This window comes from Lamprobacter modestohalophilus, assembly GCF_016583905.1.
Lineage (GTDB): Bacteria > Pseudomonadota > Gammaproteobacteria > Chromatiales > Chromatiaceae > Lamprobacter > Lamprobacter modestohalophilus.
Map to the genome: position 1 here is coordinate 1 of NZ_NRRY01000034.1, position 54757 is coordinate 54757.

The 54757-nt window shown below is 62.3% G+C and carries 50 protein-coding genes and 1 pseudogene; 19 read left to right on the forward strand and 32 right to left on the reverse strand.

All coding sequences use genetic code 11. The features are described from left to right. Nucleotides 1-43 precede the first annotated feature (43 nt). The 8 genes from CKO42_RS17395 to CKO42_RS27995 form a co-directional block, all read right to left on the reverse strand. Complete coding sequence (locus tag CKO42_RS17395; RefSeq protein WP_242479481.1) at nucleotides 44-286, reverse strand: ATP synthase subunit c family protein; 243 nt, start codon at nucleotides 284-286, stop codon at nucleotides 44-46. Nucleotides 287-316: 30 nt separating this feature from the next. Next, a complete protein-coding gene (locus tag CKO42_RS17400) occupies nucleotides 317-1006 on the reverse strand; it encodes a F0F1 ATP synthase subunit A (protein ID WP_200246783.1) in 690 nt (229 codons plus the stop codon). Beyond that, nucleotides 987-1376 carry an ATP synthase subunit I gene (locus CKO42_RS17405; RefSeq protein WP_200246786.1) on the reverse strand — a complete coding sequence of 130 codons (390 nt, stop codon included), beginning with the start codon at nucleotides 1374-1376 and terminating at the stop codon, nucleotides 987-989. The genes CKO42_RS17400 and CKO42_RS17405 overlap by 20 nt, the downstream gene beginning before the upstream one ends. Next, nucleotides 1369-1767: an AtpZ/AtpI family protein gene (locus CKO42_RS17410; RefSeq protein ID WP_242479482.1), complete on the reverse strand. Its 399-nt coding sequence runs from the start codon at nucleotides 1765-1767 to the stop codon at nucleotides 1369-1371. The genes CKO42_RS17405 and CKO42_RS17410 overlap by 8 nt, the downstream gene beginning before the upstream one ends. Before the next feature lie 115 nt (nucleotides 1768-1882). Next, on the reverse strand, nucleotides 1883-2272 hold the full coding sequence (locus tag CKO42_RS17415) for a F0F1 ATP synthase subunit epsilon (protein WP_200246790.1): 390 nt from the start codon (nucleotides 2270-2272) through the stop codon (nucleotides 1883-1885). Then, nucleotides 2269-3810 (reverse strand): F0F1 ATP synthase subunit beta, encoded by a 1542-nt coding sequence (atpD, locus tag CKO42_RS17420; protein ID WP_242479487.1) that lies wholly within the window; start codon nucleotides 3808-3810, stop codon nucleotides 2269-2271. Before atpD ends, CKO42_RS17415 begins: the two co-directional genes overlap by 4 nt. A gap of 81 nt (nucleotides 3811-3891) precedes the next feature. Then, nucleotides 3892-4227 (reverse strand): hypothetical protein, encoded by a 336-nt coding sequence (locus tag CKO42_RS17425; RefSeq protein ID WP_200246792.1) that lies wholly within the window; start codon nucleotides 4225-4227, stop codon nucleotides 3892-3894. A gap of 125 nt (nucleotides 4228-4352) precedes the next feature. Then, nucleotides 4353-4487, reverse strand: a complete 135-nt coding sequence (locus CKO42_RS27995; RefSeq protein ID WP_274608935.1) for a hypothetical protein — start codon at nucleotides 4485-4487, stop codon at nucleotides 4353-4355. Nucleotides 4488-5059: 572 nt separating this feature from the next. On the opposite strand from CKO42_RS27995, the gene pgi reads away from it, so the two are divergent. Next, complete coding sequence (gene pgi / locus CKO42_RS17430) at nucleotides 5060-6700, forward strand: glucose-6-phosphate isomerase (RefSeq protein WP_200246794.1); 1641 nt, start codon at nucleotides 5060-5062, stop codon at nucleotides 6698-6700. Nucleotides 6701-6867: 167 nt separating this feature from the next. Further along, a complete protein-coding gene (locus CKO42_RS17435; RefSeq protein WP_200246796.1) occupies nucleotides 6868-7353 on the forward strand; it encodes a cyclic nucleotide-binding domain-containing protein in 486 nt (161 codons plus the stop codon). An 11-nt stretch (nucleotides 7354-7364) separates the two neighbouring features. Here CKO42_RS17435 and CKO42_RS27455 read toward each other — a convergent pair whose 3' ends face one another. From CKO42_RS27455 to CKO42_RS17450, 3 genes are all read right to left on the reverse strand, one after another. After that, complete coding sequence (locus CKO42_RS27455; RefSeq protein ID WP_242479483.1) at nucleotides 7365-8996, reverse strand: formylglycine-generating enzyme family protein; 1632 nt, start codon at nucleotides 8994-8996, stop codon at nucleotides 7365-7367. A gap of 213 nt (nucleotides 8997-9209) precedes the next feature. Then, the gene (locus tag CKO42_RS17445) at nucleotides 9210-9716 is read right to left on the reverse strand and encodes an HIT family protein (RefSeq protein WP_200246798.1); all 507 of its coding nucleotides are present in this window, start codon (nucleotides 9714-9716) and stop codon (nucleotides 9210-9212) included. A gap of 117 nt (nucleotides 9717-9833) precedes the next feature. Then, on the reverse strand, nucleotides 9834-11195 hold the full coding sequence (locus CKO42_RS17450; protein ID WP_200246800.1) for an MFS transporter: 1362 nt from the start codon (nucleotides 11193-11195) through the stop codon (nucleotides 9834-9836). Nucleotides 11196-11375: 180 nt separating this feature from the next. Between CKO42_RS17450 and CKO42_RS17455 the strand changes: the two genes are divergently transcribed. Then, nucleotides 11376-11834 (forward strand): SRPBCC family protein, encoded by a 459-nt coding sequence (locus CKO42_RS17455; protein ID WP_200246802.1) that lies wholly within the window; start codon nucleotides 11376-11378, stop codon nucleotides 11832-11834. 377 nt (nucleotides 11835-12211) lie between these two features. Here CKO42_RS17455 and CKO42_RS17460 read toward each other — a convergent pair whose 3' ends face one another. The 6 genes from CKO42_RS17460 to CKO42_RS17485 all read right to left on the reverse strand — a co-directional run bounded on the left by CKO42_RS17460 (nucleotide 12212) and on the right by CKO42_RS17485 (nucleotide 22997). Further along, entirely contained in the window at nucleotides 12212-13882 is a 1671-nt protein-coding gene (locus CKO42_RS17460; RefSeq protein WP_242479484.1) for a hypothetical protein, read from the reverse strand. Between the two features lie 197 nt (nucleotides 13883-14079). Then, entirely contained in the window at nucleotides 14080-15903 is a 1824-nt protein-coding gene (locus tag CKO42_RS17465) for a PhoX family protein (protein ID WP_200246804.1), read from the reverse strand. A 240-nt stretch (nucleotides 15904-16143) separates the two neighbouring features. Next, complete coding sequence (locus CKO42_RS17470; RefSeq protein WP_200246807.1) at nucleotides 16144-18108, reverse strand: sensor domain-containing diguanylate cyclase; 1965 nt, start codon at nucleotides 18106-18108, stop codon at nucleotides 16144-16146. Nucleotides 18109-18145: 37 nt separating this feature from the next. Beyond that, on the reverse strand, nucleotides 18146-19480 hold the full coding sequence (locus CKO42_RS17475; RefSeq protein ID WP_200246811.1) for a BatD family protein: 1335 nt from the start codon (nucleotides 19478-19480) through the stop codon (nucleotides 18146-18148). Continuing rightward, nucleotides 19477-20817: a Coenzyme F420 hydrogenase/dehydrogenase, beta subunit C-terminal domain gene (locus CKO42_RS17480; RefSeq protein ID WP_200246813.1), complete on the reverse strand. Its 1341-nt coding sequence runs from the start codon at nucleotides 20815-20817 to the stop codon at nucleotides 19477-19479. The genes CKO42_RS17475 and CKO42_RS17480 overlap by 4 nt, the downstream gene beginning before the upstream one ends. Before the next feature lie 194 nt (nucleotides 20818-21011). Continuing rightward, nucleotides 21012-22997: a DHH family phosphoesterase gene (locus tag CKO42_RS17485; RefSeq protein WP_200246815.1), complete on the reverse strand. Its 1986-nt coding sequence runs from the start codon at nucleotides 22995-22997 to the stop codon at nucleotides 21012-21014. A 604-nt stretch (nucleotides 22998-23601) separates the two neighbouring features. Here CKO42_RS17485 and CKO42_RS17490 point away from each other — a divergent pair. The 4 genes from CKO42_RS17490 to CKO42_RS17505 all read left to right on the forward strand — a co-directional run bounded on the left by CKO42_RS17490 (nucleotide 23602) and on the right by CKO42_RS17505 (nucleotide 25077). Then, on the forward strand, nucleotides 23602-23799 hold the full coding sequence (locus CKO42_RS17490; RefSeq protein ID WP_200246817.1) for a hypothetical protein: 198 nt from the start codon (nucleotides 23602-23604) through the stop codon (nucleotides 23797-23799). Continuing rightward, nucleotides 23787-24236 (forward strand): hypothetical protein, encoded by a 450-nt coding sequence (locus CKO42_RS17495; RefSeq protein ID WP_200246819.1) that lies wholly within the window; start codon nucleotides 23787-23789, stop codon nucleotides 24234-24236. Before CKO42_RS17490 ends, CKO42_RS17495 begins: the two co-directional genes overlap by 13 nt. 155 nt (nucleotides 24237-24391) lie before the next feature. Next, nucleotides 24392-24787 carry an HI0074 family nucleotidyltransferase substrate-binding subunit gene (locus CKO42_RS17500; protein ID WP_200246821.1) on the forward strand — a complete coding sequence of 132 codons (396 nt, stop codon included), beginning with the start codon at nucleotides 24392-24394 and terminating at the stop codon, nucleotides 24785-24787. Further along, on the forward strand, nucleotides 24784-25077 hold the full coding sequence (locus CKO42_RS17505; RefSeq protein WP_200246823.1) for a nucleotidyltransferase domain-containing protein: 294 nt from the start codon (nucleotides 24784-24786) through the stop codon (nucleotides 25075-25077). Before CKO42_RS17500 ends, CKO42_RS17505 begins: the two co-directional genes overlap by 4 nt. Nucleotides 25078-25164: 87 nt before the next feature. Here the strand turns inward: CKO42_RS17505 and der are convergent, their stop codons facing one another. From der to CKO42_RS17555, 10 genes are all read right to left on the reverse strand, one after another. Next, nucleotides 25165-26559 (reverse strand): ribosome biogenesis GTPase Der, encoded by a 1395-nt coding sequence (gene der, locus CKO42_RS17510; protein ID WP_200246825.1) that lies wholly within the window; start codon nucleotides 26557-26559, stop codon nucleotides 25165-25167. Between the two features lie 5 nt (nucleotides 26560-26564). Continuing rightward, the gene (bamB, locus tag CKO42_RS17515; protein WP_200246827.1) at nucleotides 26565-27911 is read right to left on the reverse strand and encodes an outer membrane protein assembly factor BamB; all 1347 of its coding nucleotides are present in this window, start codon (nucleotides 27909-27911) and stop codon (nucleotides 26565-26567) included. 11 nt (nucleotides 27912-27922) lie between these two features. Beyond that, nucleotides 27923-28564 carry a YfgM family protein gene (locus CKO42_RS17520; RefSeq protein ID WP_200246829.1) on the reverse strand — a complete coding sequence of 214 codons (642 nt, stop codon included), beginning with the start codon at nucleotides 28562-28564 and terminating at the stop codon, nucleotides 27923-27925. Nucleotides 28565-28583: 19 nt separating this feature from the next. Further along, nucleotides 28584-29867 carry a histidine--tRNA ligase gene (gene hisS, locus CKO42_RS17525; protein WP_200246831.1) on the reverse strand — a complete coding sequence of 428 codons (1284 nt, stop codon included), beginning with the start codon at nucleotides 29865-29867 and terminating at the stop codon, nucleotides 28584-28586. Nucleotides 29868-29912: 45 nt separating this feature from the next. Then, nucleotides 29913-31223 carry a helix-turn-helix domain-containing protein gene (locus CKO42_RS17530; RefSeq protein ID WP_200246833.1) on the reverse strand — a complete coding sequence of 437 codons (1311 nt, stop codon included), beginning with the start codon at nucleotides 31221-31223 and terminating at the stop codon, nucleotides 29913-29915. 2 nt (nucleotides 31224-31225) lie between these two features. Further along, on the reverse strand, nucleotides 31226-31993 hold the full coding sequence (pilW, locus tag CKO42_RS17535) for a type IV pilus biogenesis/stability protein PilW (protein WP_200246835.1): 768 nt from the start codon (nucleotides 31991-31993) through the stop codon (nucleotides 31226-31228). Nucleotides 31994-32009: 16 nt separating this feature from the next. Then, on the reverse strand, nucleotides 32010-33113 hold the full coding sequence (gene rlmN / locus CKO42_RS17540; protein WP_420844329.1) for a dual-specificity RNA methyltransferase RlmN: 1104 nt from the start codon (nucleotides 33111-33113) through the stop codon (nucleotides 32010-32012). Between the two features lie 153 nt (nucleotides 33114-33266). Continuing rightward, complete coding sequence (gene ndk / locus CKO42_RS17545) at nucleotides 33267-33695, reverse strand: nucleoside-diphosphate kinase (protein WP_200246837.1); 429 nt, start codon at nucleotides 33693-33695, stop codon at nucleotides 33267-33269. A 130-nt stretch (nucleotides 33696-33825) separates the two neighbouring features. Beyond that, nucleotides 33826-34650, reverse strand: coding sequence for a hydroxyethylthiazole kinase (gene thiM, locus CKO42_RS17550; protein WP_200246839.1), 825 nt, complete (start codon nucleotides 34648-34650; stop codon nucleotides 33826-33828). A 14-nt stretch (nucleotides 34651-34664) separates the two neighbouring features. Next, entirely contained in the window at nucleotides 34665-34862 is a 198-nt protein-coding gene (locus CKO42_RS17555; RefSeq protein ID WP_200246841.1) for a hypothetical protein, read from the reverse strand. Nucleotides 34863-35017: 155 nt separating this feature from the next. Here CKO42_RS17555 and rsxA point away from each other — a divergent pair, with 155 nt between their 5' ends. The 7 genes from rsxA (at nucleotide 35018) to CKO42_RS17590 (ending at nucleotide 41969) form a co-directional block, all read left to right on the forward strand. Continuing rightward, a complete protein-coding gene (gene rsxA, locus CKO42_RS17560) occupies nucleotides 35018-35599 on the forward strand; it encodes an electron transport complex subunit RsxA (RefSeq protein ID WP_200246843.1) in 582 nt (193 codons plus the stop codon). A 102-nt stretch (nucleotides 35600-35701) separates the two neighbouring features. Beyond that, a complete protein-coding gene (gene rsxB, locus CKO42_RS17565; protein WP_200246845.1) occupies nucleotides 35702-36292 on the forward strand; it encodes an electron transport complex subunit RsxB in 591 nt (196 codons plus the stop codon). Between the two features lie 149 nt (nucleotides 36293-36441). Then, nucleotides 36442-38256, forward strand: coding sequence for an electron transport complex subunit RsxC (gene rsxC, locus CKO42_RS17570; RefSeq protein WP_200246847.1), 1815 nt, complete (start codon nucleotides 36442-36444; stop codon nucleotides 38254-38256). 11 nt (nucleotides 38257-38267) lie between these two features. After that, a complete protein-coding gene (gene rsxD, locus CKO42_RS17575) occupies nucleotides 38268-39332 on the forward strand; it encodes an electron transport complex subunit RsxD (RefSeq protein ID WP_200246885.1) in 1065 nt (354 codons plus the stop codon). Nucleotides 39333-39373: 41 nt separating this feature from the next. Then, entirely contained in the window at nucleotides 39374-40198 is an 825-nt protein-coding gene (rsxG, locus tag CKO42_RS17580) for an electron transport complex subunit RsxG (protein ID WP_200246849.1), read from the forward strand. Then, on the forward strand, nucleotides 40198-40908 hold the full coding sequence (locus CKO42_RS17585; RefSeq protein ID WP_200246851.1) for an electron transport complex subunit E: 711 nt from the start codon (nucleotides 40198-40200) through the stop codon (nucleotides 40906-40908). The genes rsxG and CKO42_RS17585 overlap by 1 nt, the downstream gene beginning before the upstream one ends. Before the next feature lie 170 nt (nucleotides 40909-41078). Then, entirely contained in the window at nucleotides 41079-41969 is an 891-nt protein-coding gene (locus tag CKO42_RS17590; RefSeq protein WP_200246853.1) for a phosphoribulokinase, read from the forward strand. Between the two features lie 146 nt (nucleotides 41970-42115). Here the strand turns inward: CKO42_RS17590 and CKO42_RS17595 are convergent, their stop codons facing one another. The 4 genes from CKO42_RS17595 to miaB all read right to left on the reverse strand — a co-directional run bounded on the left by CKO42_RS17595 (nucleotide 42116) and on the right by miaB (nucleotide 46041). After that, nucleotides 42116-43006, reverse strand: coding sequence for an HlyC/CorC family transporter (locus CKO42_RS17595; RefSeq protein ID WP_200246855.1), 891 nt, complete (start codon nucleotides 43004-43006; stop codon nucleotides 42116-42118). After that, nucleotides 42984-43628: an rRNA maturation RNase YbeY gene (gene ybeY, locus CKO42_RS17600; RefSeq protein WP_200246857.1), complete on the reverse strand. Its 645-nt coding sequence runs from the start codon at nucleotides 43626-43628 to the stop codon at nucleotides 42984-42986. The genes CKO42_RS17595 and ybeY overlap by 23 nt, the downstream gene beginning before the upstream one ends. Beyond that, nucleotides 43606-44583, reverse strand: a complete 978-nt coding sequence (locus CKO42_RS17605) for a PhoH family protein (RefSeq protein ID WP_200246858.1) — start codon at nucleotides 44581-44583, stop codon at nucleotides 43606-43608. The genes ybeY and CKO42_RS17605 overlap by 23 nt, the downstream gene beginning before the upstream one ends. A gap of 81 nt (nucleotides 44584-44664) precedes the next feature. After that, entirely contained in the window at nucleotides 44665-46041 is a 1377-nt protein-coding gene (miaB, locus tag CKO42_RS17610) for a tRNA (N6-isopentenyl adenosine(37)-C2)-methylthiotransferase MiaB (RefSeq protein WP_200246861.1), read from the reverse strand. Between the two features lie 548 nt (nucleotides 46042-46589). Here miaB and CKO42_RS17615 point away from each other — a divergent pair. The 5 genes and pseudogenes from CKO42_RS17615 (at nucleotide 46590) to CKO42_RS17635 (ending at nucleotide 54425) form a co-directional block, all read left to right on the forward strand. After that, entirely contained in the window at nucleotides 46590-49568 is a 2979-nt protein-coding gene (locus tag CKO42_RS17615; protein ID WP_200246864.1) for a ribonucleoside triphosphate reductase, read from the forward strand. Nucleotides 49569-49683: 115 nt separating this feature from the next. Continuing rightward, nucleotides 49684-49851 (forward strand): annotated as a pseudogene (gene nrdD, locus CKO42_RS27460) (anaerobic ribonucleoside-triphosphate reductase); the annotation flags it as partial. A 163-nt stretch (nucleotides 49852-50014) separates the two neighbouring features. Next, nucleotides 50015-50812 (forward strand): anaerobic ribonucleoside-triphosphate reductase activating protein, encoded by a 798-nt coding sequence (locus tag CKO42_RS17625; protein ID WP_200246870.1) that lies wholly within the window; start codon nucleotides 50015-50017, stop codon nucleotides 50810-50812. Nucleotides 50813-50921: 109 nt separating this feature from the next. Beyond that, nucleotides 50922-52490 carry a sensor domain-containing diguanylate cyclase gene (locus CKO42_RS17630; protein ID WP_200246872.1) on the forward strand — a complete coding sequence of 523 codons (1569 nt, stop codon included), beginning with the start codon at nucleotides 50922-50924 and terminating at the stop codon, nucleotides 52488-52490. 273 nt (nucleotides 52491-52763) lie between these two features. Further along, nucleotides 52764-54425: a CRISPR-associated endonuclease Cas3'' gene (locus CKO42_RS17635; protein WP_200246874.1), complete on the forward strand. Its 1662-nt coding sequence runs from the start codon at nucleotides 52764-52766 to the stop codon at nucleotides 54423-54425. A 17-nt stretch (nucleotides 54426-54442) separates the two neighbouring features. Here CKO42_RS17635 and CKO42_RS17640 read toward each other — a convergent pair. Further along, the coding region (locus CKO42_RS17640) for an IS1 family transposase (protein ID WP_242479486.1) at nucleotides 54443-54757 on the reverse strand (315 nt) is incomplete at its 5' end.

Consider the following 54757-nt stretch of genomic DNA (forward strand, 5'->3'; position numbering starts at 1 on the left):
GCGCGGATTCCATCAGGGCGCGAGGAGCGATCACGCCACCTCATCACGACGCCGGATATATGGCCGCAACGTTTCCTTCTGCTGAACAGTCAAGTGGCTCTTGCATCGCGGGGCGGACCATATATGTGCGGGTGATGGTGGCCGAGGCGTCGGGCTGCTGCGCTAGGGCGGTCAGCGCGGTGGCCACGGCTCGGCCTTCCGCCAGGGCGGGTCCCATGGTGCCGAAGCCGGTGGTCAGGCCGGCGATGACGATCGATGCCACCGCGATCAGGGTCAAGCTATCCATGGGGTGTTCTCCGCTGAGTCTGTGGGTGTGTCATGGATTGGTCGCCTGCTTTGGCTTGCGCGAGCGGGTGGCGGCGGCGATATAGACCGCCGCTAGAATGCTGAAGATGTAGGCCTGCACCAGGCCGGTGAGCAGGCCGAGCGCGGTCATGAGGACGGGAAAGAAGAAGGGCGTGATGCTGAGCAGGATGGCGATGATCATCGCGCCACTCATCATGTTGCCGAACAGTCGCACCGCCAGGGCCAGGGTGCGCGAGACCTCGCTGATGAGGTTGAACGGCAGCATCATGACGGTCGGCTCCAGGTAGGACTTGAGATAGCCGCCGAGTCCTCGATCGGAGATGCCGAACAGCGGCACGGCCACCAGCACGCAGAGGGCGAGGGCGGTCGTGGTCGAGAGCGAGCCGGTCGGCGGCTCGTAGCCGGGGATGATGGTGGCCAGGCTGGCGGCGGCGACGAACAGGAACAAGGTGCCGAGAAAGCCGAGATAGGTCCGTGCGTCGCGCAGACCGACCTCCTGGATCTGTTGTTCGATGCCAGTGACCAGGATCTCCAGCAGGTTCTGCCAGCGCGAACGGCTGAGATCCCGTGACAGCTTGCGCGTCACCAGGATCGAGCCGACCACGAGCACCAGCATCAGCGCCCAGGTGAAGACGATGGTGGCGTTGAGTTTGAAGAACCCGTTCTGCCAGAAGATGATCTCATCGGGGGTCAGGCGCATGAGGGGCTCCTTGGTGGCGGTCAGTGGGGCGATCGGCTCGGCTGGTCAGTCGCAGGATCAGAAACCGTGCGCCGATCACGCCGATGAGACCGGCAAGCAGGCGTGGCCATTGGCCTCCGGAGACCAGGTACAGGCCAAGCAGAAGCAGACTCATCCGCACCAGCAGGCTGCCCAGTAGCCAAAGCGCTGGGCGTGGAGACTCGAGGCTCTTGCGCAGCGTCCACTGCAGGCCGGCGAAGAAGGCCGCGCCGAGCATCAAGCCCGCGAAGCCTGCCAGCATCAGCACCGGTGCTTGTGCCAGCAAGTTCAGCAGTGCATGCAAGTCTGGCGCGTCGAACCAGTCCAACCATCGGTTCGATGTCTCATTCATCGCGACCGTCCTGTGGGCGCGGTCCGGGCTTATCGTCATCGTCCTGAGTGTCGCGCATCGCCCGATCTTCCTTGGCCACCCAGCGCCAGGCATTGAAACAACCGAGCGTGAGTCCGCCTACCAGCAGCGCCAGCGTCCAGGAATGAGTGCCTGGATGCCGTGCGTCGAGCCAGAGACCCAGCGCCGCGCCGAGTAGCGTCGGCACCACCACCGACCAGCCGATCAGCCCCATCATGCCGAGGCCAAACCAGACGCCCGGTGTGGGGTCGCGGCGGGCTTTAAGCTTGCGCGCCGCCTTGTCACCGATCTGGCCGGCGAGCGTTGGCGCTGATGTTGAGCGAGACGCCGAGTTCAAACTCGAGCCTGAGCCCGAGCCCAATTCAGTGCTCAAGTCCAAACCCGAGCCATCACGCAAACGCGATTCCGATCTCGAACCGGAACCATCACCCAAACCCGATTCCGATTCCGAAGTCGATCCGCTGTGAAAGGTCTTGTCGGCATGCGGCTCAGTCATGTTGAAAACTCACGAAACGGTTCAGAAACCCTGACTCCAGTTTCGCCATCACCGAGCGCATCGCCTGCTCGCGCGCGTCGAGGATCAGAAACTCCCGCTCCACCGTCGTGCGCAACTGGCCAAGGTCGCTGCCGCGCATTGCCCGGCGCACGGATACCAAGACTTCCGGGCCGGTCTTGACTAGCACCCCAGCATCCACGGCCAGGTAGACCTCGCCCTCGGCGGCGGTTTCGTAGATCAGAATCCCCGGGGTCAGCGCGGCGACACCATCCAACCGACGAGGTAACAAGCCAAAGGCGCCGTCCTGCGTCTCGGCGACGATGCGTGTCACCTTGGTGATCTCGGCAAAAATCCGGAAAGGCAACAAAACCTTCAAATTCATGACGCCGTCTCCTTGTCCTTGTCCTTGTCCTCGTCCTTGTCGTCCTCATCCTTGCTGTCCCTGTCGTCCCTGTCGTCCTTCAACTTCCCCTTCACCTCATCCACACCCCCAACCATATAAAGCGCCCCCTCAGGCACATCCTTAAACTCATCGCCCAGAATGCGCTCGCAGCCATCCAGTGCTTCAGCCAGGCTGACGAGCTTGCCGGTCAGGCCGGTAAAGCGTTCGGTGGTAAAGAAAGGCTGTGTGAGAAAACGCTCCAGCCGTCGCGCGCGCCCAACCAGGTTGCGATCCTCCGGCGAGAGCTGCTCCAGCCCGAGCATGGCGATGATGTCCTTCAGCTCCGCGTACTGGGCGAGGGTGCGCCGGATCTCCTGCGCCAGGGCGTAATGCCGCTCGCCGACAATGCTCGGTGTGGCCATCCGCGAGCTGGATTGCAGCGGGTCGATGGCCGGATACAGCCCTTCGCCCGCCCGCTTGCGCGAGAGCACGATGGACGCGGAGAGATGGGAGAAGGTATGCACCGCCGCCGGGTCGGTGAAATCGTCCGCCGGCACATAGACCGCCTGGATCGAGGTGATGGCGCCGGCATCGGTGTTGGCGATGCGCTCTTCCAGTCCCGACAACTCCGTCCCCATGGTCGGCTGATAGCCCAGGCGCGAGGGCATCTGCCCCATGAGCCCCGAGACCTCCATGCCGGCCTGGATGAAGCGAAAGATGTTGTCGATCAGCAGCAGCACATCGCGCTGCTCATCGTCGCGAAAATACTCGGCCATGGTCAGCGCTGCGTGACCAACGCGAAAGCGGCTGCCCGGCGGCTCGTTCATCTGGCCGAAGACCATCACCATGTTCGGCAGGACACCGGCGTCCTTCATCTCGCGGTAGAGTTCTTCGCCCTCGCGACAGCGCTCGCCGATGCCGCAGAAGAGGCTGACGCCGGCGTGGTGGCCGATCATGTTGTGGATCATCTCGGTGAGCAGCACGGTCTTGCCGACGCCCGCGCCGCCGAACAGGCCGGCCTTGCCGCCGCGCTCCAGCGGCACCAGCACATCGATGAGCTTGATCCCAGTCTCGAAGATCTCGGACTGAGTGGAGCGTCGCGCCAGCGCTGGCGGGGCCTGATGTACCGAACGCCATGCGATCTCGGTGGGTGCTGGCTGGCGGTCGATGGCGTTCCCGAACACATCGAACATGCGCCCGAGGATGCCTGGGCCTACGGGGGCCATGAGCGGGCCGCCACTGTCCGTCACCCGCATGCCGCGCGCCAGCCCCTGCGTCGGTGTCAGAGCGATCCCGCGCACATGCTTGGCATCTAATTGCGCTAGCACCTCGATGTAGATCTGGCCTTTTGCGGCTGGGCCTTCGCCTACACCTGCACCTTCGCCTACAACTGTGCACAACAGCTGATGGATCACGGGCAGCTGTGTCTCGAAGCGCAGGTCCACCACGCTGCCGCGCACGGCGACGACTAGGCCGCCATCAGCGGACGCAGGATGCTGACGGCTTCTGTCCTGGTCGCGCAGGAACTGGCGGCCCATGCCCTGTTGGCCCATGCTCTGTTGGCTCATGCCCTGGCCCAGACCGGCTGCCGATGCGCTGGCGTCAAGTGCCGCATGTCCTTATCGAGGCTGAGGGAAACCGCGTCCCTGCCCAAAGCCCTGCCCTTGATCGTATCCGGGAGCAGGACCACCCATCATCCCTGGGTGCCCCATCCCAAAGCCAGGACCCTGGTCATAGCCAGGCCCATAGCCACCCATCATGCTGGGATTGCCCATCCCTTCGCCCGGACCCTGAACTCCGTATCCAGGGCCATAGCCACCATCCATCATGCCGGGATGCCCCATGCCATAGCCGCTCTGCGGCGGTTGGGCGAAGGCACTGAGGGTCACAACCGTTCCGACGAGAAAGAGGGCAACGGTCGAGGTCGCGCGCAGGCATCTTTGTTGCTTGGTCAAAGTTGCTTGGTCAAACGGTGTAGCATGGTCGTACTTCGGTTTGGATCGATAAGGAGGGAGGTCTTCGCAGAGGCCAAGTGCTGATATACGAGACATCGCGAACGAGACATCACCGACAGGCCTGACTATTTCGGACTACCTTTGGCGTTTTCCATCAACCCCTTCGGCTCGTTCTTGTTCTTCTTTGCGCCGCGCTTCTCTTTCAGTGTGAGGCTGGCCTTTTTCTTGGTTTCTTTGTTGCTCTGGCGTTCTTTGGTCATGGCGTGAGTTCCGGTTGCTAGTGACTTGGATGAATGGGTCGGCTAGCTTGGCTAGGGTGACCAGGGTGACGAGGGTGAGCGTATTGGGGCTCCGCAGCCCCGCGCTGGGCGACCAGCTGTAGGATCGCTGGGATATCGATGTTGAAGCGGGCGAGCTCCTGGTCGATGTCTTTTAGCCGCTGGCGGTCGCTGTCGCTCTGACTGCGCCGATAGGCTAAGGCGACCCGGCGGCGTTCTCGGATCAACTCCTTCGTTCTCGCATCCACTGGTTTTGCTCCGTCGTGACGTTCGTTTGGTCATGCCGACTCTAGGGCTGTCAGGCTCTAGCTGTCTGTGCGCTTGCGAACGTAGCGCTGAGAAACTTAGAAACTGTCCATCCATCTGTCCATCAACATTTTCCCGACTTGAGGGGCACTGTCAGGCGATCATCGGAAGGAGAAAATGGACAGCCGCTTAGCGTGCAGATAAGGCACAGAAGGGCTCAGAAAGACGCAGCCGCGGCGGCATCCTGAACGCTGCCAGCGTACAATCGCGGTCCATCGACCATCCACTCAGCCGAGGGAGTCCGAAAGATGGCATTAGTGAGCTCAACCCCCGCATGGCAGGCCCTGCAACAACACTGGCAACAGATGCGCTCGCAGCACATGCGCGACCTGTTCGCCGATGATCCGGCACGCGCCGAGCGGATGACTGCGGATGCGGCGGGTCTGCATCTGGATTTCTCCAAGCAGATCGCGACCGAGGAGACACTGCGGCTGCTGTTTGATCTGGCCCGAGCCGTTGACCTTGAGCACTGGCGCGAGCGGATGTTTATCGGCGAGCACATCAACCTCAGCGAAGACCGCGCGGTTTTGCACACGGCGTTGCGCAACCGCACTGACGTGCGCACGCTGGTCGACGGCGAGGATGTGATGCCCGCGGTCGACGCGGTGCTCGCGCGGGTGCAAGATTTCAGCGAGCGGGTGCGCTCCGGCGAGTGGAAGGGGCATACCGGCCAGGCGATCACCGATGTGGTCAATATCGGTATCGGCGGCTCCAACCTGGGGCCGAAGATGGTCTGCGAGGCGCTCAAGCCCTATCAGTCCGCGCAGCTGCGCCCGCACTTCGTCTCCAATGTCGATGGCACCCATCTGGCCGAGACCCTGCGTGGTCTGAACCCGGAGACCACGCTGTTCATCGTCGCATCCAAGACCTTCACCACCCAGGAGACCATGACCAACGCCCAGAGCGCGCGGCGCTGGCTGGTCGATGCGCTGGGGGACGATGGCGCGGTGCGTAACCACTTTGTCGCCGTCTCGACCAACACTGAGAAGGTCGCGGAGTTCGGCATCGATACCGATCAGATGTTCGAGTTCTGGGATTGGGTCGGCGGGCGCTATTCGCTTTGGTCGGCGATCGGGCTGCCGATCGCGCTGGCGGTTGGCTTTGATCGCTTCGCCGAGCTGCTGGCTGGCGCACACGAGATGGATGTGCATTTCCGCTCGGCGCCGTTGGAGCAGAACCTGCCGGTGATCATGGGCCTGCTCGGGGTCTGGTACGTCGATTTCGCGGGTGCCAAGACCCAGGCCATCCTGCCCTATGATCAGTACCTGCAATACTTTCCGGCCTACTTCCAGCAGGGCGACATGGAGAGCAATGGCAAGCACGTCACCCGCGATGGCCAGCCGGTCGACTACAATACCGGTCCAGTGGTCTGGGGGCAGCCGGGCACCGATGGTCAGCATGCGTTCTACCAGCTGATCCATCAGGGCACCGAGCTGATCCCCTGCGACTTCATCGCGCCAATCAAGAGCCATAACCCGCTCGGCCGGCATCACGAGCTGCTCATCGCCAACTGCCTGGCGCAGACCGAGGCCCTGATGCGTGGACGCACGCTGCAGGAGGCGAAGGACGAGATGATGGCGTCTGGACTGTCGGAGGCCGAGGCCGATCGGCTGGCGCCGCACCGTCAGTTTGACGGTAACCGGCCGACGACTACGATCCTGATGGAGCAGGTCACGCCGCACAGCTTGGGGGCGCTGATCGCGCTTTACGAGCATAAGATCTTTACCCAAGGCATCGTTTGGGGGATCAACTCGTTTGATCAGTGGGGCGTCGAGCTGGGTAAGAAGCTCGCCAACGTGATCATCGGTGAGCTCGAAGCGGGTGAGATCAGCGAGACGCATGACGCCTCGACCGAGGCCCTACTGCAGTACTTCCTGGCGCGCCGCTAGAGCCAGGGCCAGGACCAAGACCAAGACCAAGACCAAGAGTAGCTGTGCCGCCATAATCCCTATCGGCACTGCGTCGGAAGCCGCGGTCTCGGAGCGCCCCGCGCGAACCGCATGCCGACCGAATTTGACTGTACGACCGGATTTGACTGTAACGAGGATTAGGATCGATGACCGAAGAGAGCGACTTCAATTACCTCCGCCACTCGCCGCTGACGACCGGGCTGACCGATGATCAGGTGCAGGCACTGGCCGGCATTGCCTATTGCCGACGCCTTGCCGACCAGCAGCTGCTGATCGCCGAGGGCCACATCGAGGACAGCCTACACATCATCGCTGAGGGCGCCATTGCCGTGACCCGCGATTTAGGCAAGGGCGAGTTCACCACCATTCACGTCCTGCGCACGGGCGATCTCGCCGGTGAGATGGGGTTCATCAGCGGGCAGCCGCATACCGCCACGCTGCGCTCGCTCGGGCGCACCCAAGTGTGCAGTCTCGAGCGCGAGGCCTTCGAAGGCCTGATCGACAAGGACCCTTGGCTGGTCTATCGGGTGATGTGCAACATCATCCAGGTCAGCCAAGACATTCTGCGTCGGATGAATGCCCAGTACGTGGAGCTGACCAAGTACGTGCACCGCTCGCATGCGGTGTTTTAGTTGCAGGCAACCTAATCCTCCACCACACGAAAGCCGAGGCCACCGAACATCTTGTTCGGTAAGGCCCCGCTGCGCGCAGCGGAGGCGATATGTCTCGGTCCACTGTGCCACGCGCCGCCGCGGATTGATCGGAATCCGGCATGGCCCGCGCTCGCGCAGCGTTGCTCGATGCCGTCAAACTCACCGCCGTACACCGAGCAGGTCCATTCCCAGACGTTGCCCAACATGTCATGGAGCCCCCAGGCATTGGGCTTGAAGCGTCCGACAGGAGCGGTCGTGGCGTAACCGTCGTCGCAGGCATGGTGGGGCGACGACAGCCCATTCTCGCGCCTCGAGACCTGGTCATGCACATTGGCGTATATGCAGGCTTCGTTGGGCGCGTTGCCCCAGAAGCGCGTCGTCTCGGTCCCCGCGCGAGCGGCATATTCCCACTCGGCCTCGGTCGGCAAGCGATAGCTCCGACCGGTCAGCTCAGTGAGCCAGGCGGCATAGGCCGTGGCGTCCTCCCAGCTGACGTTGATGACTGGCCGATGCTCTCGCCCCCAGCCTTCATCATCCGGTGCATCACGGCCTGTGGCGCGCGCGAACAGGTCGTATTGTGAAAAGGTGACCTCGTGTCTGGCGATCTTGAATGCATCGACACAGACCTGTTGCGAGCGACTGGCCCTGTTGTTATCCCTGCGCGCCGGACTGCTCATTTGGAAGCAGCGTCCGTCAAGCGCCACCATCTCTGGCTCGTAGGCGAAGCGGCGCATCTGCGCAGTCAACTGCGCTAGGCGAATCTCGGCCGGTTCGCGGTGCCAGCAGCCGGTGGCGTTGCAGTTGTCCAGATAGCTGCGATAAGCGGTTTCGGTGTCGGCGCGTTTGGCGCGTTCAAACGCGGTTCGGTCGAGCGCCTCCGAGAGCTGCTCAATCTGCTGCTCAAGCTCGGTTGCGCGTGCGACCTGGTCGGCGGCTCCGCGCGCTAGGGCTGCTTGCTCTTCCGAGCGTTCGCGCCTGATCTGCAAGGCGTCGAGCCGTTGCTCCGCCTGTGCCCGAAAGCCGCAGCCGTTTGCGGCACAGTTGTTGAGATAGCTTTGGTAGGCGGCCTTGGTGTCCGCGTTGATGGCTTGGGTGTAGGCTTTCAGGTCGGCTGCCTTGCGCTGCAATTGTGCTGCTTGCTCGGCTTCTGCCGCAGACCGACGCAGCGCAGCGATCCGCGCCTCGGCCTGAGCACGATAGGCGCAGCTGTTCGCGTCGCAGCGTTCAAGATAGGCTTGGTAGGAAGCTTCGGTATCGTCTCTCCTAGCGCGCTCGAAGGCGGAGCGATCGAGCGCAGCTCGCAGCGGCGCCGGCTCGACCTCAGCTAACCTCGCGTCCAGCCAGCGCCAGCTCGTCAAGGGCCAGGGCGGCTTGCCCGTGAGCCACCAGCCGCCTAAGAACAGTCCGGCGGCCAAGAGCCCGGCGCTGACGAGGCTCAGCAGGATTGGGCGCTTCCAGGTGCCGCGACGCTTCAGGGTCTGACGGCCACCGCTATCGCGCGGATGATTGAGCTGATCCTTAGGGCGGGGTAGAAGCAGAGGGTACCGAGCCTCTATCGATCGCCGGGCGGCTTGGCTGGTCTGTCGAGAGGATGAAACTGGGCCTGGCTTCGATCGGCGCATCGTCACTCCCAGTCATCCGGACGAGGTATCTTATCTTCTCTGTCGGTCATGCTGGAGTCACAGCCAAACTCACCTATTGCTCCGTAGACCCGCTGAGTTTCTTGACACATTGTCCAACTGGCTCGGCATTTCTGCGCCTGATGATTGAGTAAATGGCGGTGAATCATGGGCGTCTCGACATCCTTATGCCCGAGCAGTATCTGAGTGGCGCGGCTACCGTCGTTGATAATTGGCCCGGCTCGGTATGACGTTGCGAATGCCGCCTCTGGGGTTGTCGACATCGCCACGGTAACGGGGCAAGATAATGACATGTAGATGGTCGATGCTTCTTCCTGCTTCCCGTCCGTCATTGTTGCCGATGGTATAGGCGTCGGGTTTGCGGCCGATGAAATCTAGGCGCAGGATGGCTTCGATCTGGCCTTTGGGCCGATCTTTCAGGTCGTCCCGCGTGAGCATCTCTTGATAGATGTCGGTCAGGTCGGTTGTTTCAATAACGCGCTTGACTCCGCGAATCGCATCGAAATAGTCTGCCTGTTCTGTGTCATTCAGGCTAAAGATGGACTCGACATGCCTTTTCGGGATCACTAAGGCGTGACCGGGGTTTGCAGGATGTGCGTCAAAGATGCCAATAAATGCTCTGTTCTCGAAGATGAAGGGGTCGGCTTCGCCGCGCGAGACCTTGCAAAAATAGCAATCTTTTTCCGGAGAGGGAGTGGTCATAGCAGTAGATCTTGGGTTTGCATGGAGTGCGCATGGTTGGATGCGCGTCGATCATCTCACTGAAATCTTGCGTGATTCATCTACCGGCGTGGCGCGGCGCGGCGCCATAGATGCGCGTTAGTCCGGTTCTGAGACCTCACGCAGTCTTAAGGCGGAGAGGGCGGCGGCGATGGAAGCGATGCCGAGCGTCAGGATGACGAAGGCGGTGCCGTAGAGATCGCCGAGCAGGCCGATTAGGCCACCGGCGAGCATCGCGACACCGATCACGGTGTTGCTGACGGCGACCATGGAGGCCCGGGTTTCGCTGTTGGCCATGTCGACCAGGTAGACCTTGCGCCCCAGTCTGACTCCGGCGTGGGCGATCCCCAGCACCAGAAAGAGTGCCGCGAACCCGAGCCCGGTTGGCCCGGGTGCGCTGAACTGGACCAACGCCCAGGTCAGGATGCCGAGCAGGCCAGCGAGGGCTGCCGCGGCGACCATCACCAGCCGCGCTGATCGATCGCTGAAGCGGCCCCAGAGTGGTGCGCTGATGCTGTTGGCGAGCCCACTGGCGATGATCAGCAGGCCGAGCGCGCCGAGATCGCTACCGCTTTCCTGCTGTGCGAGCAGCACGTAGAAGGGGGGTGCGAGCGCGACGCTTAAGAGCGCGGTGCGAACCAGCACGAAGTGACGAAACAGTGCGTCGGAGCGAAGCAGGCCGATGCTCTCGAGCGCTGCGGTGAGGGCATTACCACCGCCTGCAGTGGCTCCAGGCTGCTCGCGGATCAGCACGAAGACACCGGCGGCCAGCACGAAGAGGAGCGCCGCGCCGCCGAGCAAGAGCACGAAGAGGATGTCATCGTTGGCGCCGTCGCCAAGCAGCTTGAGATAAAGGCCGAGCGCCAAGGTCAGGGCGCCGGCGATGCCGGCAGACAGACCCATCAGGTTGCCACGCCGCGCCTTGGAGACGGTCTTGCCGAGCACGTCTTTTGCCGAGACCGAGCAGAGTCCGCGCGCAAGACTGAAGACGACCAGCAGTCCGACGATGAGCCAGCCAGCGAGGGCGCCGGTGGTGGTTGCAGCGGCCAGCGCCATCAACCCGAGCGCGATGGCCGACGCCAGGGAGCCGATGATCCAGACCCACTTGCGCACTGGAAGGCGACGGATATAGGCCGCAACTGCGAGTTGAGGCACCAGCACCCCGGCCTCGCGGATCGGCACCAAAAGTCCGACAATCAGTGCCGGGGCTCCGAGCCAGCCGATCAGCCAGGGCAGCACCAGCTTGGCGCTGGCCAACTCGTCAGCGACCTTGGTCAGAAGGTTGGCGAGTAGATAGGCGAAGAAGTTACGGGGCTGGTCGTGACAGGATTCGCTCGGGATATCCTTGCAGACGCGCGCATCCTCGTCTCCTGTGACCAGGTCATAGAGGCTGTCGAGGCGCGAGGGTTGTTGCTTGGAATGCGTCGAGTCTGCTGTCGAATCGATGGCCTGTGAATTCATCGGGTTCAATGCCTTGCGGTCCGGCGGGAGACATCCTTGTGGTCTGAGCTCGGGCGCTCATAAAAGGAACTCGACCGGTTAAACTGGGGTCGCAGTGCCCATCATCCGAGACTGGTCACCGTGAAACAAGCGCTCCATCGCTAGGGGTGAGGCGCCAAGAACCTCAGCGGAGGTGTAACCATGGTCAAGGCACAAGCCAGCGTCGAGATCGAACGATCTCCGGAGTCGGTTTACCGCTTTATTGCCGAAGATTTCGCGCAGAATTATCCGCGCTGGTCTCCTGAGGTCAAGGAGCTGAAGTTCGCGACCGAGGGTCCGCTGCGAGTCGGCAGTGTCGGCCGGCAAGTGCGTGTCGACCAGGGCCGGCGCACCGAGTCCTTGTTCCGGATCACTCAGATGCAGCCGGCGGCAAGGTTGACCTTCGAGAGTCATTCGCCGAGCTTTCTTGTCGATTATCGCTTCGTTCCAAATCAGGACGACGGTACTCAGCTGACCTTCACCTTTGAACTGAGGCGCTTGGACTTGATGATGCGCCCATTCGAAAAACTGATTCGACGTGCGGTTCAGGACGGTGCGCGACGCACCGTGCAGAATCTGAAACGCCTTATCGAGGCTGAGCAAGAGCCGGCCGCGGCCTGAATTTGAGTCTTCTCATGTGACTTCGTCGCTTACCCAGCCTGCGTTTCATTTGCTCAAGTTGTTGTGTCGCGTAGGCTGAGTCGATTGAGGCCTAATGTTTGGCGTGTCTGACTTCGATTTTTTGGATGAGTACAGCGGCGTTGACATCGCGGCTTAGCAGGATGTGCCCGAGCAGCGTCTCGATATTGGTGCAAATAAGTAGCGGAGGGGCGCTGGAATAGGTAATCGCGAGACCTGGAACCGCGTCGGCGTAGACGCAGTTTCACCTGCGCTTGCGGAGATTAGGCCATTATAAAAGCTCGGCAAGCCACTCCACTGGTGCCGGTGAGTGGCTAGGCGAGCCGAGCCGAGCCGAGCCGAGCCGAGCGCTTAATTGATCAGTAGCCTAGAACCGGTTCAGCGACACCCGTCGGGGTACCCACCGGCACAAAAGCATGCACATTGCTGGCAGGTTTGACGGTGGCGTCGCGTCCCTGAGTGAAGCTTTGTTCCTGGACGATGACCCGATAGGCTTTGTTCAGCGTCATGGCACGCTCAGGCGATGCTTCGAGCAGAACGGCGATGTCCTGGCGCAGGGCCTCGAGCATCTCGGTTTTGAGCTGACCCTGATCGTCGAAAAACCGTGCGCGAACTTCTTCGTTTTCGCGGAACTCGTCACCGGCGCCGTTGATGGCCAGATAGAACGCGTAGTCGCCTTGGCCATCCTCGCGCAGGCGCTCGGGCGTGCCGCGGAGGCCTTTTTGACTCCAGTGATACCAGCCTCGCTGGAAGCTTTCAGTGCTGAAATGGCGCGGGAACGCGAAGGTGGAGTCGGTGGTGGCACCTATACCGCTGTGACAGCCCACGCAGAAGGCTAGCTCTTCATAGGTCTGCGGGCGCAATTGTCCGTTGGCGTCCTCGATCATGGCCGCCAACACCCAGCCCTGGTCGTTGCCGAGGCCGGACTCGATGTTGCCGCGGAAGGGACGGATGCGATCTGGGAAGTCATGCTTCTCTTTGAGCTCCGCCGCCATACGCTGATCGAGATCGGCATAGGTCATCCAGTATAGCTTCTTCATGTAGCGCACTTCCTTCATGCGCGCGGCAAGCTGGTTAGTTCCTTCTTCGCCGATATCAATGTAGCGCACAGTGTGGAAGAATTCGGTGCCTTCAGGGTATAGGCGTGCAGCGAGATGCAACCGTCCGGCGCGCTGTTCCTCCAGTGCCTGGCCAACGTACCACATGAAGCGACCTTCTCGTGGTGCCCAGTCGTACTTGATCAGTTCAGCGGTAGCGATGTGGCCGTCTTTGTCCAGATCGATACCGCCGAGCGCGGCTTCGTCGGTGGGCTCGATGGGAATGTCCCGCTCGCGGATAAGGGCTTCAATGATGGCGAGATTGGTCTTGTAGACGACTGAATCATAATCGCCGGCCAGATTGGTACGGAAAGGTTCGGACAGGCGAATCAGCACATCGTCGGTAGAGCCATTGGTTGGCCAGAAGGTGCCAAGAAAGGGGTAATAGCCGAAGGCACGCCAGCCACTCGGGGAGCCGTCGGGGGTATGGTCGAAACCTTCCGAGTCGAAGTTGAACCACACATCGGGGACGAAGCCGTCCCACTGGCCATCTTCGTTGTAGTCCCAGTCGGCCGGCGCATCGGCCAGGCGCGTTGCTGGAAGGATCTCGCCACCTTGGCTGAAGTAATTGCTCTCGCTGATATAAGAGCGCATTTCTTCGTCACTGATCGCCGCGATTTCGGTCGTGCGGTCTTTGAACAGATTCTTCCAAGGGTTCTCTTCAGCTGGTGCTGGGAAGTCGTATGCGAGTTGCAGGTCGCTATCGCGCAGATAATTAGGTCGAATTGAGTCGGTATGACAGGAGAAGCAAGGGTTGTGCACTTGGCCTTGGTCATCCTCGGTTTTGGTGTAGCATTGTGGATTGATATGGGGGATTTCATTGCCAAGTATCGATGCATCGAGATCGGCGCTGGCCGCGCTGTGCACCAACAGAAAGCCTGCGGAGACTACGGCGAGGAGTCTTTTTTGAGGCCGGAGATTGATAATGTTCATCCTGTATTTGTCTCATCGATGTGAAGAGGTAGACCCTTGATGCGGCGTCTCGGCATCAAGGGCCAATTTGCAGTCGCGGGAGTTGAGGAGAGGGATTATCCGTCTCGACAAATAAATATGGGTCCTTCACTGGACCCATTATTTACACGCTCGTATCGGCGAGCATCCCCGATACTAGTTTCTAAGTTGCTTCAGCTTTATTGGGTCATGGCAGGAAAGACAAAGTGACCGGTATAGCCAAAGGTTTCGGATGGCTGTTCCAGCTTGTCCGAGTCAGATTCGCCATAGGGGTGCTGCACCACCGACATTAAATAGGCGAAGCCGTTGATGTCCGGGTAGAAGTAGGGAGAGGTTGTCTCGGAGCCATAAGGCGTGGTCTGGATGCGGGTGAGGTTGCGGGACCGGATATTGTAAGCCCAGATCATGTCGTTCTGGTGGCCGGAACCGGTGTCCTCGCCAATGATCAGAGTGTCGTAACCCGGCATGTACGTAATATTGTCCGGGTTGGCTATGCCGTTGATATCGCATTTGTTGATGCCGTCGAAGTCCGGCGAATCGGCAGCCGCGCCATAATCTGCTGTCATGGGCGTGCCCGAGATCAGCGGGAAGATGTTTGTGGCGGTGTAGGTGCCGTCGAGCGCTAGGCCATAGACGGTACCGCAGTTGTTTCCGTTGGTAATGCGCATGTGGTTAGGGCCGCCGATATCATATTCAGCGTATGGCGGGGTCTTGCCGACACGGTTGAAGTCGCGCATGCCGCGATCGGTTTCTGACATCGCGAGATAGAGGAGATTGCGGTCGGTGTCATGGGTGATGCCTTCCATCTTGCGAAACTCGGTAGTGCCACCCTGCATGGCTGCCCAGCGCCGGGTCTCGAGGCGCGAGGCAATGTTCTGGTCGGTCTGCCATACCCAGCCGTCGCCGTCGATGTCTCGCAGTTGCAGACACTGATGAAGATCGCCGCGATGGCCGGCATTGATCGAGGTGAAGCCTGTTGGACAGCGGCCGGTATCTTGCTCACCCTCCATGATTGGATCGGCCTCATTGAAGATGTCGGCAAACGTATAGCTATCTTTCCACTGGCTGGCCTGGTCGTTGTTGGCCTGTCCAAGATAGATCCAGTCAAGATCAGCTGCGCCGGCGTCACCGCCGGATTTTTGGTTCCAGCGCGCTACCCATAGCGAACCTGAGCTCAGATCACCCGCATTATCGGCGACAAAGCGGTAGAGGCCAACATTAGTGCCATCATCTGACAGGTAGACAGTCTTGTTATCCGGCATCACATAGCCGAGTTCGAGCGCGAGGCGACCCATTGCATAATGCTTGGCGACAGCGGCGTCATTAAAGTTGTTGACCTTGACCTCGACTGGATAGCCGTAGTCATAGGGGTTCATCACGCTGCTAGCCTGATCTGGTGTTGCGCCAAAGTAGGTCGCCATGGCAGCGTTATAGTCGTCGACGTCGTTATCGCGCCACTGTTTGGCATCGGGCTCGTACTCCTCGGAACCTAGGTGAGTGCCCCAAGGGGTGACACTGCCAGCGCAGTGGACCCAACCGCCGCGCAGCGCTGAGAAATCGAGCGGACGGGTCTGAACGGCACTTAGCTCACCGGATTGAGCGTTCTGACTGAGTTCGGTCAGGTACATTGCCCCGGGACGTGACTCGAAATGCGAAACCATATACAGCTTGCCGTCTTCGCCTTTTAGGATGGAGGCAAAGTCGTTGGCGTTAGAGATGTAGGGCGAACCGTCCTCGGCAAGCAGTGCGGCACCATTGATGTCATGCAACTGTCCGAAAATGCCGTTGCCTGAGGTGTCGCCCGAGCGCAGGATGGTGTTGTAGTTGAGTGGAACCGACGCACCGTCGACGACGGCCAAGTCGGAGGTCAGAATGCTGCGTTTCTCGCTGTCTGTCAGCGGGAAAGGCGCCGGGCTGAATTCGATACTGCCTGCCATTGCCAGTGAAGTACTGGTGAGGGTAAGTGCTGCGGCGACAGCGCGGCGGATCTGGTTGCTGGCCATGGTGAGTGGTCTCCGGAAGCGTAGAGATAAAATCGAAAGCCCCCGCAGCATAGCCGGATGTTGTGTAAGCAGTGTTACGCTAAAGTGATGGATAGGTTACGGCTGTTATAAGCACAACGGCCGGTGGAAATTTCTCGGTGCGCTGAGTACGGATGGGATCGCTTGAGCGGCCACCAAAGCTGTTGTGGGCAAGCGAGATTGCGATAGACCCATCGTTCATTTGGAGGCTCAGCCTGTGCTTCAGGATGCCTGCTCACCAGGGCGCGGCAACGGAATGATCTGCTTGTTGCGGTAAACGTTGATGCGGTTCCGACCAATGGCCTTGGCCGCATACAGCGCCTGATCAGCATGAACCAGCAGCATATCGAAGCGCGCATGCTCCTCGGAACGCTGCGCGACGCCGAGACTGATGGTCACCTTGATGGACTCTGCTTCGAAGCTCATCTCTAAGGCCGCCACCCGGCGCCGGAGCCGCTCGGCATTCAGGACCAGTTGCTTAAAGGTACTGCTCGTACTCAGGAACAGGAATTCCTCACCACCCACGCGGTAAACGCTGTCGTGCTGACCGAGATCCAATTTCAGCGTTGTCGCTACGTCCACTAAGACCTTGTCACCCGCCGCATGCCCAAAAGTATCGTTAATGCGCTTGAAGTGGTCGATATCGATCATGATCACCGACATCGGTCGCTCTGGATGAGCCTCTTGATGCCAGGCCTGCTCCATAGCGTCGAGAGCCGAGCGCCGATTGGGTAATCCGGTGAGCTGATCGGTGAGTGAGAGGACCTCGGCGCGCCGCTGGCTCATCGCTAACTGGTTGGCGATGCGACGCAGTTCGACACGATCCTTTTGGTACTGGAGATGCGCGTCCGCGGACCGGCGCACCGCGTCGAGGCGCGCGTCAAGCTCTTGTGATGACAGGTCACTTCGCATGTAGGCGGCATCGATACCCGCTCGAAATGCCTCGGCGATCCGATCGCGCTCGTTGTCACCGAACAGGGCCATGATGTAGATCGCTCGCCCCCACTCGGTCGAACGGATCAGCCGGCAGAGCTTTTCGCGTTTCGCGTGCAGCTCATCGTGACCGTAGTCGTCCATGATGAGCAGATGCGGCCTCATCTCGACTAACAGCCGAAGCATCTCTTTCTGATCCTGAAACACCCACGCGACCACATTGAGCTCGCCGAAGACCTTGTTCAGCGGATGTTGCTGACCGGCGCGACTCATCAGTACGACGTTGAGGGCTGAGTCGATCGCCGCTTGGACGATTCGCGATTGATCTGCTGGTGGCTCTTTTAGCTCGACCTTATTGGGTGTCTCGCCTGGAGAGCCGGACGGTAGGCGGCCTTCTGGGGCAGGTAACCGGAGCAGCTTTGACCAGTCTTCCCATTCGGTCACGCTCTCATCGAGCACCTCGGCGATCTGTGCGGCGGTGAGCCCGAAGCGGCGGACCTGTGGCCAGGTTGTCAGGCGTTTCTGGGTGATCTCCGCTCCCACTCGCAGCACGGAGTCGGATAGGCGAAAACCGAGATGGAAAAGCTGAGTAAGCTTGTATTCGGGCGACTTTTCGGCGAAGCCAGATGCCTCTGGACGCTCATGAAAGCGGGCCGGTCCTGCTAACTCCTCGGCAACCCCAAAATCCAATAGCATCTCGAGTGAGAGCTCATTGTGATCGAAGCCGAACTGATCGCACTCTGCCGCGGTGAGGTTCTCTGGCTGGCTATCGAGCAGACTGGCATATTCATCCGGATAGATGGTGGCGAAGGCGAGCAAACCGATACGCATCATCAGCGCGCAGGAAAACAGATTATCAGGTGGCGCTAGGGCGGTCTGTTGACCAAGTCCTCTGCAAATCAGGGCCGTGAGTACGCACTGCAACCAAAATTTGTTGTAGTCAAACGATTTACAATGGTCGTCAAGATATTGATCGATCAGAGAAAACGCCACTGCAAGCTGGCCAACCGTCTTCATGCCCACCTTGACGATGGCCGCTGGGATAGAGCTCACTTTGCTGAAGGTGCCCATGGCCGCGGAATTGGCAAGTCTCAATAACCGCCCGGAGAGGGCAGGATCGGACTTCACCAGCTGCGAGAGCTGCTCGACGCTGGTCTGCTCGTCCTCCCAAAGCTCCATGATCGCGAGTGCGACCCCGTTGGGGCTCGGCAGCTTCTGGGCGGCATTGTCGAGGAGTGTTCTCGGTGAGCTCAACGCAAAATGTCCTGCGGTAACATGGGCGCCTTAGGTCTTAAGTCCCCGAGCCGCTCGGCGACGGGTGCTGAAGGCCAGCTGATCGGGTTTGGGCTAAAGAAGGTCTTGTCTGATGTCCTGTCGGACGGCTGCGCCCGAGGACGCTGCGCTGATAGCGCCGCCATAATAGCCAGGCCATGAGCAGCAGCCCGAGCGTGGCCGCGATCCAAGGAAAATAGGCGACCAACCAAGGTTGCTCGGGGACTGACGCCATTGGCGCTTGGCCGCTGTTGGTGTTCAGCTCACCGTCGGGTCCGTCACGACGCCAGTCTGGGGCGGGACGGCGCGAGGCTGACTCGAATTCTGCGACCTGAAGCTGCCATTCAGGCGTGCTTGCCTGCTCCCAGCGTTGGGTGTCGACATTCCACCAGTCGAGGGTGACGGCGGGCAGTTGGTAGAGACCAGTCTCGGGGCTGCTGAGGGTGATACGCTCGGTGCGATATCCGGTCACGCTGTCTGGTCCGCGCTTGTTCCAGAGCCTTGGCACGTCTTCGCGCACCTGCAGCGGAAACGGGATCGAGGGGCGAATCGGCGGCAGATCTTCGGCGCGCAGCCCAACGGCCTCGATGGTCAGCATGCGCTCGATGACCTGACCGGGCGCTAGACGCACCGAGCTTGCGCCGGCCTCGCTCAGGTTCAGCGCCGTTGCTGGAAGCCAAGCACTGTCTGCTACGGCATCAGAGGATCGCGGTTGCGCCGGTCGAACCTCAATGCTCAGGGCCTCGGAGCGAAGTGCCTCGGGTGCGTCAGCACCGGGGCGCCAGGCTGAATAGATCGACGGAGGGATCTCGAGGCGGCCGGCGCTGCGAGGAAACAGCGCATAGCGACGCTCAATGATCCAGCGCTCGCGCAGGCTGTCGGTGCCATTGCTGCTGGCGTTGCTGTTGCTGTTGCTACCGTTGCTGCTGCTATCGGTGCTGCCACTGCTGCTTTCGGAACTGGCGCTGTCTCTGGGGCGATCAGTGTTGCCGGCACTATTGGTGCTGCCGGCATTGCGAGTGATCCGGCGTTCTTCTCCCAGGATCAGGAGGTCAACGACGTCGATGCTCGGCGCGATCAGCCGACCCGGTGGTAGCGGGCCGTCACCGATGACGAGAACGCGCAGGACGATCTGCTGACCGACCACGATTTGCTGTCGGTCGGTGCTGGCTTCGACTTGGATCTGCTCGGCCAGCGGCGGGCTTGTGTTGATGGCCTGAGGGTCGGCGGCCCGGGCACCTGAGTCGGCGGTTGATGTTGGCAGCCCTTGCGCGGTCGTCGCTGTGGTCCAGCACATCAACAACGCAGCGATTGATCCTGTCGCCCAGCGCCACTTGGTCGACTGGCGCTTCATGCGTCGGCTCGAGCCTCGCCGCTGCGGCGCTCAGTGGCTGCGGTTGGTCTTGGCGCCAATGGCCGGCCGAAGGTCTCAGCGTAGTCGTCTGCATAGGGTGCGAGCGCCCGGTAGACATGAGCGGGCACGATGCGCTGCTCGAAACGGCCGAAACGCTCACGCACATGCTGCAGGTTGCGAAACAGCTTCATCTCGATGATGGCGCGGGCGAACTCGAGCCCGCGCGGTCCCCGGTTGCGCTGCAGCCAGGCGATCAGCATGCGAATCGGTTTGGGTGGCTTACCGGGCGGCTTTGCTAGCATCTGCAGGTAGCGCGGCATACCGCGGCGGCGATCGCCGGCGCTGCTTGCGGGCTGGAACTCGAGGTCTGGCCGTAGCATCTCCAGCAGCGCTTCGCCGCGCTCGGTCCGCGCCAGCACCCATTGCCAGCTCAGTGGGGCACCCATGTAGCCGATGGTGATGTCGGCAAGGCTGTTGGGATAGTCGAAGCAGGACAGGCAGGCCGAGGGGAAGACGCCGTCGAGCTTGTCCATCGGGAAGTCGATGAAGTTGAGCTGCTCGATGTGGCCGTCCTCATGGCGCATCTTCAGGCTGAAGTCCTGCATGAACTCGTAGTGGACGATGGTCTGCGGCGACTTGGAGACCTGGTCCAAGAAATAGACCAAATCGGGATAGGCGACGTTATCGCTGCAGGGGATGCCGATCACATCGAGCCGCTTGAGGCCAAGCTCGGCCTCGAGCTGCGGCTGGGCCGCGCGCAGCATGTGCACCTGGCAGCTGGTGCCGATGAAGGCGAGACGCTTGACGCCGCTGGCGCGGACCTCATCGAGCAACGCGAGGTTGGGCGAGAGGGCCGGTTTGTTGCCGGCACTGGCGCGCACCTCATCGGGCGTGCGGGCGAGGATCGGGCGCGGCGCAAAGCGGGTGCCAGGCATGGTGGCAGCGGTGATCACGGCCTCGACCTCATCGCGCTCGAGCAGCCGTGCCCCGAGCGTGGTGACCATGCCTGACCATTGCGCGCCCGGCACCGGTGGTTTCATGCGCGCGATCTGCATGTCGCGATAGACGCCGAAGCGCAGTTCGTCGCCGTCGTGACGGTGACGCCCAAACAGCCGCTGCTCTAGGGCCTCGGTCTGGTTGCGCACGAAGACGCAGGTGCGCGCCATCTCCGGCTTCAGGAAGCTGTCGCAGAGTCCGCAGTCGCTGCACAGCTTCGGCCGCCCGGCCAGACGTGCATCACGGCTGAGCAGCGTCGTCTCGCGCAGGCCTTTGGAGGGGCCGTCGCCCAGCAGTTCAGGGTCGAGGTCTTGGAAGGCAGCAGCGGGCTGTTCAGACATTGCAGAGAGGCCGATGGTCAGGGCGGTGATAAAGGGTGCCTTGTTGTACCCCCGAGACGCTGCGTCTGAGTATGCGTTAAGTCAGCCCAAGCCCGCATCCACGTTTTCACCAGCCACTCGCCACTCACCACTCACCACTCATCACTCATCACTCATCACTCATCACTCATCACTCATCACTCATCACTCACCACTCATTCGGCAATCGGCACCAGCTGCTCAATCAGCAGCTGCGGGCTGCGCAGGCCGCGGTAGTCGTTCACATCAAGGCGGTAGGCGATCTGGGCCCGGGTGGCTCCGCGCGGATGCTGGTCGGCAAGGTTGAAGCCGATCGCCTCGATGGGCGGGCCCTGGGCTGGCCGTGCGCGGAGCTTGAGGTGGCGGTCTTTGAGCAGGCGCGGGGCGCTGATCTCGAACTGGCCGTCGAACAGCGGTTCGCTGAAGCCTTTTCCCCAAGGCGCGGCGAGGCGCAGGGTCTCGGCAGTGGGCAGGGTCAGCAGCGCTGGGCCGAGGGCGCCGTCGGAGTGCAGCACCGGGGTTGCTGGCTCGGGTCCGAGCGCCTCGCTGACCGCGTCGGCAAAGGCCTGCTTGAACGGCTCAAGGGCTTCACGCGGGAGACTTAGACCGGCGGCCATGGCATGTCCGCCGAAGCGGGTGATGAGTCCGGGATGGGCATGATCGACGGCGGCCAGGCAGTCGCGCAGATGCAGCCCCTCGATGGAGCGCGCGGAGCCCTTGAGCAGGCCGTCGCCGCCGACAGCAAAGGCGATCACCGGGCGTTGGCAACGCTCACGCACGCGCGCGGCGAGGATGCCGACGACGCCCTCGTGCCAGTCTTCGGCGAACAGGCAGAGGCCGGCCTCGAGTCCGCCTGTGCGGATTCCGCCTGCGCGAGTGGTGCTCGCTCGCTCCGAGTGTTCACCTGCGGGCCGATCAGCATGCCTAGCGCCGGCGCCATCGGCGCTCCCGGCGTCGGCGTTTGCTTCGTTTGCATGCTTTGCATCGGCATTCGCTGCATCGGAGTCGCCCGTCTCGACCGCGAGCGTTAGGTCCTGTTCGGCGAGGATCTCGGCGATGAGGCGCTCGGCGTCGAGGCCCATGCTGTGGGTGAGGGCGCGGCGTTCTTGGTTGAGGGCCTGCAGCCGCTGGGCAAGGTGCATCGCCTCGATTGGCTTATCGGTGACCAGGCAGGCGATGCCGGCACTCATGTCCTCGAGACGACCGGCGGCATTCAGGCGCGGTGCGGCGGCAAAGCCGAGATCGCGGGCGCTAGTGCGCGTTAGATCGACACCAGCGATCTCGAGCAGCGCGCGCAGACCCGGTCGGCAATGCCCGGCGCGGATGCGGCGTAGACCCTGTTCCACCAGGATGCGGTTATTGGCATCGAGCGTCACGACATCGGCGACGGTGCCAAGGGCCACCAGATCAAGCAGCTCGGCGAGGTTGGGCTCGCTGCGATGACCCTGGAACCAGCCACGCCGACGCAGTTCAGCGCGGGTGGCGATGAGCAGGTAGAACATGACCCCAACCCCGGCCAGGTGCTTGCTGGGGAAGGGGCAGCCGGGCTGATTGGGGTTGACCAAGGCGGCGGCCTCGGGCAGCTCGGGACCAGGCAGGTGGTGGTCGGTAATCAACACCGGCAGGCCGAGCGCGCGCGCGCGCTCAAGCCCAGCATGGCTGGCGATGCCATTGTCGACGGTGATGATCAGATCGGGCCGGCGCTCGGCCGCGATATCGACGACAGCGGGGCTGAGGCCGTAGCCTTGGGCGAAGCGGCTCGGCACAAGAAAATCGAGCGGGCCGGCGCCGAGCGCGCGCAGGCCGAGCATGGCCACCGCGGTGCCCGTCGCACCATCGGCATCATAATCGCCGACGATGAGCAGTTGACGCTGGGCTTGGATGTGATCGGCAAGCAAGGCGGCAGCGGGATCGATGCCGAGCAGCTGGTTGACCGGATGTAGGGCGCTGAGGCGATGATCTAGGCCGCCGTCGAGCCCGCGATGGTGGTAGAGCCGCGTGAGCAGTTCGTCGAGCCGGTGCAGGGGCTGTTCGGCGCCTGGCGGACGTTGGATCGGGCGGATTGGAACTTGAGGCGAGGTCGGCGTTGTGCCTGCGCGTTGGGTACGGCTGCGAGCGGGACTGGGCCGAGTGGGATTGGGCGACGGGTTGGAAGCTGACATGGCCTGGCGAGACTAGCATGAAGCGCCTAACGGACCTAGCGCGTCGCCACCCGGACGATGAGGCGCTTGTTCAATAATGACTCGATGTCGTCGAGGTCCAAGATGGCGTTGCCGTGCGCGGTCGCTGATGCTTCGGCATTGAAGCTTGCACCGCAGGGACTCAGTAGCCACTTTTACATCATGTTTCTCTGTCGATCACAACCTTCCATTTTGATGCTGGCTGGCCTGTTCGTGCTCGCTGGCTGTTCCAGTTTGATGCTCGCCCCTACCAAGCCTGCGCTGCCGCAAGAAACGCTTGGACCGAGCGAGACGAGCGCTATCCGAATCATCAAGGGCGAGCTGAGCTCGACAACGGGCTGCCTTCTCAGGTATCGGCTCTATCGTCCGACTGAGGAGGTGTCATCCGAACCAGCGTTTGCCCAAACGTCTGCCCAAGCGTCTGTTTTGGTGATACTCGGCCATGGCTTCCTACGCTCGCAGCAACGCATGACGGAGCTGGCCCAAGCTATTGCGGCTGAGGGGATTCCAGTCGCCACGCTGGACTTTTGTAATATGCGGATTTGGGATGGTCGCCACCAACAGAACGGGCTGGACATGATGGCGCTTGCGCAGCATCTTGGCGCAGGAGCAGGAGCAGGAGCAGGAGCAGGAGCAGGAGCAGGAGCAGGAGCAGGAGCAGGAGCAGGAGCAGGAGCAGGAGCAGGAGCAGGAGCAAATGCGGACGTTGTTGCGGATTCTGATCGTGCCGCGCTCCCTCACGCTGAGCTTGGCGATAACGCTGGGCAAGGCATGCGGCGCGTGATCTATGCTGGATTTTCAGCCGGTGCCTTAGCGGCATTGGTCGCCGCGCGAAACGATCCACATGCGCTGGGCGCTGTGACCCTGGACTTGGTCGATGCCGAGGGCATCGGCGAGAAGGCTGCTCGCGATCTCGACAAGCCGCTGATCGGCCTTGCCGGCGAGTCCACTAACTGCAATGCAAACGACAATGCGAGAGCAGTCTTTGCGTCGACTAGCTGGGCACGCGTGACGCGCATCGCTGGTGCTGGCCACTGCGATTTCGAGGCCCCAACCGATGACCTCTGCGAGCTTGTCTGTACTGATCCTGACCAGGCCGGTGCGGAGCGCACCGCGGAGCTGCGCAAGTTTATCCTTAGCCAAACCCTTGAGGCGATTGATGCTTTAATCACTGGCAGTGCTAACGGCGGGGATAGCTTAACCGTGCCTGTGTCCGGGTGACGGGCAAGCTCAATGGTTTCACGACTCGCGTGCCGTACTCCTTAGTGGCTGTCCATTTTCTACTTACCGATGATCGCTCAACACTGGCCTTAAAATCGGGAAGAAGTTAATGGACACTTTCTTAGTAGACGGCCCTCCATTGTAGGCAAACCTTCATGGACATCGAACGTCTGAACGAACGCATCGCGGATTTTCTCAAAGGCGTCTACCAACTCGAGCGGGCGGTGGCTCAGCCCTTCGATGAGTTCACGCGCGATGCCACGATACAACGCTTCGAATTCTGCTATGAGCTGGCTTGGAAGATGCTGAAACTGAGGCTAGAGCAGGAGGGGATCAGCGCGCTTACCCCAAGACAGGCGTTGCGAGAGGCGCTGCAGGCGGCGCTGATCGGGGATGGGAATGTTTGGAGCGAGATTCAGCGCTATCGAAATCTGACCAGCCATACTTACGATGAACGCTTGGCCAATGAGGTCTATGCCTTTATCGCCGACACGGCCTTGGTACGATTTCAGACCCTGGCGCGGGAGGCTGAAGCTTGGAAGACCCGATGACATTCGGCCTGTCCGACCGTATCCGCGCCGATTTTAGCGGTGTTTTCGAACGCTATCCTGAGGTCGAGAAGGTGCTGATCTTTGGTTCGCGCGCCAAGGGGAATGCTCGGCCGGGCTCAGACATCGATCTTGCCGTGATCGCGCCACGCATGAGCGATGCCGAATTCGCTCGTCTCTGGAATCAGATTGAAGATCTGCCGCTGGTCTTTAAGGTCGATCTGCTGCATTGGGACCGTCTTGCGAATCAACGACTGAAAGACAAGATCTTGCTCGAAGGCTGCCCGTTCTAGGAAGGAACCGCAGCATCGTCGGATGCTGCAAGCGGTGAGCTGAACGCCTTGGGTGATGGGTGCACGGCGTGTTGAGTTGCGCTATCGCTATCGCTTGCGCTTGGCGAAAGCCCGCAGTCGTCCGCGCTTCTGGCGCTGGCGCGGTGTTAGCTCGTTCTTGCGGCCGGCGAAGGGGTTGACGCCGCTCTTCAGCTCTAGGCGCAGCGGCGTGCCTTGTAACCGGAGTGCATCGCGCAGGCGTTTGATCAGGTAGCGCTGATAGCTCTCGGGTAGGGCTTCGGTCTGGTTGCCGTGGATGACGATGATCGGTGGGTTGCGCCCGCCTTGGTGTGCATAGCGCAGCTTGATCCGGCGCCCATGCACCAAGGGTGGTGAATGTTCTTGCACCGCATCCTCGAGCAGCCTGGTCAGCAGCGGCGTTGGCAGGGTACGCATCGCGCTCTCGTAAGCCCGATCGGCGGCCTCCAGCAACAGCCCGACCCCGCTGCCATGCAGCGCTGAGATCAGGTGCTGCTCGGCAAAGCCGAGGAAAGGCAGTCGGCGCTCGATTGCTGACTTCAGTGCTGCGCGAGCGTCGGGCGTGAGGCCGTCCCACTTGTTCACCGCCACCACCAGCGCCCTGCCGCTGTCGATGAGATGCGCGGCTAGGGTCGCATCTTGCTCGCCGATTCCGGCATGGGCGTCCAATACCAGGATGGCGACATGGCAGGCTTCGATTGCCTGCAGCGTCTTGACCACGCTGAAGTGCTCGACCGGCTCGTTGATGCGCGCGCGGCGTCGCATGCCGGCGGTATCGATCAGCTTATAGTGCCGCTCGCCAATGGCGAATGGGATCTCGATGCTATCGCGTGTGGTTCCGGGGCTGTCGAAGACGACGACGCGCTCCTCGCCCAAGAGCCGATTGATCAAGGTCGACTTGCCGGCATTCGGTCGGCCGACCACCGCGACCCGGATCGCGGCCTGATCCTCTTCTGTGGGCTCTGCGTCTTCCGCAGCCGGTAGCGCTTCGAGCACCCGCGTCATCAGCGCCGAGACGCCGCGGCCCTGGATGGCGGCGATCGGCTGTGGGTCGCCGAGGCCGAGCTGGTGCAGCTCAGCGGCGGCCAGGTTCCAATCCAAGTGGTCGACCTTGTTCGCGACCAGGGTCACTGGCTTGCCGGTGCGTCGCAGCTCGGCGGCGATCTCGATATCGCCGGGGGTGGTGCCATCGCGCGTATCGACCAAGAACAGCAGCTGATCGGCCTCACCGATGGCCACGCGAACCTGCTGCTCGCTGAGCGCCTGAATGCCGTCACCGCCGCTGATGCCGCCGGTGTCGACCACCACATAAGGTCTCGGCCCGATGCGGCCGATGCCGTACTGGCGGTCGCGTGTCAGCCCGGGGAAGTCTGCGACCAGGGCATCGCGCGTTCGGGTGAGTCGATTGAACAGCGTCGACTTGCCGACGTTCGGCCGACCCAGCAAGGCGATGACCGGTAGCATGGCGGTCAACCCTGGTGGCCAGACGATGCTGAAGACGCCCTAGCCACTCCTGGCAACGCCTGAGCCTCGGTTCCTGATCCGACCTGAGCGTTTGATGAGATGCTCGATAGGGTAGGCGCCATCTCAGACTGGCTCGCCTGAGCGGCTGTGCTTGACCCTGTGCCGGTGGCGCGCACCGCGGCAATGGTTCCATTATCCAGCTGCAGATAGAGCGTCTGACCAACGACCACCGGGGTTGAGGCGACTGCGGCCTTGGCCACGCGCACCCGCCCGAGCAAGCGGCCGTCGCGGCGCGAGACCCAATGCACGTAACCTTCGAGGTCGCCAACCGCTAGCGCGTTGCCGATCACGACGGGTGCGGTCAGCTGCCGATAGCGCAAGGCGTCTTGGCGCCAGCGTCCGGCGCCATCGGTTGGATCGGCCGCCCACAGCTGATCTTCGGAATCGGTGATATAGAGTGCCTCGGCGGTGGCCGCCAAGCCGGCGTGTGCGGAGAGCTCGCGTCGCCAGAGCACCGCACCGCTATTTATGTCGACGGAGGCCAGGTCGCCGTTGAAGCTTGCCACCAAGACCTGGCTGCCGAGCACGACGGGGTCGGTGTCGATGTCGGCGATGCGCTCGAGCTCGCTGCGGCCGCTGGGCGGCGAGACCACGACCTCCCAGATCGGCAGACCTTGGGCTGGATCGAGGTAGACCAGGCGACCGCTGGAGAGGCCGACGATGATCCCGTCGGGTCCGGCCGTGGGGCTACTGCTTCCGCGTAGGGTCAGGATCGGCGCCTGATAGCCGAAGCGCCAGCGCTCGCTGCCGTCATTGAGGTCGAGGCCATAGACGCTGTCGTCGATGGTGTGGACGACGACCAGATCACCGATGATGCGCGGCACGGAGAGAACCTCGCTGCCGAGCTGGGCGCGCCAGCGCTGGCTGCCATCGCGGGTCGAGAAGAGTAGCACCTCGCCGTTCGAAGAGCCGACCACCAGCCGGTCGCCATCGACATCCGGACCGCCGCTGAAGGGAATGCGCGTCTTGCGCTCCCAAACCACGCGTCCATCAGCCGCGTTCAGCGCGCTGATGGTGCCGCTGTGATCCGCGGCATAGAGCCGATTGCCCGCCACTGTGGGGCGCAGACTGAGCGCGCGGCCATCGTTGCCCTTGCCAATGCGCGTCGTCCACAGGGTGCGCACCTGGACTTCTTGGGGTGCGGCTTTGGCGAGCTCGGTGGGCGGGTTGGGGTCTTTTTCGCGACCGAGGCCGATCCAGCCGAGACTGCCGCAACCCTGTAACAACAAGGCGCTAGCGAGGCTGACCAGGAGTGTCCGGCGTTGCATGCAAGAGGGGCGATGCGCGTTCATGATGGCTCGGCTCAAGAAGCGGAGTGAGGCGCGGCCGGCAGATCTTGGAGCTTAAGCTCGATCAGCCGCGAGAGGCCCGCGTTGCCAGCGAGTGCGGCCTCATAGGCGGCACGCGCGTCGGCGGTTTCGCCCTTGGCGAGTGCGATGTCGCCGCGCAGACCGGCGAAGTCGGCGCTGAAGGCGCCGCCGTCATCGTGCTGCTCGATCACGGCCATGGCTTCGTCGAGCGCATGACTTGCAATCAAGACCTGCGCGAGGCGGAATGCGGCAAGCGTCGCCAGACTCGGGTCCGGGGCCTTGGAGATCGCAGAGCGCAGTGCCGTGGCGGCACCGTCGAGGTCATCCTGTTCGACGTGGACCTTGGCCAGCGCAAGATCGGCTAAGGCGGCATAAGGCGTGCCGGCGTGCTCATCCGCCAAGGCTTCGGCCTGTTTGGCGGCTGATTCTGGCTGGCCACTGCTTGCGGTCATCAAGAGTTGCTCGAAGGCGAGCGAGGCGTTTTGGCCGACCTGATCCTGATGGTTGACCCAGGCGCGCCAGCCAAACACCGCGACCAGGCCGATGACGATACCGGCGACCACCGCGGTACCGTTCTCCTTCCACCATTTTTTGATCGCTTCGACCTTTTCGTCGTCTGTGGTCAGCTCAGCCATGGGAATCCTCGGTCAATGCTCAGAGAAAATCGGGGAGTCGATCCGCTAGGGCGTCGATAGCGACGCTGGTCTGTTCGGTCTTGGCGTGCGGATCTTCAGCGGCGCTGACACGCAGCGGCTTGATGCCGATGCGCTGCTGCGCCAGCTCGTCGTCGCCGAGCACCAACGCGACCTTGGCGCCGCTGCGATCGGCCCGCTTGAATTGGCTCTTGAAGCTGCCGCCGCCGCAGTGACAGACCAGCCGCAGCTGGGGCAGCGCATCGCGGATCTGCTCGGCGATCGCCATGGCGGCCGCGCTGGCCTGCTCACCGACTGCGATGAGGTAGGCGTCGACGCTCGGTGGCGGCTCGGTCTGACTCAGCTCGAGCAGGCGCTCAAGCCCGAGCGCGAAGCCGACGGCCGGCGTGGCCTTGCCGCCGAGCTGCTCGACCAGTCCGTCATAACGGCCACCGGCGCAGACGGTACCCTGAGCGCCAAGCGCGTCGGTGATCCATTCGAAGACGGTGCGGTTGTAGTAGTCGAGCCCGCGCACCAGCCGTGGATTGACCTGATAGGCGACGCCCGCCTGCTCAAGTCCGCTACAGAGGGCCTCGAAATGTTCCCGTGATTCGCTGCCGAGGGCATCGGTGAGGCTCGGGGCCTCGGCGATGAGCTCGGCGAGGTCGGGGTTCTTGGAGTCCAGTACCCGCAGTGGGTTGCTGTCCAGACGGCGGCGGCTGTCGTCATCGAGGCGGTCTTCGTGCGGGCGCAGGTAGCTCACCAGCTGTTCGCGATAGACCGCGCGCTCGGCGCTGTCGCCGAGACTGTTGATCTCGAGCCGGAGGTCGGTCAGGCCGAGCGCGTCCCAGAGCCGGCGCGTGAGCAGGATCACCTCGAGGTCAATATCAGGGCCGGTGAGGCCGAAGACCTCGACGCCGATCTGGTGGAACTGACGATAGCGTCCGCGCTGTGGGCGCTCGCGGCGGAACATGGGGCCGCGGTACCAGATGCGGCGTGGCTGATCGAGCAGGCCGTGTTCGATGGCGGCACGCACGCAGCTCGCGGTGCCTTCGGGGCGCAGGCTGAGCTGGTCGCCACCGCGATCCTCGAAGCTGTACATCTCTTTCTCGACGATGTCGGTGACCTCGCCGATCGAGCGCTTGAATAGCTCGCTCTGCTCGACCAGCGGCGTGCGCATCTCCTTGTAGCCGTAGCCTTCGAGGACGGTGCGGGCGCGGTCCTCGAGCTGCTGCCAGCGGGCGCTGTCGTCCGGGAGCAGATCGTGCATTCCGCGGATTGCGCGCAGGGGGGTCTGCCTTGCCATCAGGTCTATCCTAGTTGCTCTAGCTGGTTGTTCTACCTGGTTGCTCTACTCGGCGTCTGCGTCGGCGCTGGTGTCAGCGCTGGCATCGGTAGTTTCGCGGTTGACTTCGGCCGGGTCGAGCTTGAAGCGGGCCACGTTACCACGGGCGACCGAGGTCAAGTCGAAGGGCTGGCCTGCGACGGTGAGCTGGGTGGCTGCGGCGTTGCCGATCACCAGCGAGTAAGGCGGCTCACCGGTGAGGGTCTCGCGGCTGTCCCGGTTCATCTCACCGAACAGCAGTACCTTGCCGGTGCTGTCGCGGATATCGACCCAGCAGGGGCCAGTGAAGGCCAGCTCGACGGCCTGCGAAGTGGAAGCGGCGGCGGCGCTGTCGGTCGCAGCCTCGGCCTCCGACGGTGCATTGGCCGCAGCGTTGTCTACTGTTAGCGATGCGGTCTGGCGCACGGCGGGGCGTTCTTCCTCTGGGCTCGCGGGCGTCGGTAATGACCCGCTGGCTGGCTGTCGAGTGGAGGTATCGCGTGCTGATGCAGCGGTCAACGGATCGCGTGCTGTTTCGTCAGTCACGCTTGCGGTCGGCCCGGTTGGTGTTTCCTGGCTCGCTTCACCAAGCTGATCTGAGGTCGAGGGCCGCTGTTGCGCGTCTTGTCCCCTGACCAGGACGTCGGCGCTTGCGGTTTGCGCTGGTGCAGTGCTGGCCGCTGGCTGAGCGGGCGGCGGCGTTGATGCTGAGCCACTGCTGCTCTCTGGCGCCGGGGTGGTCGAGGCCTCGGGTTCCAGGGGCGACGGCTGTTGGCGTGGCTCGTCATCGATCGCTGCACCGGTTGCTGCACCATTTTCTGGTCGCGCAGACAGGCGTTCCTCATTGAGGTCGGGTTGTCCGTTGGTCGGTTGACTCGGACCAGGGCGCGAAACCCACCAGCCGTAACCGCCAGCAGCCAGCGCAAGGACAACCAGTGCTGCGATGAGATAGACCGCTAAGCCACCGCCTTCTGGAGCGTCCTCCTCGCTTTGACTGCTTTCTGCGCGGACGACATGTGGCGTTGGGGGCTCGACATTGGGATGCAGGCGGCGAAAGCTCTGGTTCAACGGCTCAGGGTCGAGTCCGACCAGCCTGGCATAGCTGCGGATATAGCCCGAGACAAAGACAGCGCTTGGCAACTGCTTGTAGTCATCCTGCTCCAGTGCTTCAACCACCTGGGGCGCGATGCGCAGCGAGGTGGCAAGCTGCGAGATGTCGAGCTTGCGTGCCTCGCGCGCCTGCCGAAGCTGCTGACCGGGTGAGTCCGTTGCCGATGTGCTCGCGCCGCTGCGGGTGGCGGGCTCGTTAGGGGTGATGGCGTCTGCCTCTTCGGCCATGCTCACAGTTCGATTACCTCGGGCGAATGGGGATAGCGTTTGCGTAAGGCCTGCTCGAGTGTGCGAGCGAGCGTTGCGTTGCCGAGCTGACGCTCGATCCGCGCGGCGAGCAAGAGTGCCTCTGCAGAGACCTCGCCGGTGCGAGAATAACGCGTCATCAAAGATCGTGCGCTCTGATAATCGCCGCGCTGGTAGGCGAGCTTGGACAATTCGAGGAGTGCGGGGGCAAAGTTTGGGTTGCGTTCCAGCGCTTGACGCAGATAGCGCTCGACATCGCCGCGCCGACCGGCCCGGCGGGAGCAGTCGGCGGCATTCATGAGTGCCACCTCGGGTCCCTGATAGAGTGGGTCGGCCAGCGCGGTTTGTATCTCGCGCAGTCCTGCGTCGTATTGACCCTCAGCGCAGAGCACGGCGCCCCAGGCATTGCGATAATCCGGGTTTTTCGGGGCTCGCTCAACCGCTTCAGCGAATTCGCGTTGCGCCTGCTTCCGGTCGCCCAGGCGCTCGTAGACGATGGCGAGGATGTAGTGTGCACGCGCGCTCTTACGATCGGCGGCTACCGCCTGCTGGGCGCGTCCGAGTGCCGTGTCGAGCTGACCGCGCTGAATGTACTCGGTGGCGAGGTCGACATAAAGGTCTGCTGGGCTTTCGCCCTCCGGGACATCGCTACGCTTCTCGGCGCTGCCGGCGCATCCGGCGAGTGATAGCGCGAGTGCGAGTGCGCTGAGGGTGGGGACGAACGCCGACCAGCGGCGGGTTGTCGGTTGCATCAGGGATGGCGCTGTATCAGAGACCAATGCTGACAGGAATCTGGGCCCCTGCACGCGGCAGTCGACGGTTCTGGACCTGGCCAACGAGTTGGCCACAGGCGGCTGCGATCTCTTCGCCGCGCGTCTTGCGCGTCGTGGCGACGAGGCCAGAGCGTTTCAGCCGTTGCCGAAAGGCCTCGATCCGCTCCGGGTCGCTGGTCTCGAAGCCGCTGTTGGGGAAGGGGTTGAACGGGATCAGATTGACCTTCGAGGGCGTTCCCTCGAGCAGCCGGATCAGCGCCTTTGCCTGCCGGTCGCTGTCGTTGACGTCCTTGAGCATCACGTATTCCCAGGTGATGCGCCGGCGCGGCTCGCCACGTAAATAGGCCTTGCAGGCCGGGATGAGCTGCTCAAGCGGGTATTTGCGGTTGATCGGGACAATCTGGTCGCGCAGTTCATTGTCGGGTGCATGCAGTGAGACCGCGAGCGAGACCTCGCTGACCTCGGCCAGACGATAGATGTTGGGCACGATCCCGGAGGTCGAGAGGGTGACCCTGCTCTTGGCCAGCATGTAGGCGAAATCGTCCTGCATGATCGCCATCGCCTTGACCACGGCATCGAAATTGGCCAGCGGCTCGCCCATGCCCATCATGACGATGTTGGTCGGTGGCTTGCCGAGGGCACGGGTCGCGTGCCAGACCTGGCCGATGATCTCGCCGGTGCTCAGGTTGCGGCTAAAGCCCTGGCGTGCCGTGGCGCAGAAGCGGCAGTCGAGCGCGCAGCCGACCTGCGACGAGACGCAGAGCGTGCTGCGGCTCTCTTCCGGGATGTAGACGGTCTCGACGCGCTGTCCATCGTGCAGGTCGAGCAGCCATTTGATGGTGCCGTCGGCGGAGGGTTTCTCGACCGCGACGCGCGGAAGATCGATCCGCGTCTCGGCGGCCAGGCGTTCGCGCAGTGCCTTGGAGAGGTCAGACATCGCGTCGAGCTCTGAGACGCCGTGCTTGTGCAGCCAGCGGAAGAGGTTGCGACCATGAAAGGGTTTGAAGCCCCAGCCAGCCGCGAGCGCCTCGAAGCCCGGCCGGTCGAGGTCGAGCAGCGGGATACGGAGGTCCGGACTGGTGCGAGGTTCGGTTTGCATCATTCGGGTCGTATCGCGGGTCGAATCGTCGGCGTGCTCTAGGCGGGGCTGGATGTCGGTGCAGGCGGTTGGCGTCGGCTCGCGCTTGCCGAGACTGCCGGCATGGATGCCGATAGCCTCTTCCGGCAAGTCGCTCGCTCGCCTGGCTGCGGCTCAGCGTGTGCGCTTGCAGATGCCGTCTGGGAAGAAGAAGCCGATCTCGCGCTCGGCGGTCTCCGGCGCATCGGACCCGTGCACGGCGTTTTCGGTGAAGGAGTCGGCGAAGTCAGCGCGGATGGTGCCAGGCGCGGCGTTGGCCGGGTTGGTGGCGCCCATCAGCTCACGGTTCTTGGCGATGGCGTCCTCACCCTGCAGGGCCATGACCAGGACCGGGCCGGAGGTCATGAAGCCGACCAGCTCATCGAAGAAGCCCTTGCCCTGGTGCTCGGCATAGAAAGCGCTGGCCTGCTCGAGGCTCATGTGTAGCATGCGGGCGGCGACGATCTGCAGGCCGGCTTGCTCGAAGCGGCCGCAGATGGCGCCGATCGCGTTCTTGGCAACGGCATTGGGTTTGATGATGGAGAGCGTGAGCTGCTCGGCCATGGGAACTCCTAAAGGGGTTGTCCGATGCCTGGATGCGGCGTTGAAGCCGGCTCGGGCACTCGGTGCAGATGAAGGTGACAGCCCCCTATAGTAACTGGAGATGCGGCTCCAAATCTATGGCTCGCGTTGCTCAATGCTTACACGAGCGGTGGCTGATGCGCGCCTCTCGATCGACTGTCGCCTCGTCCATCGCGGCCAGTGCATCGAGGAATTGAACCGCGAAGCTGCCGGGTCCTTGCGCCTGTTGGGCTGCCTGTTGCCCGGCTAGGCCGTAGTAGGCGAGGGCGCTGACAGTACCTTCGAACGGCTCGGCTCCGGCACCTAAGAACGCGCCGATGACGCCGGTGAGCGCGCAGCCGAGCGCGGTGACGCGGGGCATCAACGGATGTCCGTTGTCGATCATTGCGATCTGCTCGCCATCGCAAACGAGGTCGCGCGGGCCGGTCACCGCGATAATGGCGCCCGTCGACCTGGCGAGTTGCTGTGCTGCGGCCTCGGCATGTTCGATCGAGTCGGTGGCGTCGACCCCCTTGCCGCCTCCTGCGGTGGGGTTTTGATCATCAATTACGGCGTTCAGTGCGATGATTTCAGAGGCGTTACCACGGATGACCGTTGGCCTGAGATTAGCCAGCCGGCGCGCGGCTTGGCGACGAAATGCAGTGGCGCCGACCGCGACGGGGTCGAGCACCCAGGGTGTCCCCGCGCGATTGGCCGCATGCGCAGCCTCGCCCATCGCGCCGAGCCAGTCGATCGATGGCGTGCCGATGTTGATGGTCAGTGCGCTCGCCAAGCTGGCGAGCTCAGCGGCCTCTTCGCGCGCATGCGCCATGGCTGGTGAGGCACCGATGGCGAGCAGCACGTTGGCCATGGTCTGCATGGCAACATAGTTGGTGATGTTGTGCACGAGCGGGGCGTTGGCGCGCACGTGGGCGAGGGTGACGCTGGGGTTGATCATGTCGGGGTCAGCCTTTATGCAAGATAAAGCCAGATGGCGAAGCCGATAAAGGCCATGAACTTGATGGCGGCGAGTCGATTTTCTTTCATGCTGCGATCTTGCTCCGAATCTTGCTCCGAAACAGTTGCTGTATCGTCGCGAGCGTCACGCCGGCGCTGGACACCTAATGGCAACTCTTTATGTGGGCGATAGCCTGAGGTGATGGTCGTCAAGGCTGGACTGCGGGCCAATTGCTAAAGTGCAGTGCTGATGATTGTGCCGATCTTGCTGCAGTGCACAAATCGCAGTAAGCTGCCCGCAGGCAATGGCCCTACTGGCCACAAGTGTATTGACGTTCGTTGAAGAATCTGGGGTTCAGATGGGGACAATGACAGAGTACGCGCTGATCTTGGTCAGCACGGTGTTGGTCAACAACTTCGTGTTGGTCAAGTTTTTAGGGCTCTGTCCGTTTATGGGGGTCTCGAAGAAGCTCGAGACCGCGATCGGCATGGGCTTTGCGACGACCTTCGTCCTGACCCTTGCCGCCGTGACGACCTGGATCGTCAATACCTATCTGCTCGTGCCGCTCGGCATCGAATATCTGCGCACCATTGCCTTTATCCTCGTGATTGCGGTGGTGGTGCAGTTCACCGAGACGGTCATGCACAAGACCAGCCCGGTGCTCTACCAGGTGCTGGGTATCTTTCTGCCGTTGATCACCACGAACTGCGCCGTACTGGGTGTTGCGTTGCTCAACCTGCAGGAGGAGCGCGGCTTTCTTGAGTCCGCACTTTACGGTTTTGGCGCCGCCATCGGCTTCTCGCTGGTGCTGGTGCTGTTTGCCGCGATGCGTGAGCGGGTCGCAGTTGCCGACGTGCCGGAGCCATTCCAGGGCAGTGCCATCGCGATGGTAACGGCGGGTCTGATGTCCCTGGCTTTCATGGGGTTTGCCGGCCTGGTTTCCGTTTAAGCTGAGCGACTCAGGGTAATCAAGCAACGGGGTGGAGGCGATCAGTGTTGCCGCTGCGGATGGGTCAGCGACCCGTGGATGCCGCCCCAGGAGAAGATTGAGATGTTGATAGCAATCGCGGCGATAGCAGGCTTGGCCGTTGGCTTCGGGCTGCTGCTCGGGTACTCGGCGATTCGTTTCCGCGTCGAGGGCGACCCGATTGCCGATCAGGTTGACGCCCTGCTGCCGCAGAGTCAGTGCGGCCAGTGCGGTTATCCGGGCTGCCGGCCTTATGCTGAGGCTGTGGCGGCCGGCGAGGCGGAGATCAATCTCTGCGCGCCGGGCGGTGAGGGGACGATGCTCGCGATCGCTGATCTGCTCGGGCGCGAGCCGGTCGAGGTGGGTGAGATCGAAGAGACGCCGAAGCAGGTTGCTGTGATCGACGAGCAGACCTGTATCGGCTGCACCAAGTGTCTGCAGTCTTGCCCCGTCGATGCCATCGTCGGCGCTGCGAAGCAGCTGCATGGCATCATTGCCAGCGAATGCACTGGCTGCGGTCTCTGCATCGCCCCATGTCCGGTTGACTGTATCCATTTAGAGCCGCTGCCAGAGACGGTCTCGACCTGGAAATGGCCCTATCCGACGCTACTGCGCCAGCCGGTTGTGCTGCCGCCAGCGTCCGAGCTGCTGCCGGAGCATCGCGAGGCGGCTTGAGGCCACTTAAGGCGGCCACTTAAGGTCCGCTAGTCATGTCCAAGAGCGCGCTGCCTGAAGCTCCGAGGCGCGCTCTCCGCCCGATGCTTGGCTCTTCAGCCGAGCCTCGATCGCACAAACAGTCCGAAACAACCGACTAGATTTATCCGATGTCAGGTCTCAGATCGCTCCTCACTGGTGGTCAGCGCAAGCTGTGGCATTTCCACGGCGGTGTCCATCTGCCCGATGAAAAGACGTTGTCGAACGGCTGTCCGGTCGCCGCTGCGCCACTTCCCGCTCAGCTGGTGCTGCCGCTGCAGCAACATATTGGCGCGCCGGCGCGCTGTCGCGTCTCGGTTGGCGATCAGGTGCTGAAAGGGCAGCTCATCGCCGAGCCGCAAGGCTATATCAGCGCGCCTGTGCATGCGTCGAGCTCGGGCACCGTGATCGCGATTGAAGCGCGGCCGATCCCGCATCCGTCAGGGCTGAGTGCGCCTTGCGTGGTGATCGAGACCGATGGTGAGGAGCGCTGGGCGGAGCTGCCAGCGCCGCTGGCTGCGTCCGCGGCGGAGCTTGACGCCTGCGATCCGGCGGCGTTGCGCGAGCGTATCCGTGCGAGTGGCATCGTCGGCATGGGCGGTGCGTCCTTCCCGACCAACGTGAAGCTGAATCCGGGCAAGGATCAGCCGATCGACACGGTCATCATCAATGGTGCCGAGTGCGAGCCCTATATCACCTGCGATGATCTGCTGATGCGCGAGCGCGCTGCCGACATTGTCGACGGCGTGCGTGTGATGCTGCATTTGGTCCAGGCCAAGCGGGCGCTGATCGGCGTTGAAGATAATAAGCCTGAGGCGGCGACTGCACTCAACAGCGCGATCGCTGAGGCTGGGGTTGGCGATCGGGTCGAGGTGGTGGTGATTCCCACCCTGTATCCGAGCGGTGGCGAGAAGCAGCTGATCCGCATCTTGACCGGCAAGGAGGTGCCGAGCCATGGCATTCCGGCCCAGATCGGCATCGTCTGCCAGAACGTTGGTACGGCCGCTGCGGTGGCTGATGCGGTCTTGCGCGGACAGCCGCTGATCGAGCGTCTGGTGACCGTGACTGGGCGGGGTGTGGTCGAGCCGCGGAATTATCGGGTGCCGATCGGGATCTCTGCCGAGGCGTTGATTGCCGCGAGCGGCGGTTATAGCGGCGAGCTTGCGAAGCTTGTCGCCGGTGGTCCGATGATGGGCTTCCGGCTCGATACTGATCTGGTCCCAATCACCAAGGCGACCAACTGTCTGCTGGCGCTCACGCCCGCCGAGAGTCCCGATCCGGGAGCCCCGCTGCCCTGCATCCGCTGTGGGCGTTGTGCCGAGGTCTGCCCGGCCAATCTCTTGCCGCAGCAGCTCTATTGGCATGCGCGTGCAAAAGAGCTGGATAAGGTGCAGGACTACAATCTATTCGACTGCATCGAATGTGGCTGCTGCGCGCATGTCTGCCCGTCGCACATCCCGCTGGTGCAGTACTACCGTTTCGCCAAGACCGAGAGCTGGACGCGCGAGCAGGAGAAGCGTGCCGCGGATCATGCGCGTGAGCGCCATGCGGCGCGTGAGGCCCGGCTCGAGCGCCAGGAGCGCGAGCGGAAGGCGAAGCTGCGGAAGAAGAAAGAGGCCGTCGCTGCGGGTGGCGCCAAGCCGGCTGCTGCTGGTGCTAAACCTGCTCCTGCTGGCACCAAGCCGGCTGCTGCTAATGCTAAACCTGCCCCTGATGGCGCCCAACCGACTCCTGACGCTAATGCGAAGCCGCAGGCGGATACGGCGGATAAACAGGCCTTGATTGAGGCGGCGCGTCGTCGTGCTGCGGAGAAGAAGGCGATGCTGGCAAAGGCTCAAGAGACGACAGCGACGCCTGTCGATCAGCAGGCGCCTGTTCAGGGCGATGCAGCCGCAACCACGAAACGAGCCCAGCCGCGTGAGGCGGTTGCGGCTGATCAGGAGTAATGCCGGTGGCCATGACCTTTGTCTCGTCGCCGCATAGCGCGCGCGTCAATCGTGTCGATCAGGTGATGTTACAGGTCTGTCTGGCATTGGTGCCGGGCACCCTGGCCCTGGTCTGGTTCTTTGGCTGGGGCGTGCTCATCAACATGGCGCTGGCGACCCTGTTCGCGGTGCTGGCTGAAGCGCTGGTGATGAAGCTGCGCGGGCGTCCCGCGCTGCCGGCCATCGGTGACTACAGCGCGGTGGTGACGGCGCTGCTGTTTGCGCTGACGATTCCGCCGACCATGCCTTGGTGGATGACGATGCTGGGCATCGTCTTCGCGATCGTCATCGTCAAGCAGCTCTATGGGGGCATCGGCTATAACCCGTTCAACCCGGCGATGGCCGGCTATGTGTTCTTGCTGATCTCTTATCCAGTGGCAACCACGAGCTGGCTGCCCCCGGATGTGCCGGCGCTGCTCGAGGCGCGTGAGCTCTCAACGCTGTCTTTCCTCGACTCGGCGCGTCTCATCTTCATGGGCGCTCTGCCTGAGGGGTTGACCTGGGATGCGGTCAGTGCGGCGACGCCGCTCGACGAGATGCGGACGCTGTTGGACCAGGGGCGAACCATCGACGAGATCCGATCCAGCAGTCCACTCTGGGGCAGTTTTGGTGGCCGTGGCTGGGAGTGGGTCGGGAACTGGTTCCTGCTCGGTGGGCTCTATCTGCTGTGGCGACGGGTGATCAGCTGGGAGATCCCGGTTGCGGTGCTGGGCGGCCTGCTGGCGGCTTCTGCAGCCTTCTGGCTGGTTGATCCGCAGCATTTTCCGTTTCCGGGTTTTCACCTGTTCTCGGGCGCGGCCATCTTAGGGGCGTTCTTTATCGCCACGGACCCGGTGTCGGCCTGTACCACCCGGCGTGGTCAGCTGATCTACGGCGCGGCGATTGGCGGCACCATCTTTGCGATCCGCACCTGGGGCGGCTATCCGGATGCGGTCGCCTTCGCGGTGTTGTTGATGAACATCGCCGCACCGATGATCGATCAATATTCTCAACCTCGGGTCTTCGGCCATCGTCGCAGCGAGCGCAAGAAGGCCTGAGCGCGGGGCATTAGACAGACAACAGTGGACAGACAACGACCATGAAGAAGGCACCCATCCTCATTGCCGCGTTCATCTTGGGAAGCTTCGCCGTCGGCGGCGTTGGCCTGGTGGCGGTGACGCATGAGCTGACCGATACCAAGATCGCCGAGAACCAGCGCGCAGCCATGATGGCGAAGCTGGAGGCCATCGTGCCAGAAGGGCGCATGTCAAACGACCCGTTGCAGGATCGTATCGAGGTCAGCGATCCGAGCCTCCTCGGTGCGCCGGTGACGGAGGTGTATCGGGTGCGCGACAAGGATGAGCCGGTCGCGTTGATCCTAAAGCCGGTCGTTCCCGACGGCTATGCGGGTCCGATCAACCTGCTGGTCTCGGTACTGCATGATGGCACCTTGGGGGGCGTGCGCGTGATCTCGCACCATGAGACGCCTGGCTTGGGTGACAAGATCGAGGAGCGCAAGGACGACTGGATCATCGAGCAGTTCAACGGCCGCTCACTTGGCGAGCCACCGCTGGAGCTGTGGCAGGTGAAGCGTGACGGCGGGGTCTTTGATCAATTCACTGGGGCGACCATCACGCCGCGCTCGGTGGTCAACGCGGTCAAGGGGACGTTGCTGTTTGTGCAGCAGCAGGGCGATGCGCTCTACACGAAACCGGCAACGGGGCAGGCGGACGGCAATCCAGCCCCGGCCCCGGTGCCAGCACCGATACCAGCGGCAGCCGCCAGCGGAGAGACCTCGGCGCAGGCCCAGCCTGAAGAGGCGTCAGGCCTCCAGGCCATCCAAGAGTCGGCTCAGGGACAAGGTCAAGAAAAGGCTCGTGCCGAGGCAGAACCGCGCGCCAACGCCGCTGTGGAGGCTGCCTGATGGCCGAGAAGAGCTACGGGGCGTTGGTCGGCGAAGGGCTCTGGAGCAACAACCAGGCCCTGGTGGCGATGCTCGGGCTCTGCCCGTTGCTGGCGACCACCACGACCGCAACCAATGGGCTCGGCATGGGCTTGGCCACCACCACGGTGCTAGTGCTCTCGAATGCAACCATCTCGCTGATCCGTAATCTGGTCCGTCCGGAGGTTCGGTTGCCGGTGTTTGTGTTGGTGATCGCCTCGTTCGTGACCGCGGTTGAGCTGACCATGCAGGCGCAGTTCTATGAGCTGTACTTGGTGCTCGGGCTCTTTATTCCGCTGATTGTGACCAATTGTGCAATCATCGGTCGTGCCGAGGCCTTTGCCTCCAAGGCGCGTCTGGATCGGGCGATTGTCGACGGTTTGGCGATGGGCATCGGTTTCACGCTCGTGCTCATGGTGCTGGGTGGGATGCGCGAGCTCCTTGGCCAGGGGACGCTGTTCTATCAGGCCGAGCTGCTGCTTGGACCTGCTGCGGAAGGGTTTGGTTTGAACCTCGGTGAGGGATTCCAAGGTGCGCTGCTGGCGATGTTGCCGCCTGGGGCGTTCATTGGTCTCGGGTTCCTTATTGCGCTGAAGAACATCTTCGATAAGGCCTCAGAGCGCCGGCGGCGTGCGCGACAAGCATTGACCAAGTCGGCCCCGATCCACGACATGGCGCCTTCCAGCGGTTGATCTCAGTCGACAAGGTTCTCCGTCGTTGCCTCCGATGGCGTCTGAGCCGATGCCAAGGAGGTGGTATATTTGCGCGTTGATCTGATTTCGCAGCTGTAGTCACGTCAGCTGCTGGAGCCTTTTGCGCTCCGGTCGCTGACAGCATCTCAAGAAAGACGGGGAGTTTAAGCATGTCTAAGAAACATCCAGTTGTTGCCGTTACCGGCTCGTCTGGGGCAGGGACCACAACGGTCAAGCGCGCCTTCGAGCATATCTTTTATCGTGATGGCATCAACGCCGCGGTGATCGAGGGCGATAGCTTCCACCGTTACAACCGCAAAGAGATGAAGATCGAGATGGCCAAGGCGGCCGAAGAGCACCGCAACCTGAGCCATTTTGGCCCCGAGGCGAATCATTTCGACCTGATTGCCGAACTCTTCGCGAGCTATGGTGATACCGGAACCGGGCGCAAGCGCTACTACATCCATAGCGACGAAGAGGCGGTCCAGCATAACGAGCGTCTCGGCACCAGCCTCTCGCCAGGTGAGTTCACACCATGGGAAGAGGTGCCGGCGGGCACCGATCTGCTGTTCTACGAAGGTCTTCATGGGCTTGCCAAGACCGACGAGGCCGATGTGGCCAAGCATGTCGACCTCGGCATTGGTGTGGTGCCGATCGTCAATCTGGAGTGGATTCAGAAGATCCATCGCGATAATGCCGAGCGTGGCTACTCGGCCGAGGCCATCGTCGATACCATCTTGCGCCGCATGCCGGACTACATTCGGCACATTACGCCGCAGTTCACGCGGACGGACATCAACTTCCAGCGTGTATCGACGGTAGATACGTCTGATCCATTCATCGCGCGCGATATCCCGACTCCTGACGAAAGTTTCGTCGTCATCCGCTTCAGACAGCCAGAAAAGATCGAGGTGGATTTCCAGTACCTGCTGTCGATGATCAAGGACTCATTCATGTCTCGGCGCAACACCATCGTGGTGCCCGGTGGCAAGATGGGCTTTGCGATGGAAATCATCCTGCAGCCCATCATTGAGCGCATGATGGCCGAGCGGAACGTCTGATTCCTCCGGCTCGCTTCTGCGGCTGCGCGAGTGCTGGACAGTGCGTCCACGCGCAGCCGATCGCCTGCTTGAAAAGTCGCTAGTCAAGACCGCTTGCGAGGGGTGAATCTCCGCCGGGAGCGAAGCGGCTGTCAAGAGAAAATGCTCTAGGTTGGTGGCGTTACGCTGTCCGCGTGCTCAGGTGGGCGAACTGTGAGTAGGTGCACACGGCGGCTGTCGGCGCGCATGATGGTGAAGCGAAAGCCGTCGATGTCGACCCGTTCACCGCGTTTTGGCAGGTGGGCAAAGGCATGCACCACGAGGCCGCCGACGGTGTCGAGGTCGCCGCCCTCGAGTGATGAGCCAAAGTATTCGTTGAACTCGTCGATTGCGGTGCGCGCCTTGACCGTGTAGTCGCCCTTGCCGCGCTTGTAGATGAAGGCGCCCTCATCGAAGTCGTGCTCGTCTTCGATGTCGCCGACGATCTGTTCGAGCACATCCTCGATCGTGACCAGCCCGGCGGCTGAGCCGTATTCATCAACGACGATGGCCATGTGGTTTCGGCTTGCTCGAAATTCCTTGAGCAGCACGTTGAGGCGCTTGCTTTCGGGTACGAACACGGCCGGACGCAGATGGTCGCGGATGTTGAAGGAGCGCCGATTGGTCTCGGAACAGTAGCTCAGCAGGTCTTTCGCCAGCAGGATACCGACCACCTCGCCCTTGTCATCGCCGGTGACGGGGAAGCGGGAATGGGCACTCTCGACCGCGGTCGTGAGGATGCTCTCGAGCGGGTCGTCGCGGCGGATGTGTACCATCTCGGCACGCGGGATCATGATGTCGCCGACGCGCAGATCGGCAACCTGCAGCACGGCCTCCATCATCCCGAGCGCTTCGCGGTCGAGCAGACCTCGGCACTCGGCTTGTTGAAGGAGCTCTGCGAGCTGCTCCTTGGTCTTTGGCTCTCGATGGGTAAACCGCCGAATGAGCCCTGCTAAGCGTAGGCGCTGCAGCCAGTGACTGGCTTGAGCGCCGTTTCTAGATCCGTCGTCGCTCGCCATTGGCGTCGTCATTGACCTCGTACGGTGAAGGAAATCCTAGCGCGCCGAGGATGCGCATTTCCAGCGCCTCCATCGGCGCGGCCTCGGTGGTGGTCATGTGGTCGAAGCCGAGTAGGTGCAGTGTTCCATGCACCACGAGATGGGCCCAGTGGGCGGTCTCGGTCTTGCCTTGCTCGGCGGCCTCGCGCTGGACCAGCGGCGCGCAGATCACGAGATCGCCGAGCAGTCCGCCGATGCCGTCACAAGCCGGCTCCGCCAGATCGAGCCCCGGCGGCGGCTCGAACGCGAACGAGAGGATGTTGGTTGGCCCAGCGCGGTTCCGGTAGCGTTGGTTGAGCTCGGCGCTCTCGGCCTCGTCGGTGATGCGGATGGTCAGCTCGGCCGGCCAGACTATCCTGGCATGCCGGGGTGAAAGCCTGGGGTCGAGTGCTGCTAGCGCCCAACGCTGGAGGTCGGCCATGGCGGGCAGCCTGGCGCGTTGATGCGGATTGAGGTGCTCGAGCTGGACGTCAATGAGGAGCGCTGGCTCCAGCCGCGGCTCGGGCTGTTGTGGCCCGGGCGGTTGTTCTGGGTCTTGCGTGCCGGTCAGCACGGATGGCTCAGACGCTGGTGTTTCGGTCATGGGCGTCGTAGGCGTTAACGATGCGTTGCACCAGGGCATGGCGGACTACGTCGCGGGCGCTGAAGAAGGAGAAGCTGATGCCCTCGACTGAGCGTAGCACCTCGACGGCCTGCCGTAAGCCCGAGGGCTGACCGCGCGGCAGGTCGACCTGGGTGACGTCACCGGTCACCACCGCCGTCGAGCCGAAGCCGATCCGGGTCAGAAACATCTTCATCTGCTCGGGCGTGGTGTTCTGTGCCTCATCGAGGATGATGAAGGCGTCATTCAGTGTGCGGCCGCGCATGAAGGCAAGCGGGGCGACCTCGATCACGTTGCGCTCGATGAGCTTATTCACCTTCTCGAAGCCGAGCATCTCGAATAGGGCGTCGTAAAGCGGGCGTAGATAAGGGTCGATCTTCTGTGACAGGTCGCCGGGTAGGAAGCCGAGCCGTTCGCCGGCCTCGACCGCTGGACGCACCAGCAGCACCCGGCGGACACGCTCGGTCTCAAGGGCTTCAACGGCGCAGGCGACGGCGAGGTAGGTTTTGCCGGTGCCGGCTGGTCCAACGCCGAAATTGATGTCGTGGCGTAGGATTGCGTGCATGTAGCTGAGCTGCATGGCACCGCGCGGCTTCACCAGGCCGCGCTTGGTCTTAATGACCAGCTCAGGTACCGCGTCCGCGCTGGCGGCGGCAACCGCCTCGGCGCCGCATTCGACCAGCTCAAGATGGACGCGCTCCGGAGAAAGCACTTCGTCCGCCGCTGCCGCGTAGAGTCCCTCGAGCACACGGGCGCCGGCTTCTGCCGCTTGGCGCTCACCGATGACGCGAAAGCTCATGCCGCGATTCGCGATCTCAATACCAAGACGTCGCTCGATCAGACGCAGATGGGAGTCGAACTGGCCGCAGAGGTTCGCCAGACGCACATTGTCTTCGGGCGACAGGCTGAGGTCGATGTTGGTGGGCAATGGGGTCAATGGCGAAGCGCGCTTGGCGCTGATGTGCGGTGGCGATAGGGGTGACAGAACGGGTGCTCGGTGGCTGGTGCGTTCGGCGGACTATGGCCGCGCGTCGCCAAGCCCGGGTCTTGGGCTAAGCCGAGCCGGTGGGGATTCTTGGAGCATGCCACGCAACGAGTTTGGCAGGGCCTCGGTGATCAAAAGGTCAGCGAAGTCGCCGATCAAAGTCTCTGGGCCGTTAAAATTGACCACTCGGTTGTTCTCAGTGCGCCCGGCGAGCTGTCTCGGATCTTTACGCGAGGGGCCTATCACAAGCACCCGATGAACCTGGCCTACCATCTTCCGACTGATCTGTTGCGCCTGCTGGTTGATCTGCTGCTGCAGGCGTGCGAGCCGTTCTTGCTTGACGGCGGCCGGCACGAGGTCCGGATAGTCGGCTGCGGGTGTTCCAGGGCGTGCACTATAGATGAAACTGAATGATTGGTCGAAGCCGATCTCGCTCACCAGGCTCAGCGTATCCTGGAAATCGGCCTCGGTCTCACCGGGGAAGCCGATAATGAAATCCGACGAGATGCTGATCCCAGGCCGCGCGCGCTGCAGCCGGCGGATCTTGTCCTTGTACTCGAGCGCCGTGTGGCCGCGCTTCATCAGCGCCAGTATCCGATCGGAGCCGCTCTGCACCGGGAGATGCAGATAGCTGACCAGCTCTGGCACCTCGGCATAGGCATCGATCAGGTTGTCGCTGAATTCGACTGGATGGGAGGTGGTAAAGCGGATGCGGTCGATGCCATCGATGGCTGCGCAGTAGCGGATGAGCAGCGCGAGGTCGGCGATCTCGCCATCGTGCATCGGGCCACAATAGGCGTTGACGTTTTGCCCCAGGAGGTTGACCTCGCGGACGCCCTGCTCGGCGAGACCCGCGACCTCGGCAATCACGTCATCGAAGGGTCGGCTGACCTCCTCGCCTCGGGTATAGGGAACTACGCAATAGGTGCAGTACTTGGAGCAGCCTTCCATCACCGAGACATAGGCGCTCGGGCCATCGGCGCGCGGTTCGGGCAGATGGTCGAATTTCTCGATCTCGGGGAAGCTGACATCGATTTGCGGCTGATGCCGCTGCTCGACGGCATCGAGCATAGCCGGTAGTCGGTGCAGCGTCTGCGGGCCGAAGACCAGGTCGACGTAGGGCGCGCGTTCGCGGATGGCGTCGCCTTCTTGGCTGGCCACGCAGCCACCGACACCGATGATCAAGCCCGGGCGCGCATCCTTCCATGGCCGCCATCGCCCAAGCTGAGAGAAGACCTTCTCCTGTGCCTTCTCTCGGATCGAGCAGGTGTTCATCAGGAGCACATCGGCCTCCTCTGGCCGATGGGTGCGTTCGAGTCCATGCGATTCGCGCAGTAGGTCCGCCATCCGAGACGAGTCATACTCGTTCATCTGGCAGCCGTAGGTTTGGATGAAGACTTTGCGTTGCATGGACTCTGATGGCGGTGCTGGGGCTGTTTCAGCGGCTGATCACGTCACTCTATGATCAGGTCACTCTATCTGGAGAGCCATCCTCAGGAAAGGGGATCATGGTGTCAAGCGGCGCTTAATCAATCGGTTTTCGGTGCCGTTGGCTGGGCCGCTAGACGCCGAACTGCTGTCTACGCTGAGCCGCCTGGCGGACGCCAGGCTTGATCGTCATCATGAAACAACTGCTTCATCGTCCGAGTGGGCGGCGCGCAATGTCTGCCGGTGAACTCGCCTTCGGTGCCATCTTGACGGGCAGAGTTGTCCGGCTGGGCAGTGATGCTCCTTGGAAAGGCGGCCGAGAAGGGCGGCACAAAGTACGGTGCATCCGGCCCACCTCTTGCGAGGAATCACGCATGGCGTGTTCCGGGAATTACCTAGGCGCTGGCTGGGCTCTAGCTGACTTGAGTCAATGCGCTGCCGGCTGTCACATCAGAGTCCTATCAACAACATCTTGCGTTCGCTATACTCCGCAACACAATATCTTGTGTCTTCCGTCGGTGAGCCGTTTTATGTCGACCCTTGCTGCCCAAGTCGCTGTTTTGCCAACGAGCGTGACCAAACGCGACGGCGAACAGATCCCATTCGACGCCTCGAAGATCCAGTCGGCGATCGCGCGTGCTGGGCAGGCGACGGGCGAATTCGGTGAGATGGAGGCGCAGCTGCTGACCGCGCAGGTGGTCAAGGTGCTGGCGCATCGTTATGGGGAAGGACGCAACCCGGACATCGAAGGGATTCAGGATGTCGTCGAGCAGACCCTGATCAGCGCCAACCATTTCGAGACCGCGCGCTCTTATATCGTTTATCGCGAGCAGCGTGCCAAGCTGCGCGCTGATCGGCGCACGCTGGTGGATGTCTCCAGTTCGATCAACGAGTATCTGGACCGCTCGGATTGGCGCGTTGCGGCCAATGCTAATCAGGGCTACTCGCTCGGTGGGCTGATCCTGAACACCTCGGGCAAGATGATCGCCAACTACTGGCTGTCGCATGTCTATCCGCCGCAGGTCGGCGAGGCGCATCGCGAAGGCGACATCCATATCCACGACCTCGACATGCTGGCCGGCTACTGCGCGGGCTGGTCGTTGCGCACGCTACTGACCGAAGGGCTGAACGGGGTGCCAGGCAAGGTGGAGGCCGGCCCGCCGCGGCACATGTCGAGCGCGATCGGACAGATCGTCAATTTTCTTGGCACGCTGCAGAACGAGTGGGCCGGCGCTCAGGCGTTCTCGAGCTTCGATACCTACATGGCGCCCTATGTGCGCGTCGACGGGCTCGACTACCCGCGCGTCAAGCAGTACATCCAGGAGCTGATTTATAACCTCAACGTGCCGTCGCGCTGGGGCTGCCAGTGCGTCGATGCCGAGACCGAATGCCTGACCGAGCAGGGCTGGAAGCGCTACGACCAGATCGCCGAGGGCGAGCGGATCGCAACCTTCGATTGGCGCAACAATTGCTTGGAGTACCTGGAGCCACTGGCGATCACCGCCTACGACTTCGACGGCGAGATGTACGTGCTACGCAACCGCACCCAAGAGCAATGGGTCACGCCACAGCACAAGGTCGTGCGCAAGGTCTTCAATTCGGATAACCGTTGGATTCTCGAAGAGATTGAAGACGTCGCCAAGCTGAAGTCGCCGGTGATCGTGCCGAATGCCTGGGAGACGACCTCGACGGTCGAGGTGGACGACAACCTGGTCATGCTGCTGGCCTGGGTGGTCGCTGAAGGCAACCTCGATTTCGATGCCGGGCGTCGGCGCGTCAGCATTTGGCAATCGACGGGCAACCGCGAGAACGCCGCCGAGATCGAATGGCTGTTGACCGAGATGAGCCTGACCTGGCACGAGCGACGCCAGACCGGCACCTATGCCAATCACCCGGTCTGTCGTTACCGACTCAACAGCGAGGGCAGTGAGCTGGTGCTCGGCTATCTGCAGCGCAAGTGTGTGCCTGCATTGATCCGCACCCTGTCGGCGCGGCAGATCCGGCTGTTTCTCGACACCTATGTCAAGGGCGACGGCAGCATCGAGCCGAACGGCCGCACACGCATCTATACCAACGACCAGGAAAACCTCGACGCCCTGCAAGAGCTCTGCAGCCTGGCTGGCTATGGCAGCACGACCTACACCCGGAAAGACTCTGGCGTGCATGTGCTGAACATCGTCCGCAACCGCGAGACCTATATTCAGCTAATCGAACGCAAGCCTTATCGCGGCAAGGTCTGGTGTCCGACCACCCGCAACGGCACCTTCGTCGCTCGTCGTCGCGGCAAGACCTTCATTACTGGTAATACCCCGTTTACGAATCTGACCTTTGATTGGGTCTGTCCCGAGGATCTGCGCGAGCAGGTGCCAGTGATCGGTGGCGTGGAGCAGTCGTTTACCTACGGCGAGCTGCAGACCGAGATGGATATGATCAATCGCGCCTACATCGCGGTGATGACCGAGGGCGATGCCAAGGGCCGTATCTTCACCTTCCCGATCCCGACCTACAACATCACCGAGGACTTCCCCTGGGACAGCGAGAATGCTGAGCATCTCTTCGAGATGACGGCCAAGTATGGCTTGCCCTACTTTCAGAACTTCCTCAACTCCGAGCTCTCGCCGAACATGGTGCGCTCGATGTGCTGCCGGCTGCAGCTGGATCTGACCGAGCTGCTCAAGCGTGGCAATGGCTTATTCGGCTCGGCCGAGCAGACCGGCTCGCTCGGCGTGGTGACCATCAACTGCGCTCGGCTCGGCTATACCCATCGCGGCGATGAGGCCGGGCTGCTGCAGCGGCTCGATGAATTGATGGAGCTGGCGAAGAAGAGCCTGGAGCTGAAGCGCAAGGTGATCCAGCGCCACATGGATGCCGGGCTCTTCCCTTATACCAAGCGCTATCTCGGCACCCTACGCAATCACTTCAGCACGCTCGGGGTGAACGGCATCAACGAGATGATCCGCAACTTCACGGCGGATACCGACGACATCACCACCGAGTGGGGGCATGCCTTCGCTTGCCGACTGCTCGATCATGTGCGTGCGCGCATGGTGCAGTTCCAAGAAGAAACCGGGCACATGTACAACCTGGAGGCGACACCGGCCGAGGGTACGACCTATCGCTTCGCGCGGGAGGACAAGAAGCGCTTCCCAAACATCCTGCAGGCTGGCACCGAGGATACGCCCTATTACACCAATTCCTCGCAGCTGCCAGTCGGCTATACCGACGACGCCTTTGAGGCACTGGCGGCGCAGGATCAGCTGCAGACCAAGTACACCGGCGGTACGGTGCTGCACCTGTACATGGGCGAGCGCATCGGCTCCACCGAGGCCTGCAAGCGCCTAGTGCAGCGGGCGCTGACCAACTTCCGGCTGCCCTACATCACGGTGACACCGATCTTCTCGGTCTGCCCAACCCATGGCTACATCGCTGGCGAGCACGAGTATTGCCCCAAGTGCGATGCCGAGCTGATCGAGAAGAAGCGCGCTGAGCTGCAAGCCGCGACGGCCTGAGTGCTGGCGTATCGAGCGATTGCAGGCGCAGAAGAACGACGAAGCGAACGAGTAGATCATACGAGCTAACGCGGCCGAAAGCCGGCCGTGCCATCCAAATCGACAGGAGTATCCAATGACTGAAACAACCACTGAGCCGACCATCGAGCTGCGCGACGAGGAGCGCACCCGCTGCGAGGTCTGGACGCGCGTGATGGGCTATCACCGGCCGGTTTCCGCCTTCAACCGTGGCAAGCAGGCCGAGCATCAGGAGCGCACCTATTTCCAGGAGCGACCAGCGGGGCGCCTGGATGTACATCCGCACTCGAGCTGGCGCGCGAGCCAGGACTCAGGCCAGCAGGCGGCCCATCGTCCGCATCAGCGCTCTGGCGAGGCTCGGCGCGAAGCCGCTTGAGCGCTCGCGCTCCTGAGAGAAGGATCAGACAACGGCAAGACGACGTTCGGCGATGATCAAGCCCAAGCTCCAGTCTGTCTCCACTCGGCTCCGGCTCGGCGGACTGACGCCGCTGACCAGCGTCGATTATCCGGGCGAGCTAGCGGCCGTGATCTACTGCCAGGGCTGCCCCTGGCGCTGCCCCTACTGCCATAACGGCCATCTGCTCGATGCCGCGCCTGAAGCTGAAAGTGAAGGTGAAGGTGAAGGGGCAAGCGAAGAGATCGGGCAGCATGCGATCACTTGGCCCGAGGTGCTTGAGCTGCTGAGATCCCGTCGTGGTCTGCTCGACGCCGTGGTCTTCAGTGGCGGCGAGCCAACCGCGCAATCTGCACTGGCCGATGCGATGGCCGAGGTGCGAGCGCTCGGTTTCAAGGTCGGGCTGCACACCGGCGGTCCTTATCCGCAACGCCTGCGCGCCTTGCTGCCGCTGCTCGACTGGGTCGGGCTGGATATCAAGGCCCTGCCCGAGGACTATCCTCAGGTGACCGGCGTGCCCGGCTCCGGCGAGCAGGCTTGGCAGAGTCTGGCGCTGCTGCTCGACGCCAAGGTCTCACTGGAGGTGCGCACCACACCGATGCCGGGGCTCGATGACGATGCCTATCTATCACGGCTGATGCATCAACTGGCCGAGGCCGGCGTGACCCATTACGCCTTGCAGCAGGCGCAATCCGCTCATCTGCTGGAGCCAGCGCTGCGCCATCAGCTGCGTCATTTTTCCAAGCACGCGCTATCCAATGCCGCGGGGCTTGAGGACTCTGCGGGCGGACTGCCCAATCCATTCCCGCATTTCGAGTTGCGCGCGGCCTGATCGTGATGCCGGCGTGCGATGCCGGTGTTTCAGGCCGATGTTTCAGGCTGGCTTTGCCAAGCTGCCGCGACGGCTCCTGGATCAAGTAAACTCTGGCCCCGAGGTGGCCTTGGGGTCACGGAGCTTTGGGAAGGGCACCCTCATCGACATCGGCACACTGATCCTGGTCACCGTGGTCGTCAGCGCGACGCTGTCGATCGTGCTGTTCCTGTTCGCCGATCATTCCGGGCGCGATGGTCTGGCGTTCTGGGGCGTTTCCGCGGGGCTCTATTCCGCTGCCTACGGACTCTTCTTACTGCGCGGCTCAGCGAGCGACCTGCTCTCGGTTGTCGCGGCCAATATCCTGCTCGCTGCCTCCTTGGCCTTTGCGCTCGAAGCGCTCGTCCGTTTCTTTGGCAAGGGGCCGTCGCGCTGGCTGATCTGGCTGCCAGTGCCGGTGATGGGGGTCGGCATGTTCTGGCTTGGCGAGCAGTTCGAGCCGCGCGTGATGCTCAACGCCGCCCTGCTCTGGCTGCAGGTCTTGCTGATGACGATCCTCGTCGTCCGCCACTGGCGGGGCACGTCGGGCCGCGGACGTTATCTGCTGCTGGTCAGTCTGGTCGTCGTCTTGATCTTGCTCGCGGCGCGCCTGCTCGGAACGGCGCTTGGCGGCTTGGGTGCGGGCAGCCTGTTCGAGTCCAGTCATTTGCAGACGCTGACCTTCCTCGCGGCCATGCTGTTTCAACTGTTGCTCGCGCTGGCGGTCATCGTCATGGCCCGCGAGCGCATGGAAGAGGAGCTGCGCAGGAACGAGCAGCGATTTCGCACCCTGGTCGAGGATGCCAACGACGTGATCTATACGCTCGATCTCAATGGCGTCTTCCGCTACCTCTCGCCGAACCTGCGTGAGATCCTGGGTCTGGAGCCGAAAGATGTGGTCGGCCAGCACTTTGCCACCATCGTGCACGCCGATGATCTACCCGGCTGCGAGGCCTTCTTGCAGCGCCTGCTGAGCACCCGCACCAAGCAGAGCGGGCTTGAGTATCGGGTGCGCCATGGCGATGGGGGTTGGCGCTGGCATGTGACCAATGCCTCGCCCTTGCTTGACGGCAATGGCGCGCTATCGGGCATGATCGGCATCGGCCACGACGTCAGTGAGCGCAAGCTGGTCGAGGACCAGACCCATCGCTTGGCGCACTATGATGCCTTGACGGAGCTTCCCAATCGCGGCCTCTTCTTTGAGCGCTTGCAGCAGGCCATGCGTGAGGCTGAACGCAAGGATGGTCAATTGGCGGTGATGTTCCTCGATCTCGACCGCTTCAAGCCGATCAACGACAGCCATGGGCATGCGGTCGGTGATCGCGTGCTGCAGACGCTCGCCGAGCGTCTCAGGGCTTGTCTGCGCGATGCTGACACCATCGGCCGCATCGGTGGCGATGAGTTCCTGATCCTGCTGCCCGAGGTTGGCAGTGCGCGCGATGCCTGCGTGGTGGCGGAGAAGCTGGTGAGGCGGGTACAGACGCCGCTGAATATCGCCGGCCTCCACTTAGAGATCTCCTGCAGCATTGGTGTCGCCCTCTATCCGGCTCATGGTCGCGACGGCACCATGCTGATTCGTCATGCCGATGAGGCGATGTACGAGGCGAAGCGGGCGGGGCGTGATCAGGTTCGGTTGTATGATGGCGAGATTGATCAGTGATCTTGAACAATAGATCGAGGCTCTGCCTGAAGGTTTGAGCATCAAAATCCTTAAAGATCAAGTGCATACGCAGGCGTGACCGACTGCTCCCCAATATGCACTCGCCGATACTGAGTTTAGCATCCATATCGTCAGCACCTATGGTCGCGGGTGGGGATGTCCGGGTGGCTGTTGGACTTGGTCTGGTTTCGCGGGCTATTGGTACCTTCGATCTCGAGGGCGAGCGGCTTATCATTCTCGGTCGATTGAGATCAGGTCTTGGGAGGGAGCCATATGTGCAGCAAAGAACCGCCACTAGCGCATGTGCGCTTGGGTACCGATGGTTGCTGGTATCGGCATTCCCTAGTCGAGCACTTACAGGCTGTCGCTCAACGATCTGGTCATTTCGCTTCAGGCTTCGGCGGCCGGGATTGGGCAGCCCTCGCGGGTCAATGGCATGACCTCGGCAAGTATCGCGACCGATTCCAGCATTACATTCGTGCTGCTTCTGGGCTGGATCGGGAGACGGCGCATATCGAATCCCGATCTGGGCGTACCACGCATTCGACCGCTGGTGCGCTGCTCGCGGAACAGCGTCTCGGCTTGATCGGGCGTGTAGTCGCCTATCTCATCGCCGGACACCACGCTGGTCTGCACGACTGGTCCGAAGGGCTTGATGCCCGCATGGCCAGCGCGGATGCCCAAGAAGAGTTGGCCGAGGCGCTCGCAGCTGAGCCGCCAGCAGAGATCCTGCAGGCTGAATTTCCGCAGGCGGATTTGCAAGGCGTGCCAGGTGGCTCCATGGGCTTCGCCCTCTGGGTGCGAATGCTGTTCTCGTGCCTGGTCGATGCGGACTTTCTGGATACGGAAGCCTTCATGGCGCCGGAACAGGTATCGTCGAGGGCCGGTTGGCCGGGCATGGAGCTGCTCGCGGAACGCTTTGATGCGGCGATGTCGGAGCTGCTCGCCAAGGCCGAGCCGACGCCCGTTAACCTGCTGCGCCGCGAGATTTTGCAAGACTGGCGAAACGCCGCACTCAAACCGCCGGGTGTCTTCTCGCTGACCGTCCCGACCGGGGGCGGAAAAACCCTGTCCAGCATGGCCTTCGCGCTCAACCATGCGCGCCAGCATGGCAAGCGCCGCATCATCCACGTCATTCCTTACACCAGCATCATCGAGCAGACCGCAGACGTCTTCCGCGGCATCTTTGGTGATGCGGTGATTGAGCATCATAGCGCTGCTGAATCTGATCCGACCCAGGAAGGGCTGCGCAGCCGGCTTGCCTGCGAAAACTGGGACGCTCCCATTGTCGTCACGACCAGCGTGCAATTCTTCGAATCCCTGTTCGCGGCGCGAACCTCACGCTGCCGCAAGCTGCACAATCTGGTTGATAGCGTCGTCGTGCTGGACGAAGTTCAGCTGCTGCCGCCGGGCTTGCTGCAGCCCATCGTCGATGCACTGAGGCTGCTCACCGAGCAGTACGGGATGACGCTGGTGCTCTCCACCGCGACACAGCCCGCCCTCGGTAACCGGTGCTATTTCGACGCCGCGAGGAACTTTAACGGCTTCGATAGAATGCACGAGATCATCCCTGACCCTGATCGGCTCTATGCGAAGCTAAAGCGTGTTGAGGTACGCATGCCCGGCGACATGCAGCGGGCGACCGACTGGGAGTCGCTAGCGTCGGAGCTGATCGAACATGATTCGGTGCTTGTCGTGGTCAACAGCCGGCGTCATGCCCGCGAGCTGCATCGCTTGATGCCGCCGGACACGCTGCATCTGTCCGCGCTCATGTGCGGCGCTCATCGCTCGCGGGTCATCACCGAGATCAAGCAGCGGCTCGCTGATGACGTGCCGACGCGGGTCGTTTCGACCCAACTCGTCGAGGCCGGTGTCGACCTCGACTTTCCTGTAGTCTACCGGGCGTTTGCAGGACTCGATTCCATCGCCCGGTAGTGCTCTACATGTGTTTCTCACACGGCAAGGCCGAACTCATACCGATTGATAAAAAGCCCAATGACAGTATCGTGCATGACGTCGAGTTTGGAAAAACAGATGGTTTTCCGTGCCAGGCGTTTAATACGTGTTCTGAGCGTAAGATGCTTGCGTTCAATTTTTTGTGTATTGGCCTTACCAGTCACTTGCTGCTGCTCCGGTAGATGACGTTGATAGGCTCCCCAGTCGTCAGTAAAAAATATTCTAATGCCGAATGGCTCAAGAAGAGCCTTCAGCTCGAGGAACACCTCATCTGTACGCCGACCAAACACATAGGCAAGAACAACGCCAGT

Coding starts and splice junctions, on each gene's coding strand:
- CKO42_RS27455 (WP_242479483.1), bottom strand. CDS start 8,996: ATGCGCCGATCGAAGCCAGGCCCAGTTTCATCCTCTCGACAGACCAGC.
- CKO42_RS27995 (WP_274608935.1), bottom strand. CDS start 4,487: ATGACCAAAGAACGCCAGAGCAACAAAGAAACCAAGAAAAAGGCCAGC.
- CKO42_RS17460 (WP_242479484.1), bottom strand. CDS start 13,882: ATGAACATTATCAATCTCCGGCCTCAAAAAAGACTCCTCGCCGTAGTC.
- hisS (WP_200246831.1), bottom strand. CDS start 29,867: ATGGCAAGGCAGACCCCCCTGCGCGCAATCCGCGGAATGCACGATCTG.
- pilW (WP_200246835.1), bottom strand. CDS start 31,993: ATGCAACCGACAACCCGCCGCTGGTCGGCGTTCGTCCCCACCCTCAGC.
- rsxB (WP_200246845.1), top strand. CDS start 35,702: ATGTTGATAGCAATCGCGGCGATAGCAGGCTTGGCCGTTGGCTTCGGG.
- CKO42_RS17415 (WP_200246790.1), bottom strand. CDS start 2,272: ATGAATTTGAAGGTTTTGTTGCCTTTCCGGATTTTTGCCGAGATCACC.
- rlmN (WP_420844329.1), bottom strand. CDS start 33,113: ATGCAAACCGAACCTCGCACCAGTCCGGACCTCCGTATCCCGCTGCTC.
- rsxD (WP_200246885.1), top strand. CDS start 38,268: ATGACCTTTGTCTCGTCGCCGCATAGCGCGCGCGTCAATCGTGTCGAT.
- CKO42_RS17615 (WP_200246864.1), top strand. CDS start 46,590: ATGTCGACCCTTGCTGCCCAAGTCGCTGTTTTGCCAACGAGCGTGACC.
- CKO42_RS17500 (WP_200246821.1), top strand. CDS start 24,392: ATGGACATCGAACGTCTGAACGAACGCATCGCGGATTTTCTCAAAGGC.
- thiM (WP_200246839.1), bottom strand. CDS start 34,650: ATGATCAACCCCAGCGTCACCCTCGCCCACGTGCGCGCCAACGCCCCG.
- CKO42_RS17625 (WP_200246870.1), top strand. CDS start 50,015: ATGATCAAGCCCAAGCTCCAGTCTGTCTCCACTCGGCTCCGGCTCGGC.
- CKO42_RS17530 (WP_200246833.1), bottom strand. CDS start 31,223: ATGGCCGAAGAGGCAGACGCCATCACCCCTAACGAGCCCGCCACCCGC.
- CKO42_RS17480 (WP_200246813.1), bottom strand. CDS start 20,817: ATGTCTGAACAGCCCGCTGCTGCCTTCCAAGACCTCGACCCTGAACTG.
- CKO42_RS17475 (WP_200246811.1), bottom strand. CDS start 19,480: ATGAAGCGCCAGTCGACCAAGTGGCGCTGGGCGACAGGATCAATCGCT.
- CKO42_RS17635 (WP_200246874.1), top strand. CDS start 52,764: ATGTGCAGCAAAGAACCGCCACTAGCGCATGTGCGCTTGGGTACCGAT.
- CKO42_RS17505 (WP_200246823.1), top strand. CDS start 24,784: ATGACATTCGGCCTGTCCGACCGTATCCGCGCCGATTTTAGCGGTGTT.
- ybeY (WP_200246857.1), bottom strand. CDS start 43,628: ATGACCGAAACACCAGCGTCTGAGCCATCCGTGCTGACCGGCACGCAA.
- bamB (WP_200246827.1), bottom strand. CDS start 27,911: ATGAACGCGCATCGCCCCTCTTGCATGCAACGCCGGACACTCCTGGTC.
- rsxC (WP_200246847.1), top strand. CDS start 36,442: ATGTCAGGTCTCAGATCGCTCCTCACTGGTGGTCAGCGCAAGCTGTGG.
- CKO42_RS17435 (WP_200246796.1), top strand. CDS start 6,868: ATGACCGAAGAGAGCGACTTCAATTACCTCCGCCACTCGCCGCTGACG.
- der (WP_200246825.1), bottom strand. CDS start 26,559: ATGCTACCGGTCATCGCCTTGCTGGGTCGGCCGAACGTCGGCAAGTCG.
- CKO42_RS17485 (WP_200246815.1), bottom strand. CDS start 22,997: ATGTCAGCTTCCAACCCGTCGCCCAATCCCACTCGGCCCAGTCCCGCT.
- CKO42_RS17450 (WP_200246800.1), bottom strand. CDS start 11,195: ATGAATTCACAGGCCATCGATTCGACAGCAGACTCGACGCATTCCAAG.
- pgi (WP_200246794.1), top strand. CDS start 5,060: ATGGCATTAGTGAGCTCAACCCCCGCATGGCAGGCCCTGCAACAACAC.
- CKO42_RS17495 (WP_200246819.1), top strand. CDS start 23,787: ATGCGGCGCGTGATCTATGCTGGATTTTCAGCCGGTGCCTTAGCGGCA.
- CKO42_RS17585 (WP_200246851.1), top strand. CDS start 40,198: ATGGCCGAGAAGAGCTACGGGGCGTTGGTCGGCGAAGGGCTCTGGAGC.
- CKO42_RS17455 (WP_200246802.1), top strand. CDS start 11,376: ATGGTCAAGGCACAAGCCAGCGTCGAGATCGAACGATCTCCGGAGTCG.
- CKO42_RS17395 (WP_242479481.1), bottom strand. CDS start 286: ATGGATAGCTTGACCCTGATCGCGGTGGCATCGATCGTCATCGCCGGC.
- CKO42_RS17520 (WP_200246829.1), bottom strand. CDS start 28,564: ATGGCTGAGCTGACCACAGACGACGAAAAGGTCGAAGCGATCAAAAAA.
- atpD (WP_242479487.1), bottom strand. CDS start 3,810: ATGGGCCGCCAGTTCCTGCGCGACCAGGACAGAAGCCGTCAGCATCCT.
- rsxA (WP_200246843.1), top strand. CDS start 35,018: ATGACAGAGTACGCGCTGATCTTGGTCAGCACGGTGTTGGTCAACAAC.
- CKO42_RS17405 (WP_200246786.1), bottom strand. CDS start 1,376: ATGAATGAGACATCGAACCGATGGTTGGACTGGTTCGACGCGCCAGAC.
- miaB (WP_200246861.1), bottom strand. CDS start 46,041: ATGCAACGCAAAGTCTTCATCCAAACCTACGGCTGCCAGATGAACGAG.
- CKO42_RS17465 (WP_200246804.1), bottom strand. CDS start 15,903: ATGGCCAGCAACCAGATCCGCCGCGCTGTCGCCGCAGCACTTACCCTC.
- CKO42_RS17445 (WP_200246798.1), bottom strand. CDS start 9,716: ATGACCACTCCCTCTCCGGAAAAAGATTGCTATTTTTGCAAGGTCTCG.
- CKO42_RS17595 (WP_200246855.1), bottom strand. CDS start 43,006: ATGGCGAGCGACGACGGATCTAGAAACGGCGCTCAAGCCAGTCACTGG.
- ndk (WP_200246837.1), bottom strand. CDS start 33,695: ATGGCCGAGCAGCTCACGCTCTCCATCATCAAACCCAATGCCGTTGCC.
- CKO42_RS17400 (WP_200246783.1), bottom strand. CDS start 1,006: ATGCGCCTGACCCCCGATGAGATCATCTTCTGGCAGAACGGGTTCTTC.
- CKO42_RS17590 (WP_200246853.1), top strand. CDS start 41,079: ATGTCTAAGAAACATCCAGTTGTTGCCGTTACCGGCTCGTCTGGGGCA.
- rsxG (WP_200246849.1), top strand. CDS start 39,374: ATGAAGAAGGCACCCATCCTCATTGCCGCGTTCATCTTGGGAAGCTTC.